The organism is Caballeronia sp. HLA56 (assembly GCF_054655155.1).
Genome location: NZ_BAAHOB010000002.1, coordinates 397,830 through 453,274, shown reverse-complemented (window position 1 = coordinate 453,274; position 55,445 = coordinate 397,830). Strand labels below are relative to the sequence as shown.

The window sequence follows — 55,445 nt, the reverse complement described above, 5'->3', positions numbered from 1 at the left end:
GGGTGAAGCGCTGCGCCAGCGCGGAACGCGAGAGGCCTGCCTTGCGCGCGAGTTCATCGACGGTCCAGCCGTGTGCCGGCTGCGCGTGCAGCAACGCGAGCGCGCGTCCCACGAAACGATCGCTTACGCCCGCGAGCCAGCCTTTGCGATCGTCCGGCAATGCGTCGATGCAGCGCCGCACCGCTTCCACGAAAAGCAATTCCGACAATCGCGCCAGCACGATCGCGCTGCCGACGCGACATTCGGCGGCCTCGACAGCCGCGAGTTTGAGCGATGTTTCGAGCCACGCCGATTGCGGGTCGTTGCGCATGTCGACCTTGAACAAGCGTGGCAGTGCCGCGAGCACGGGATTGGTCAGGGTATCGTCGCAAGCGAGAAAGCCGCAGATCAGGCGCGTGTGCGCGCCGCCTCCGCCATAACTCAGCTTCATCACTTCGCCCGGCGACGTTTCCAGATACTTCGAAAGCATGGCGCTTGCCGACGCGGGCGTGAGTTCGAGCGAACTGCCCATCAGATGCGCTTCGCCTTGAGGCACGACAAGCAATTCACCCGCGCTCACGTGAATGGCGGAAGCGGGGTCGCCTGTAAGCGAGGCCCAGCAACTGCCTTCCGTGATGAGGTGATACGAGACGATGCGCTCGGTGCGCGGCAAAAACGTCGCGCACAAGTCGGGCGTGGCGTGGCCGAAGACGCACCAGGGCGCTGTGAATTCGCCATTTAGATAAACCGCCCCGCCGAGACGCACGAGGCGAAGCACGTCGGAAAGCGCATCCATGTAGGCGCCCATCAGTTTCGGCGTCCTGCGCAAAATATCTGGACGCGTGGTCATTCCATAAGCCGGCTCGCGTGCTGATACTAGCACTCATGCGACCTTGCAACAACGAACGCGAAACGGTTCGTCGGACGAGACGCGCATCCACGAAACAGGAGGACGGCATGAGTCAGGCAGAGGAATATCGCGGTCAATGTTTTTGCGGTGCAGTGCAATTCACGGTACATGGAAAACCAGAAGGCATGGGCTACTGCCATTGCGCGTCGTGCCGAAGCTGGTCGGCAAGTCCGCTCAACGCATTCACGCTCTGGAAGCCCGAGGCATTGGAACTGACGCGCGGCGCGGATGATATCGGCACTTACAACAAGACCGAGAACAGCTATCGCAAATGGTGCAGGAACTGCGGCGGTCATCTCTTCACGGAACATCCGGGGCTCGGGCTCGTCGATGTCTTCGCCGCCAACCTGACGGACTTTCCCTACGAAGCCGGTGTGCACGTCAATTACGCCGAAACGGTGTTGCGCATGAAAGACGGCTTGCCCAAACTGAAGGACTTTCCAGCCGAATTGGGCGGCTCGGGCGTGAGCGTGGCCGAATGATCGCTAGATTGCCCGTTGCCGCGCGGGCAGTCTCGATTGCGATATCGCGGCGCCATCGGAACAGCAGCACATCATGCATGTCGCATCGCTGCCCTTGCCTTTTCAGGAGTTCGTCATGACCGCAGCCGATCCCGCTTTCTCGCCCGCCGCCGACCTCGCCGCCGTCAAGGTTCGTCAACAAGCCGCCTGGTCGACGGGCAACTACGCCGTCGTCGGCACCACGCTGCAGATCGTCGGCGAGAATCTTTGCGAAGCGCTCGACTTGCGCGCGGGCAGCCGCGTGCTCGACGTCGCCGCCGGCAACGGCAACGCGACCCTCGCCGCCGCGCGCCGCTGGTGCGATGTCACGTCGACCGATTACGTCGCCGCGCTGCTCGATGCAGGCCGCGCCCGCGCCACGGCTGAAGGGCTCGCCGTGCAGTTTCAGGAAGCGGACGCGGAAGCGCTGCCCTACGCCGACGCATCGTTCGATATCGTGATGTCCACGTTCGGCGTAATGTTCACGCCCGATCAAGCCAAGGCGGCCCGCGAACTTGCGCGCGTGTGCAAACCAGGCGGCAAGATCGGGCTCGCGAACTGGACGCCGGAGAGTTTCATCGGACAAGTGTTCAAGACGATCGGCAAATACATTGCGCCGCCAGCCGGCGTGATGTCGCCTGCGCTCTGGGGCACGAAGGCGCGGCTCGACGCGCTGTTCGACGGCAGCGCGCAGGAAATCGTCGCGACGAGTCGTGATTTCACGTTTCGGTATCGCTCGGCCGCGCATTTCATGGACGTGTTCCGCACGTATTACGGGCCGATGAACAAGGCTATCGGCGCACTCGAAGGCGAGCGTCAGGCGGCGTTTCTAGGTGAGATGATGGCGCTAATCGAGAGCCGCAATCGTTCGGGCGACGCGACGCTCGTGCTGCCAAGCGAGTATCTCGAAGTCGTGGTGACGCGGCTGTGAAAGGCTCGAAACGCCGCCGGCTTTTCGACTGCGGCTCGCGCCTGTGGTCGTCCGTCTGCCTGTTCGGCCTTCGATACGGCCCCGTGCTTCTGGCGCTGCCGCTCTGCTCGTCGGTATGTTTCTTCGGATGGCGGTTCGCGTTGTCGACTTTAGGGCTGGGCGTTTAGACCTGTTTCGCCGCGCTCGCGTGCGCGGCGAAACAGGTGCGGTCATCGTGTGTTATTCCGTCAGGTGCTACCCTGCGAGGCGCGAATGCCGCAAAGGGCCCGATATCCATGAGACAGGCGATCACCATCAGAACCGTTGCGAGCGCGCTCTTGCTGCTGCTCGCTTCGCTTCACGCGTTCGCTCAATCCTCGCGTCCGTCCGATGCGCAGATGCTCGGCATTCTGCTCGTTGCGAATCAGGCCGAGATTGCGACCGGTCAGCTTGCGTTGCGCCGGACGCAATCACGCAGCGTGCAGAGCTTCGCGAGCCGGATGGTCTCGGAACACGGACAGGTCTATCAGGAAGGCTTGGCGCTGTTGCAAAGACTCGGCGCAGAGGCGCAGCCAAGCGGCGTAAGCGACGACCTGACACGACAAACGCGCGATGACCTGCAAACCCTCGACAACGCCGATGCCCGCGATTTCGACCTTACTTATCTGAACCGCGAAGTCTTCTTCCTGCAACAGCTCGTGAAGTCCGTGGATGGCTTCATCCGTTCGACTGCGAGCGCCGATCTCAAGACGTTGCTCGTGCGCTCGCGTCCGTCCTTCATTCTGCAACTGGATCAGGCGCACAGGCTGCAACTGGCGCTCGATCGTCCGGGCTTTTCGCATTGACAAAAAAACGCGGCGGCCCGGAAAGGCCACCGCGTTCGTCGAACACGCTTTGCAGCGATTACTTCAGGTCGAAGCGGTCTGCATTCATCACCTTCGTCCACGCCGCCACGAAGTCGCGCACGAACTTCTCCTTGCCGTCTTCGCTTGCATAGACTTCGGCGAGCGCGCGCAGTTGCGCATGCGAACCGAAGATCAGGTCGACGCGCGTTCCCGTCCACTTCACCGCGCCGGTCTTGCGATCGGCGCCTTCGAACGCGTCACGCGCTTCCGTGATCGGCGTCCACTCCGTTTCCATATCGAGCAAGTTGCGGAAGAAGTCGTTGGTCAGCGTCTCCGGCTTGTCCGTGAACACGCCGTGCGTCTCGGTCCCGGCGCGCACGTTCAAGACGCGCAAGCCACCGACGAGCGCGGTCATTTCAGGCGCGGTCAGGTTCAGCAACTGCGCCTTGTCGATCAGCAACGCTTCCGCCGGCACGCCGTACTTCTGCTTGAGATAGTTGCGAAAGCCATCGGCGGCGGGTTCGAGCATGCCGACCGATTCCGGGTCCGTCTGATCCTGCGACGCATCCATGCGGCCCGGCTTGAACGGCACGCTCACCTTGTGCCCCGCCTTGTCCGCGGCCTGCTCGATACCCACGCCGCCCGCAAGCACGATCAGATCGGCAATCGACACTTTCTTGCCGCCCGACTGCGCGCCGTTGAACTCGCCCTGAATGCCTTCGAGCGCCTTCAGCACCTTCGCCAATTGCGCCGGCTGATTGACTGCCCAGTCTTTTTGCGGCGCGAGACGAATACGCGCACCGTTCGCGCCGCCGCGCTTGTCCGAGCCACGGAACGTCGAAGCCGATGCCCATGCGGTCGTCACCAGTTCCCCGACCGATAACCCTGCCGACGCGATTTTCTGCTTCAACGCGGCCACATCCTGCTCGTCGATCACGGGATGATCGAGCGCGGGAATCGGGTCCTGCCAGACGAACTCTTCCTGCGGCACTTCCGGCCCGAGATAGCGCGCACGCGGTCCCATGTCGCGGTGCGTGAGCTTGAACCACGCCTGCGCGAAGGCATCGGCGAACTCTTGCGGGTTGTCCTTGAAGCGGCGCGAGATCTTCTCGTAAGCCGGATCGAAGCGCAGCGACAAGTCCGTGGTCAGCATGGTCGGCCGCAGCTTCTTCGACGCATCGTGCGCGTGCGGAATCGTCTCCGCCGAATCTTTGGCGATCCACTGATTCGCGCCCGCCGGGCTCTTGGTGAGTTCCCATTCGTGGCCGAAAAGGTTCTCGAAGAAGCCGTTGCCCCATTGCGTCGGCGTCGAGGTCCAGGTGACTTCGAGACCGCTCGTGATGGTGTCCGCGCCACGGCCCGTGCCGAACGTGCTGTTCCAGCCGAGGCCCATGGTTTCAAGTTCGGCGCCTTCCGGCTCCGCGCCCACGTTATCCGACGGACCCGCGCCGTGCGTCTTTCCGAAGGTGTGGCCACCCGCGATCAGCGCGACGGTTTCTTCGTCGTTCATGGCCATGCGGCCGAAGGTATCGCGAATATCGTGCGCTGCCGCAAGCGGATCGGGGTTGCCATCCGGGCCTTCCGGGTTGACGTAGATCAGGCCCATCTGTACCGCGCCAAGCGGATTTTCCAGATCGCGCCCGCCATCCGTGCGGCTCTGTTCGATGCCGTGCATTTGCGCATCGGCGGTGATCACGCCTTCATCGTCGTCCTTGCCGGCCGCCCCCTTGCCGTAGCGGACATCGCCGCCGAGCCAGGTTTTTTCATTGCCCCAGTAGACGTCCTGGTCCGGCTCCCACGTATCTTCGCGACCGCCCGCGAAACCGAGCGTCTTGAAGCCCATGGTTTCGAGCGCGACGTTGCCGGTGAGAATCAGCAGGTCAGCCCACGAGATTTTCTGACCGTATTTCTGCTTGATCGGCCAAAGAAGGCGTCGTGCCTTGTCGAGACTGACATTGTCCGGCCAGCTATTGAGCGGCGCGAAACGTTGCTGACCGCGCCCGCCGCCTCCGCGTCCATCGCCGGTGCGATACGTGCCCGCGCTATGCCATGCCATGCGGATGAAAAGCGGACCGTAGTGGCCGAAGTCGGCGGGCCACCACTCCTGCGAGTCGGTCATGAGCGCGGCGAGATCTTGCTTGACTGCCGCGAGATCGAGACTCTTGAAAGCTTCCGCGTAATTGAAGTTGCTGTCGAGCGGATTGGACTTGTTCGAATGCTGACTGAGCAGGTCCACGCGCAACTGTTTTGGCCACCAGTCACGGTTCGTCGTGCCACCGCCAGCGGTGTGATTGAACGGACACTTCGATTCGTTTGACATGCGTTACCTCCTTGGGGGACTTGCCTCTGCTTGCTTGTTTTACATGGCGCCGACGCGTGGTCCCGTGTGGACGAAGAAAGCGCCGGCTGTGTCGATGGGTCCGACCTTGGATTCAGGTTGCCGCCGATCATTCGTTGGCGTCACGCGTCTGACATGGTGCGTCGCACAAGCATCGTGTCGATGACAGCCGGCGGCATCCAACAATATATGTGAGAGCCGTCGGCAGATGAAATGCATTTGTGGCAATGCCGCCGATAGAACGCCCCTATAAGAATAGCGAGGCTCGCGAGAATTTGCAGGTGGAGTGTGAGCGACGGTCCGACGCCCTAGCGTTACGTCAAGTCGTCCATTCGGGAAATAGGCAGCAAGTCGGCGATGTTGGACCATTTGACAACACACTTAGGCGTTGTCAAAATGTCCAACACCAAAGCGGTTTTGATTGAGGATCGCCGTAGCGCCATCACTGCGAGCGGGTTTGCCGAAACGGTCATCTGGCGGCTTCCGCATCCTGTACCGGGATGCCGGCACCTTTACAAGTATCGTCTTGCTTACGTGGTTTCCGGCCAGTGCGTGCTGCGTTACGACAACGAGCGAGATAAGGGCGACCATCGCCATTTCGTAGGTAACGAAACGCCCTACATGTTCTCCACGATCGAAAGACTGCTTGCCGACTTTCAAGCGGATGTGAATATATGGAATAGATGGAGGTCAAGATGAAGAAAACTGCGACGATCGGAATCTCCTCGCTCGATGAAGTCACCGAGCAGATTCTCGCGGCAGTGAAAAACGGCAAACCCCTCCACGGCCGCAACTTCTCCTACGCCACGCCCGAGCTCCTCTTTCGCACCTTCACCACGCCGCGCTGGCGCATCATTCGCGTAATGACGGGCGCGGGGCCGATGTCCATCCGCGAGCTCGCCCGCCGGCTCGAGCGAGATGTGAAGGGCGTGCATCGCGATGTGCAAGCGCTTTTGCAAGCCGGCCTCATGGAAAACGATGCGAACGGCGCGATTGTCTTTCCCTACGACACCGTGCACGTGAATTTCAAACTGAAGGCGGCCGACTTATCGCCGTTGGTGAGCGAGCGCGAGTCGGCAGCCGCGCCTGTTGTCGAAGATCGCGCGGCCTTGCCTCAACGTGCGCCGAGTACGCCACGCACATCACCCGCACCACGCGTATCACGCAAGCGCGCCGCAAGCGCACGACCGGCGGGTAATCGCTAGCCACCTAACTCCAGTCGTCCATGTCGTGCTTGATGCTGTGCCGATTTGCAATGAGCGTCTCAACGCTGGGCTCGTTATTCATCGCACGCTGAATGGCGAGCTTGGTCGCTTCGTAATTCGTGCGATACATGTCTTTCTTGTCGAGGTTCGCGTCGGTGGCGCAGCGCGGGTCGATCCACACGAGGCTGATGATGCACAGATCGTTGGCCTGATCCTTCGGCAAGATGCCTTCGATCAAACAATCGACCACCGCGTCCGCCGTCGCGGATTGCACCACGCCGCCGAACAGGTCGATATTCGCCATGTCCTTGAGCGTGACCTTCGGGACGATGATCGTCGCGGGACGCACCAACTGGTTGCACGCGCGGATGGCGAACATGGCGGTATGCCCTTTCGACTGCGCCATCATGTTGGCGAAGGCGTGACCGACCGGCCCATCCACGCGGCCGATCAGGATTTCGGGCATTGCATCGGTGGCTTGTCCGGGGGCGGCAAAAACGGTGGCCTCGCCGGCGCGAAACGTCAGGTCCAGACTCATGGTGTCTCCTTGCAGGGCTCGAAGTGGTCTAAGGAGAACAGCCAATGCAAGGACGATGCCAGAACAGATCCGGAGCCCGAGGCGCTTTATCGATCGACGATCACGCGCTGGCTGTACCAAAACAGTAACCGCTCAGCGTGACACTTTGTCCATCTCGCGACAAGCGCGACCTGCTCAGAACGTCGACAACGTCAACGTGTTCTGCACGGACTTCACGCCCGGCACGCCTTCCGCGATATGCGTCGCCAGGTCGACCTGCGCCGTCTCCGGCACCCATCCTTCCAGCACTACGGCGCCGTTATTCGCTCGCACGGTGATGCCGCTCGCGCGCAAGCCTTTCGCTTTCTCGAGCGCATTGAGCACTCGCCGCACGAGCGCGCGGTCCGCAGCTTTCGACGATGACGCCGCCGCGCCCGTTACCGCCGAAGCCACTGTCACGCTTGCGGGCAACGCAAATTTCGCGGCGCCGCCCTGCGCGAACGCACACACCGATGCCATGCCGACACATGCGAGCGCCGCTGCCGTCGCGCGCACTCCAATTCGAATCAGAACCATAACCACCTCTCATGTGAAAACCAGCGCTTACTCAGAACCGATGCGTCATGCCCGCCGCGACCAGCGTTTCCGTTGCATTGAGCCCGTTCGGCGAGATGCCCGGCCAGCCCGCCGTCGACGTGCCGTTGTTCTTGAGAAAGCCCGCGCGCCCATAGAACGCCGTGCGCTTGGAAATGCTGTGATCGAAGCCCGCTTGCACGAGCCACGCGTTGTCGTGCACGCCACGCGCGACGCGCTGCATGGCCGCGATCTCGATGGTGTCGGCGGGCGTTGCCTGGATCGTCGCGCCTGCTTCCATCGTGCTGAACGGATGCCCGGCATTCAGACGCGCGGCAAGCGAACCCGCGGGCGTATCCTTCGGGCGGTGATAGGCGTAGTTGAACTGGAAGTTCACCGGCCCGACGCGATAGGCAAGCGCGCCCGTGAAGTGCTCCGTGCCGAGCGTCGGCAGCGTGGCGGGCAGGCCCGGCATGGTCTTCGAACCCGGATGCTGATTCTGATAAGCGACGCCCGCGTAGAGGCCGTGCCCCGTGTAACTCGCGGCGATGTCGAGCATGTTGCCGGTAGTCAGCGGGTACGGCTGCGCGACACTCGCCGCGAGCGCGTACATGCCCCGCAGCTCGACACCTCCCATGTTCTGGGTCTTGTAGACGATGGCGTTGCTCGAACGCCCGCCAGCCGTTTGCGTGGCGAGCGTATTGCGATCGACAGTCGTCGAGGCGGCGGCGAGCGGCGAGAGCGCTTCGTTGGCACGGAACGGGTCCGACGGATAGAGCAGCCAGAAGGTCGGCTGGTACTGACGCCCGACTTGCAGCGAACCGTACTTTTCGTGCGTCAGGGCAACCCAGGCCTGTCGATAAAACATGGCGGACGAGTCCACCTGCGACGTGCCGTTGTTGACGTTGAAGCCGCCTTCGAGCGTGAATACCGCCTTCAATCCGCCGCCCAGATCTTCGCTGCCTTTGAAGCCGAGCAGCGAGGCGCTATTGCCGCCGCTTCTGAGCGACCACGACTGCTGCCCGCCATTGGCGAGAAACTGGAAAAACGTGTCCGCCACGCCATACAACGTGACGCTGGACTGCGCGGCCGCGCTTCCTGCTGTCAGCCCGAGTATGGCGGCGCATAGCCCTTTGCTGCTGAAGCGCATGCATGTCTCCTGGTTATATCCTGCCGATTCGCGGCGAAACATCGCGATCGGGCGATGACCGCCATTGCAGCCACGTCATCGCCCTTCGCAGCCAGTGTTGCAGCGGCGCGCGGCAAGGCGACCCCCCTTGCAGGGTGGGGGATGGGATAACCCCGATTATTCAGCATGTCTTATTATCGAGATGCATCGCGATTTGAGCACGACGCGCGATTCCGCTATCCTGTTGCAACCGATATCAAAACGCCCCGCCGATGCTCACCCTCGACTCCCGCGACACCGCCATGCTGCAGGGCGCTTTCGGCGCCGGCCCCGCGCTTGCCATGCGCATCGTCGCTGCTACGGCGCGTGTCATGAACGCCAGCGCGCTCATCGACGTCACCTGCGCGCATATCGACGGCTGTCTGTATCACGGCGCGGCGAGTCTCGACTTCGTGGAACGTTTCGTCGCGAGCGGCGCGAAAATCGCGGTGCCGACCACGCTCAATGTCGGCTCGCTCGATCTAATTCACCCGGAGCTGTATCGCGGAGATTCGGCAACGGCCAACGCGGCGAAGCGCCTGATGAACGCGCATCTCGAACTCGGCTGCGAGGCGAGCTTCACGTGCGCGCCGTATCAGTTGAAGCATCGGCCGCGGCTCGGCGATCAGATCGCGTGGGCGGAATCGAATGCCATTGTGTTCGCCAATTCCGTGCTCGGCGCGCGCACCAGCCGTTACGGCGACTTTCTGGATCTCGCGGCGGCCATTACCGGCCGCGTGCCGCATGCGGGCTTGCATGTCACGGAGAATCGCGCGGCGCGGGTGGTGATCGAGGCGCCGGACTTGAACGCGTCGTCACATCGCGACGCCGACTTCGCCGCACTCGGTTTTCTGCTGGGCGGCGAAGCGGGCGCCACGGTCGCGGCCATCACCGGTTTGCCCGGCGACACCAGCGAAGACGAACTCAAGGCGCTCGGCGCGGCGGCGGCATCGAGCGGTTCGGTGGCGCTCTTTCATGCAGTCGGCATCACGCCCGAAGCGCCGACGCTCGATGCCGCGCTGCAAGGCCGCAGGCCCGAACGGACCATCCGCGTGAGCGCCGCCGATCTCGCCGCCATCCGCCGCCGCTGGAATCAGGCCCGACCCGGCGCTCCGCTCGCCGCCGTGAGCCTCGGCACGCCGCATTTTTCCGTCGATGAATTCCGCGCGCTCTCGTCGCTCTTCGACCGCTACAAAGGTGCCATGCGTTGCGGCTTCTACGTGAATACGAGCCGCTACGTGCTCTGGCAACTGGAAGACGACGGCACGGCGGAGCGGCTGGCCGCGCGCGGCGTGCGGATCGTCGTGGACACCTGCACGTACATCACGCCGGTAATGAAGCAGATCACCGGTCTCGTCATGACCAATTCGGGCAAGTGGGCGCATTACGCGCCCGCGAATATCGGCGTGACGGTGGCCTTTGGCAGCATGAACGAATGCGTACGCTCGGCGTTCGAAGGAAAGGTGTGTATCGATGAAGCCAACTGATTCCTTGAGCGCCACCGTGCTCGTTCCGGGCCGGGCGCGTGGCCTTTCCATAGCCCTTGCGCCGCTCAGTTTCTGGGGCGGCTACGACGCAGAGCGCGGCGTCATCGTCGACAAGACGCATGCGGGTTGCGGCCGAAGTCTCGCCGCGCGCGTGCTGGTCATGCCGCGTGCGCGCGGGTCGAGTTCGAGCAGCAGCGTGCTTGCCGAGGCCTTGCGCAATGGCATGGGGCCGTGCGGCATCGTGCTTGGCGAGCGCGATCTGATTCTGTCCATTGGCGCGATCACGGCCAACGAGCTGTACGGGCTGAACGTGCCCGTCGTCATGGTCGGTGAAACCGCGCTCGCCACGCTAGGCAAAGGCGAATTCATGCTCGAGATCGACGCACCGGATCACGAAGACCCAACGCGCGAGGCATGCATTCGCGTCACCGCGCCATGATCGCCTCGACCACCGCGACAATCTGCTGCGCCGCGATCTTCACATGCTGTTCGAGCAGCTTCGCGCCGAGTTTCGCATCGCGCTTGCGGCATGCGGCGACCATCGCCATGTGCTCGTCGTGCGACTGCTGACGGATCGGCACCTGCTTCACCTGAAACCGGAAATAGCGGTCGCTGCGGTCGTGCAGCACGCGCAACATCTGCAGCGTGATATCGCGGTGCGCAGGCACGTAGAGCGTTTCGTGAAAGCGCCAGTTGAGTTGCCCCCACATGCCGGATTCCGCGCCGTCCATCTCTGTGACGAGATTTTCGGCCCGGGCAATTTCGCCTTCGGTGATATGCGGAATGGCTTGCGAAAACAGCCACGGCTCCAGACGCAAGCGAATCTCGAACGTCTCCTGCACTTCCTCGATCGACAACTCCGCCACGTACGCGCCTTTGTGCGGCACGTTGGTCAAAAGGCCCTCACCCGTCAGACGCGTGATCGCTTCGCGAATCGGGACGCGGCTCACGCCGAGCTCATCCGCGAGCGCTTCCTGCCGCAGCGCTTCTCCGGGCGCGAGATCGCCGCTCAGAATACGCTGCCGGATAGCGGTCGTGACGAGTTCGACCGTGGTCGTGCGCACGATCTTGCGGGTGGCGTCGCTCGCGGCGGCTGGTCTTGATTTCGGCGCGGCCAATGGCATGGCGTGGGTCTTCTTGGTTTCTGCTGCGGACATTCGGCGCGGGAATCGTAGCACGCGGCCTAGAGCAGCTTCTCGCGCACCCACGCGCCGTTTTTCATCACGCCGGAGATGCGCTCGCCTTGCCCCGTCAAGACGCGAATGTCCTTGAGCGGATCGCCGTCGACGACGAGCAAATCCGCATACGCGCCCGCCGCGATCACGCCGAGCTTGCCCTGCATGTTGAGGATGTCCGCGCCCACGGCAGTGGCCTGGCGAATGGCTTCGAACGAGCCGACGATATCCGCGCGTATCGACAGTTCGTCGCTCTGATACTCGTGCATCTCGCCCAACAGATCCGTGCCGAGGCCCATTTTCACGCCGCGCTCGTGCAGCAGTTCGAGCGCCTTCAACCCTTGCACGCGCACCGCTTCGTTCTTTTCGAGCGACAAGGCCGAAATGCCGATCTGCGCGCCGACGCGGTTCATCGCGTCATAGACGACGAGCGTCGGCACCGCGAACGCGCCGTGTTCGGCCATGACATCGGCGGCTTCTTCATCGATGAGATTGCCGTGCTCGATGGTCCGCACTCCGAGCTTCACCACGCGCGCGATGGCTTTCGGCGTGTACGCATGCGCCATCACGTAGGTCTGATGCGACGCGGCTTCCTCGACGGCGGCCTTCACTTCATCGACGGAGAATTGCAGATTGCCGATAGGGTCCGTCGGCGACGCCACGCCACCCGACGCCATGATTTTGATGTGATGCGCCCCGGCGCGCATCTCTTCGCGCACGGCCTTGCGCATGGCATCGACGCCATCGACCACGCGGCCGATCGCGCCCAGGTTGCGGCTGCAGCCGCACGGGTCCGGGTCGGAGTTGTCGAAGCGCTCGCGGAAGTCTCCATGACCGCCGGTTTGCGACAGCGCCTTGCCCGCGACGAACAAGCGCGGCCCCGCGATCACGTCTTCCTCGATTGCACGCGACAACGCGTAATCCGCGCCGCCCGCGTCGCGCACGGAGGTGAAGCCGCGATTCAACATGCCCGCGAGAATGGGCACGGCGCGCAGCACGGCGAACGTGTTCGGCAAACGGCTGTTGTTGCCGAGATGCGCGACCGATGCAATGACATGCACATGGCAATCGATCAGGCCGGGCATCACCGTCTTGCCGCCGACATCGATCACTAGCGCGCCGCTCGCCTCTACCGGCTCGCGCGTGACTTCGCGGATGGTGTGGCCATCGATCACGACGGAATAGCGGCCGTCGTCGCGTTCGTGCTCGGCGTCCAGCACGCGTGCGTTCTTCAGAATCAGCATGACGTTATGCTCCTTTTCACTTCAGCAGGAATCCGTGGGCCAGGGGATCGCGGTCATCGACGAAGAGAGTGTTGTGGCCCGTGATGCGCGCCCAGCCTTCGATGGTCGCCACGATCGCGTCGTACTCGCCGACTCGCGCGGCCGATACCGGCACGCCTTCGAACAGCGTCCCGATGATGCTTTCATGCACGAAACGCTCGCCTATCTTCAAGCGCCCTTTCGCGACGAGTTGCGCCATGCGCGCCGAGGTTCCGGTGCCGCACGGCGAACGGTCGATGGCCTTGTCGCCATAGAACACCGCGTTGCGCGCGCTCGCGCCTTCGACTGTCGGCGCACCGGTCCACATGACGTGGCTGAGGCCGCGAATCTGCTCGCTTTCCGGGTGCACGAAGCTGTACTTCTCGTTGGCCTTCTGCCGCAGCAGCGGGCTCAGGCGCTGAATGTCCGATGGCTTGAGCGCGTGCAGACCTTCGAAATTGCGCTGCGGCTCGACGATCGCATAAAAATTGCCGCCATAAGCGACATCGAAACGAATCTCGCCTAAGCCTTCCACTTCGACGGAGAGGTCCTGCGAATGCAGATACGAAGGCACGTTGACGAGTTGCACCGAATCCACGTGTTCGCCGTTGACCCGATAACGCGCGATGACCACGCCCGCTGGCGTATCGAGCCGCAAGACGCCCGGCTCGCGCGGCCGCACAAGACCGTTTTCGATCGCCGTCGTCACCGTGCCGATGGTGCCGTGTCCGCACATCGGCAGACAGCCGCTGACTTCGATGAAGAGAATCGCGAGATCGCAGTCGTCGCGCGTCGGCGGATAGAGAATGCTGCCGGACATGACTTCGTGGCCGCGCGGCTCGAACATGAGCGCGGTGCGAATCCAGTCGAACTCGCGCAGAAAATGCGCGCGCCGCTCGATCATGTTCGCGCCGGCAAGCGGCGGCGCGCCGCCCGCGACGACGCGCACGGGGTTGCCGCACGTATGACCGTCGATACAGAAGAACGTGGACTTCACATTAGTGCTCCGTTCATTGAGCGAGCGCACGCACGTTGGCGAGCGCCTTCTCGACGATCGCGATCGTGCGCTGCCGCTCCTCGCCTTCGAGCACGAGACGCGGCGCCTTCACGTATTCCGGATAACCCGCCGTGATGTTTTCGGCGAGCTTGATGTATTGCACGAGTTTCACGTGCGTGTCCAGATGAAACAGGTCGATCAATGCCCGATACAGCGCACGCGCCTTGTCGTATTCGCCATTCACGGCGAGCTTGAGCAGTTCGACGGATTCGCGCGGCACCGCGTTGGCCATGCCCGATACCCAGCCCTTGACGCCGAGCGCGACCGATTCCAGCACGAGATCGTCCACGCCGCAGAACACGGTGAAGCGGTCGCCGAAGCGCGCATAGAGATCGGTGACGCGAGTCGTATCGTAGGTTTCTTCCTTGATCGCGACGACGTTGGCTTCGTCCTTCAGTTGTTCGAGCAAGTCGGGCCGCATGTCCACGCCATAACCGCGCGGATTGTTGTAGATCATGAGGCCGAGCTTCGTCGAGCGCGCAATCGACCGATAGTATTCGACGGTTTCTCTATCGTCCGAGCGATAAGTGAGGCCCGGAAACACCATCAGCCCTTGCACGCCGATGGCTTCCGCATCCCTCGCGAACTGCATGGCGTTGGCCGTGTTCAGTTCGGCGAGACCGGAGATCACGGGCACGCGGCCGTTCACCGTTTCGACCGCGAGCTTGAGCACCGTGCGCTTTTCCTCGGGCGTGAGTTGCGCGTTCTCGCCGACCATGCCCATCATCACGACGCCGCCCACGCCGTTGTCGAGCAGACGATTCAGCCCGCTCACGATGGCGTCCTGATCGAGCGCGCCGGTAGCGGTGAGTTTGGTCGTGACCGCGGGGAAAACGCCTTGCCAGTTGACTTGCATCTCTTCTCTCCTGTCGTTTAGTCAGTGCTGAAAACGTGCGATGGAATAAGGTTCGAGGGGCACGCGCGGCATGCGCTCGCCGAGCACATCGGCGACGAGCGCGGCCGTGGTCGCCGATTGCGTCAGGCCGAGATGGCCGTGTCCGAACGCATAGACCACGGACGGCGCGCGTGGCGAGACGCCGATTACCGGCAGCGAATCCGGCGTGGACGGGCGATGCCCCATCCAGTTGACCGCGTCCGTTTCGTCGATGTCGGGCAGAAAGCGCCGGCCGAGCGCGAGCAACGCCTCGCTGCGCCGATAGTTCGGCGGCGCGGCGAGCCCCGCGAATTCCGCCGCCCCGCCGATGCGCAAACCGATATCCAGCGGCGTCGCGACGAACTTGCGTTCCGCGAAGATCACTTCGCGCGACAACGCAATGCCGTGCCTGGGCAGCGTCGCGTTATAGCCACGTTCGCTGTCGAGCAACACGCGGTCGCCGACAGACTTCGCAAGCGTCGCCGACCACGCGCCCGCCGCCACGACGATGCGGCGGCCGAAGACGCGGGAGCCGTCGTCGAGCAGAACGCCGTCGGCGGGTTCGAGCGCACGCGCGACGCCGGTCACGAAGCGCGCCCCCAACGCCATCACGCGTTCGCGCAGCAAGGTCACGAGCCGGCGCGGATCGCCGATATGCGACCAGTCGTCGAGAAACACGCCATGCCGGAACACCGGCGCAAGCGCTGGCTCGGCGGCGCGTACTTCGTCCTGATTCAGCGTATGCCAGCGCACGCCAAGTTCGCGCTTGAGCGCCCATTCGGGCTGATCGGCGGCGAAGGCCGCATCGGTCTCATAGACGGTAAGCGCGCCGCGTCGATACAGCATCGCGGTGGCGCCGATATCGTCGAACATCGGCAAGATGTCTTCGTATACGCGATTGTTGAGCCGCGAAAGCGCACGCGAGATGGCGTCGAACCGCGCGGGTTCCGCCGCGCGCCGAAACGCCATGAACCACGGCAGCGCGCTTGGCACGTGTTTCCAGTCGAGCGCGAGGGGCCCGAGCGGGTCCATTAGCCACTTGGCCGCTTGCGTGAACATGCCGTGCACGGCAATCGGCGTGTTCTCCGACACGGCGATACCGCCCGCGTTGCCGTGCGACGTGCGGTCGCCTTCGAAGTCGCGATCGATCAACGTCACGCTCGCGCCTTCGCAGAGCAGCGCCCACGCGCACGACAAACCAACGACGCCCGCGCCGACCACGATTACATCCGCTATTTCCTGCCGCGGCTGGCTCATGGCTTCGCGCGCGATTTGATGAGCTTGTCGTCGACGGCTTCGAGCCACGTGTCCGACAACGTGAAGCCCTTCTGATAGCGGTCGGTCGGATCGACGCCCACTTGCGAGATCGCGCTGATCCACGCCTGTCCCGCGACCACGGGCACGACTGCGGGCACATCGCCGAGTTGCGTCAGCGAATCGATACGGCTTTCGAAGCGCGAGCCGATGATCGATTCATGCACGAAGCGCTCGCCCGCTTCGATCAGCCCTTTCGCGTGCATCACCGCGAGCCGCGCCGATGTGCCGGTGCCGCATGGCGAGCGGTCGCAGCGTCCGGGAGAGACGATCACGGTATTGCGCGAGGTCAGGACGCCGTTTTCGCGCCGCAAGGGCATGACGAATTCGGTCTGCGTGATGCCCTTGATGTTCGGGTTCAGCGGATGCGGCGATGGCAATTGCTCGGCCGCGGCGGCCTTGATCGTTTGCCCGAGCTCGCATAGTTGGCGCGCTTCGTCGGGCGTGATGGCAAAGCCGAGCTTTTGCGCATCGACGATGACATAGGTCATGCCGCCGTAGCCGACATCGACTGTCAGCGTGCCGACGCCTTCGACCTCGATCGTCTTGTCCAGATGGTTCGCGAAGGCCGGTTGATTGGTGAACTCGACTTGCGTCACCTTGCCGTTTTCGCAGCGGCAGCGCACGTGAATGAGACCGGCGGGCGCTTCGAGCACGAGTTCGGTGACGGGCTCGGTCATCGGCAGGATGCCGGTTTCGAGCAGCACGGTGGCCACGCAGATCGTGTTGGAACCGGACATCGCCGGATATTCGGTCGATTCCGCGATCACGTAGCCCATCTGCGCGCGCGGATCGGTCGGCGGCAATAGAAAGTTCACGCTCTGGTTGGCCGAACCGCGCGGCTCGAAAATGCAGATGCGGCGCAGGTCGTCGCGCACTTCTTCGAGATGCATCATCTTGTCGAACATGGTGGCGCCGGGCACGTCGAAGACGCCGCCCGTCACCACGTTGCCCACTTCGCCTTCGGCGTGGCAATTGACTACCGTGAGAGTTCTGCTCCAGCGCATGCGAAAGTCCTCATTGCAACGGTTGATGCGCCGTTTCCCGGATCGTCGCGACCGTGATCGTCGAGAGCAGCGCCGCGAGCATCACGAAGTACGCAGGCGAGACAGGCGAACCGGTGGCTTTGATGAGCGAGATCGAAATGACCGGCGCGAAGCCGCCGAACACCGCATTGGCGATGCCGTAGCCGATCGACATCCATGTCGTGCGGATCTTCGTCGGAAAGAGTTCGGAGAGCACGGCGGGGCCGACGCCCGAGAAGATGCCGATCAACACGCCGCCCAGCACCTGCACGAGACCGACGACCAGCGCGGACTTGTATTCGAGCATCAAGTGAAAAATCGGATAAGGCAGGATCAGGAACGCGACGCAGCCGATAGCGTAGATCGGTTTGCGTCCGACGCGGTCCGACAACGCGCCCCAAAACGGAATGGATGCCGTCATCGCGAAGAGCCCCGCCGTATTGAGCCAGAGCGCCGCCGACGAACTCATGCCCGCGTACTTCTGCGTGAACGACGGCAAATAGTTGAGCAACGTGTAGAGCGAGACCGTCCAAACGATCACGAGCCCGCAAGCTTGCAAGCCGAGCAGCGCGGGCGCGCGATGCGGCGGCGGCGCGACATCGCTTGCCTGCGCGAAAGCGGGCGTCTCTTCGCTGCGTTTGCGGATGATCCAGCCGATCGGCCCGATCACCACCGCGCCGATGATGAACGGCACGCGCCAGCCCCAGTCGAGCATGGCTTGCGAGGACAGCGTCGAGGTCATCAACGCGGCCGCGCCGGAGCCGAGCAGCGTGCCGCCTAGCGTGCTGCATTGCTGGAAGCTGCCGTAGAAGCCGCGGCGGTTTTGCGGCGCCCATTCGACCAGAAACGCGACCGCGTTACCAAGCTCGCCGCCGACCGAAAGGCCTTGCAGCATGCGCGCGGCGATGAGCAGGATCGGCGCATAGATGCCGATCGACGCATACGAAGGGATCAGCGCCATGAAGAGCGTGGCGGCGGCCATGAGCGGCATGACGAAGGTGAGCGTCCACTTGCGGCCTTTTTTGTCGCCGAGCCATCCGAAGATGATCGCGCCGAGCGGACGCGCCGCGAAGCCGAGACCAAACGCGCCGAACGTGCCGAGCATGGCGGCGAACTCGTCGCCGGCCGGAAACATGACCTTGGCGATGACGGTGGCGAGAAACGCGTACGTCCCGAAGTCGAACCATTCGAGCACGTTGCCGACGACAGCGGCGGTGACGGCGCGACTGGTTTGCGTTCTAGATGGTGCTCGGGCGGTGTCGCTGGTGGCGTATGCGCCGGCGACGGTCTGCGCTTGGTCGGTCATGGTGGCTCCCGGGGCGGTCGGTTCGAAGGCGAAACGGGATGCGGCTGAGGGGCATTCTGAACCAGAAAGTTTTATGAATCAAGGATTTTGGATCCAATATAAAAGAACGATCGATCCTTTAACGCCAGCGCGCTCGCCCATTCCGCAGGCATATCTGATTCAAAGTGTTGCTGCGGCTTGCGGAACCTTTACTTCGCGCGTCCAATGCCCGGGGTTGCCGGGGGCGTTCATCGACAAACCATAGCTTGGCATTACTTAGAATAACGAGATAGAGAAAAATGAAACCCATTTTTGGGGATGGCAACGCGAAGCCTTTTCACCTCGCGACAGACGACACGCGCGGCGATGCATCGCCGTCATCGGCGCCGGTCCTGCGTGACGCGGCCAAAACGGTTCGCGAAGCCTCGGCCGAACTACTCACGGACGATCAGATCGACCAGCTTGGCGCCACGGCTGGCGAGCGCGTCGCCAGCCTTTCGCAGCGTCTTCTGTCCGAGGCGCGTGCCTCCGACGCCGACCACTTTGGCGAGTTGCTCAACAACCTGATCGTGACCGCCAAGGGCCTCGACCCTGCTTCCATCCAAAAACGCGGCCTGGCCGGGAAACTAGTGTCGATGTTCAGATCGACCCGGGAACAGTTGCTCGCCCAGTTCGATTCAGTGGAGAAGCGCATCGGTACGCTCGTCGTCGAACTGGAGGCCACGGCGAGCCGGCAGAACCGCGATATCGCGGAACTGGATCAGATGTACGCGGACAACTACGAAACGTTCCGCCAGTTCGAAGCGGCCAAGGCGCATGGCGAGGCTTCGCTCGAGTCGTACCGCGTGGCGCTTGCGCAAGAGCCTCAAGCCGGCGACGCGTTCGCCGCGCAACGCATGATGGACACGCGTCGCCGCGCAAACGCACTGGCGCAAAAAATCGACGACTTGAGCCGCGCCATGCTGATGGCCGAACAACTCGCGCCGCAGATCCGCATGGAGCAGGATCACAAGCGAACGCTCATCTCCAAGTTCGGCACGGCGAAAACCGTGTTGATTCCCGCGTGGACCAACGCGTTCTCGCTTTACATCAAGCAACTGAGTTCGAAGAAGGCGGCCGACCTCGCGAACGCCACGTTCGATGCCGCCGACATGGCGCTACGCGCGCAGGCCGACCAACTGCATGCCAACGCCGGCGCGGTGACGAGACTGGCGGAGCGTCCCGTCATCGCGACCGAAACCTTCGAATACACGCAGCAGAAGTTGTTCGCCGCGCTCGACGAAATGGCAAAGATCATCGACGAAGGCCAACGCAAACGCAAAGCCGACGAACCGCGGCTGCGCAAGCTCGAGCAGGATCTCATCGCCCGGTTCAACGACCGTAACCACTAAAAGAAAAATCTCGCATGTCCATCATCAATCTCAATAAGCCGGCCCTCGCTGCGCGCGCCGACAGCGTTTCGATCATCCTGAGCAAGCGTAGCCTGCCGCGTCCGCCCGTCGTGCGAGTAGCGGCGGCGCTGGACATCTCGGGTTCAGCGAAGGGTCTGTACGAATCCGGGATCATCCAGGAAACGCATGACCGCATGCTTGGCATCGCCATGAAGTTCGATGACAACGGCGAAATCGATACCTGGACCTTCACTGACACCTTCGACCGCCTGCCCACGGCGACGCCCGAAAACTATGGCGCCTATATCACCGAAGAGGTGATGAAGAATGCGTCGGTGCGCAAGTGGGGCGCGACGGAATACGCGCCTGTGATGACGGATATCGTCAATTTCTTCTTCGCGGCGGCAGCGCCCGATGCGAACGACAGGCCTGGCTTTTTCCGCCGGCTATTCGGCGCGCCGCAGAACGACGTCACCGTCGCGAATGCCGCACCCGCCAACAACATGCCCGTGTGGGTCCTGTTCGTGACGGATGGACAGAACCCTGCTTTCGACCGCGCGCGCGTCTGGAAGCTGCTGCGCGAGACGCAGAAGTTCCCGATCTACTGGTCGCTCATCGGCGTGGGTAATCCCGACGAATTCGCCTTCCTCGAAGAAGTCGCCGAGCAATTGCCGAATGCAGGCTTCCTGCATCTCGAATCGCTCGACATCTCCGATCAGGCGATCTACGAGCAACTCATTACCGAGGAATTTTGTGACTGGGTGCGCGGCAAGTAAGCGATCCATTCCGGCCATTTTTTCTCTTGAGCAATACATGATCAAGCAATTCAAAATCCCGTTCGCGTTGACGTTCATCGCGCTCGTGCTCGCATTCCTGATCGGCGGCGTGAAGGACATGATCCTCGTGGCCGTGCTGTGCGTGCTCGAAGTCTCCCTCTCACTCGATAACGCCGTGGCCAACGCGGCCGTCCTGCGCAACTGGTCGGACAAGTGGCGCGACCGTTTCATGACGTTCGGCCTGCCGGTCGCCGTGATCGGCATGCGGCTGCTGTTTCCGCTGCTGATCGTCGCGGTGGCGGGCGGCATTGGCTTGTGGCAGGCCGCCAGGCTCGCGCTCGAAGCGCCGGATCAGTACGCCGCCATTCTGACTTCGGCGCATCACGAAGTCTCGGCATTCGGCGGCGCGTTTCTCTTGATGGTGTTCTTCGGCTTCATGTTCAACGCCGACAAGGAAGAACATTGGATCGAGGTCATCGAGAAGCCCTTCGCGCGACTGGGCCGCCTCTCTGCGATTGAAGTGGCGCTGACGCTCGGCATCATCGCGCTCGTTTCCACCCAGTTGCCGGACGGCGAGCGCGCATCGTTTCTGCTGGCGGGCGGCGGCGGCGTCATCGCCTTCATCGTCGCGCATGGCGTCGGCGATCTGGTCAGCGGCGATGCGACCGGCGAACGGATCGTGCGCGAAGGCGTCGCGGGTTTCATGTACCTCGAAGTACTCGATTCGTCGTTCAGCTTCGACGGCGTGATCGGCGCATTCGCCCTGACCAACAACATCTTCCTGATTGCGCTCGGACTCGGCGTGGGCGCGGCTTATATCCGTCAGATGACGCTGATCCTGCTCAAGAAAGGAACGCTTGCGCAATATCGCTTTCTGGAACACGGCGCGTTCTGGGCGATCGGCGCGCTTGCGGCAATCATGCTGTGCGTCAACGTCGACGTTCCGGAAGTAGTCACGGGGCTAATCGGCGCATGCACGATCGGCGTTGCGGTCGTCAGTTCGATCATCGTGCAACGTCGCGAAGTCACGCGCGACGCGACTTCCGACAACCCTGCTTCCTGATCCAGACGCGCCGCCCGGAATCGCGGCGCGATCCAAAACCTTCAAACGAGAGCAAGTAATCCATGTCAATGATCAATCTGTCCAAAGGCGGCCGGATCAATCTGTCGAAAGAAGCGCCGCACGCAAGCAAGTTCCGCATCGGCCTGGGGTGGGACGCCAATGCCACCGATACCGGCGACAACTTCGACCTCGACGTCTCCGTGTTCCTGTGCAAATACGACGAACAGAGCAATCCGAAGCTCTTGTCGCAGAAGCACCTCATCTTCTACAACACGGAAATTCGCACGCTCGACCGCGAAACCACGTTTTTCCAGCCCGGCGACGAATGGCCACGAAAGGGCATGTCGTCGTCCGAGTGTCTCGGCGTCGTGCACAGCGGCGACAATCAAACCGGTAGCGGCGGTGGCGACGACGAAGTCATCTTCATCGACAGCAAGAAACTCGAGGCTGCGGTGGACGAAATTTCGGTCGTCGTGACGATCGATCGCGCAGCGGAGCGCAAGCAGAACTTCGGACAGGTTCGCAACAGCTACATCGAAATCTCCGAGGAAGATACCGGCAAGGTGCTCGCCCGTTATCCGCTCGAAGAAGATTTCTCGCTGGAAACCGCCGTGCAGGTGGGAAGCTTCTATCGTCGCGACGGACAGTTCATGTTCAAGGCCGTCGGCATGGGCTACAACCGTGGGCTCGCGGATTTCGTCGCCGCTTATGGCGGCCGCGTCGACCGCGCCTGAAACGGAGATCTGTCATGGCGTGGCGTAACCGGCAAGAGTATGCGAATGTCCAGTGAACCCGGACCGCTGAGCTTCCCGGACACACCGGGCAGGTTGCAAGCCAACGATTCCCGAGCCGACCGCAGTTCCAATGCGCGTAGCAACGTCGTCCGTGAGCCATCCGTGCGCCCGCTTTTTGTGTCGCGCGAGGAGCGCGCCGCGAGCGCACCGCAAAGCTTGGGCGAGCCGGGAAAGGCGCTCTTCGGGGACGCTGGCCATCCGTTGCTGAACCAGTGTTTCGAGTGCGCGCGCCAACAGTTTCCCGGCCTGTATCCTCGACAGCAGGCACGCATCGAACGCGCGATTCGCCGGCTCGTACCGCCACGGCTCGAACACATCGTCGTCATGGCCGAAGCGCCGTTGCATGCATGCGGCGAGGCTGTCGAAACGTTCACCCGCATGATGCGCGACTTCGCTGAACTGGATGGCGCCGGCCTGATGCGCGACCTGCTCGAGCGTGCTGCACATAAACCCGGTCTGATCGACCGCCTGACAGGCCGATACCTGGGCACGGGAACGCCGGAACTGGATTTTCGCGGCCTCCTGACCACGCTCAAGACTTCGTTGCACTCGTTTCCGGCGCGCGTGGTGTCGTCGCGGCAACACATCGCGGAAGCGCACGACGGTCTGGCTATCGGTCTTGCCGCCTTGAGCGCCGTCGCCGATTTGCCGGAGCCCTGGGACACCGCGAGCGCCGCGCGCGCATTGCTCGATCGCCGCGCGATGGTGCGTCAGGCATTTCAGCAACTCGAACTATTGTCCCTGCAAGTCGATGCGTTCGAAACCGATGTTGTCGATCTGCTTTCGCGCGCCGATCAACTGATGAACGTGACCCTCCCCGCCGCCCTGGCTGCGCGGTCGCAGCCCAAGCGTTGAGAAACGAGCGTTTTACATGGAGCCTTCGATGTTCAAGCAACACCGCACCGTCGCCGCATTCGATTTCGACGGCACCATTACCACCGGCGACAGCCTCAAGGCTTTCGTGCTGCACACCGTCGGGCCGATTCGTTTCGCCACATCGGCCATATGGGCGGCGCCGGCGCTGACAGGCATGGCACTAGGCCGATGCGACCGCGGAACCGCGAAGGCCGAATATTTGAAATACGCTCTGAAACACGTCTCGCGCGATGCGCTACAACTCGCTGCCCAAAGTTTCTGTGCCACGCTCCTGCCGGCCATGATCCGGCCGGAGATGATCGAACGCGTGCGGCAACATCAGGCGCTTGGGCACGAGGTGGTGATCGTGAGCGCGTCGCCTTCTCTGTATCTTCGTCTCTGGGCGCAGACCATTGGAATCGGCACGGTGCTGTCGACCGAACTGGAATTGACGGAATCGGGATACGCGGGCCGGTTCATCGGCGCCAATTGCTGGGGGCCGGAGAAAGTCGAGCGTCTGAAGGCATGGTGGGGCGCATATCGCCCAATGACCTTGTATGCCTATGGCGACAGCGCGGGCGACAAGGAGATGGCCGAAGCCGCCGACGTTCCATGGATTCGCGGATGCGGCGCCTTGCCGACCTTGCCAGTCCTGAGCGATACTCATTATTAAGACAGCGCGGGAATCGGCAGGCGATCTCCGACCGCTATACTTCGTCCCGCTTTTTCGTTCCGCTTTTTCGTTCCGCTTTCCGCACCACCTGTTCGCATCGAAGGACCCCGCATGACCGCCCTGCCCCCGTGCCCCCAATGCCATTCCGAATTCACCTACGAAGACGGCAAGCTCTTCATTTGCCCCGAATGCGCGCATGAATGGTCGGCCGATGAATCTCCCGCCGCCGAAGCCGAAACGAAGGTTTATCGCGATTCGGCGGGCAACATTTTGCAAGACGGCGACACCGTCACCATCATCAAGGATCTCAAGCTGAAGGGCTCGTCCGGCGTACTCAAGATGGGTACGAAGGTCAAGAACATCCGCCTTGTCGATAGCGATCACGATATCGATTGCAAAATCGACGGCTTCGGCGCCATGAGTCTCAAGTCCGAATTCGTCAAGAAGATCTGAGCGCGCACGTCGTGGACGAGGTGCGCCTTACCTCGTCCGCATGCCGCTAGCCGGCACGCGGCGCGCCAACTCCGCCAGGCCGATACAAAACGCGAGCCACGCGCCGCCCGAGGCGAATCCGCCCGCGACATCCGTCAGAAAATGCACGCCGATCACCACGCGGCTCGTGCCGATCAGCAGCACTAGAAGACAGGTCGAAGCGACGATGAGCGCATCGCCGCCGCGCGAGGCGACGCGCATCAACACATAGGCGCACATGCCGTAGCAGACCATCGATCCGAACGAATGGCCGCTCGGAAACGAATAGCTCTCGGGCAACGGCACGAGCGCGCCGATGGGCCGCTCGCGATGCATCGACAGCTTGAGCACGCGATTGAGCAGACCGCCCAGGCTCGTCGTCGCGATCAGAAAGAGCGCCAGTCCGACGTGCCGCTTCCACGCCAGCGCCACGCAGACGAGCGCGCACAACAACGCCAGGAACAGCGGATCGCCGAGATGCGTCAAGCGCGCGAAGCTCTGCGCGGTCAGCGGCGGCACGCCTTTGCGAATGCTATCGAGCAGAAGCTGATCGGCGCTCGAAAACGCCTCGCCGCGCTCGACGCGCGTGGCGATTGCCGCGAACACCATTACGCCGCACGCAAGCGGAACCAGCGCCGCGAACACGACGAGCGTCCTCTGCGTGGGCGGTTCGCGCGTGTCGAGCACGCGCACGAACGCGCTCCAGGCGAGCGCCGCGCCAAGCGGCGCCGCCACGAGCACGAACGCGATGACCCACAACGCGTGAGCTTCTGCTAAGCCTGCATAGTCCATCGATCGACAACCTCCGTTTGATTCGACTTGGCTAGACGTTTCTACCATGCCTGCCGCCGATGGAAATTAGGACGGACTAAGTCGAGCTTCGGATTCGCCCTACGGGTACTCCCGGAGTTGATTGAATCTCACACCCACGCTGACAAATCGTCGATTCCTCATCGCGCGACGCCCGCCGCAAAATCGGTTCATCCTCAACGTAACGCAAAGGATTGGAGTCCATGCGAAAGGATCTGTATATCGGCGAAGGCTTCGAGGGACCGGGCGTGAATCTCGCCCATATCAACGTGCTGGTCGGTCCGCGCGACGGTCCCGCCGGTCAGGCCTTCGCCACCGCGCTCGCGACGCCATCGGCCGGGCACGCGCCCTTCGTCGTGATCGCACGGCCCGGCGTGCCGACCAAGCCGCTCACGCTCTACGTGAACAAGGCGCCGATCGACGGCGACTTCCACGGCAACGCGACCTGGGGCGCATCGCAGGCCGGCATAGCGAAAGCCGTGGCCGAAGCGCTCGAACAAGGCACGCTGCCGCCCGAGGCGGAGAACGAGTGGGTGGTCGTATCGGCGAACTGGGTGAATCCCAAGACCGACGATCTCGACGCCGTCTTCGAGAACAACTATCGCGCGTGCAGGAACGCAATCGTCGCGGCCATGGAAGGCCTGCCGTATCGACATGCCGTGTTCGAGGCGGCGCGCGATGTCTCGAATCCGTTCTACACGCCGAAGAAGCGCTGAGGAGACGACCATGGAATACGTACGTCTCGGCCAGTCCGGACTCAAGGTTTCGCGCCTGTGTCTCGGCACCATGAACATGGGCACGCCGCAATGGAAGCCCTGGATTTTCGATGAAGCGCAAAGCGAGCCGATCGTGCGCCATGCGCTCGATGCCGGCGTGAACTTCATCGATCTCGCCGATTTTTATTCGACCGGCGTCGGCGAGGAAGTGGTCGGCCGAATCCTGAAGCGGCTCGTACGGCGCGAGGATATCGTCGTCACCACGAAGGTCGGTTACGACATGGCGAGCACGCCGAACGCGGGCGGCCATTCGCGCAAGCACGTGATGGACGGCATCGACGCGTCGCTCAAGCGTCTCGACATGGACTACGTCGACATTTACATGCTGCATTTTTTCGACGTGAACACGCCCGTCGAAGAAACCCTGGCCGCGCTCGACGATATCGTGCGCGCGGGCAAGGCGCGCTATATCGGCGTCTCGACGATGTACACCTGGCAGTTCGCCAAGATCGTGCAGGCGTGCGAACGCCACGGCTGGCACAAGCCGATCAACATGCAATTGCAGTTGAACGCCGCGTATCGCGAGGAAGAGCGCGAGATGATTCCGTATTGCATCGATCAGGGCGTCGGCGTGTCGGTGTTCAGTCCGCTCGCGCGCGGCCTGCTGACGAACGACGCCGGCTCGAATCGCAATCAGACCGACTTCTTCACCGCGCAAATGTATGGCGATGCCGCTTCGCGCAGCGTCGCGGCATCCGTGGCGCGAGTGGCGACGCGACGCGGCGTGACATCCGCGCAGATTGCGCAGGCATGGGTGCTGAACCGTCCGGGTGTGTCGAGCATGCTGGTTGGCGCGGATTCGGCCGCGCAGTTCGACAGCGCGCTCGCCGCGCTCGACACGCGTCTCAGCGCCGACGAAATGCACGAACTCGACCGCAACTACACACCGTGCGATCTCATCAACGATTACACGGCGGGACGGCGTATCACCCGCGAAGCGCGTGAGGCGCGCGGCGCATTCGACGAACTCATGGAGCGCGCGGCATGAGCGACCTTTTACGATCCGGCCATTACATCGACGGCGCGTGGCGAGAAAGCGCAAGCACGTATGCCGTGCGCAACCCAGCGACGGGCGAAGTCATCGCGAACGTGGCGCGCGGCGGCAGCGCGGAGACATCGCTTGCAATCGATGCCGCGAGCAACGCGCTGCCCGCGTGGCGCGCGCTCACGGCGAAGGAACGCGCCGCCCGCGTCAAGCGTTGGGGCGAACTCATGCTCGCCAACCGCGACGCGCTCGCCGCCCTGCTCACGCGCGAGCAAGGCAAACCGCTTGCCGAAGCGCTCGGCGAAGTGGCCTACGCCGCGAGCTTCCTCGAATGGTTCGCGGAAGAAGCGAAGCGCAGCTACGGCGATGTGATCCCGAGCCCGAAGCCGCATTCGCGGATCATCGTCACGCGCGAGCCAGTCGGCGTGGTCGCGGCCATCACGCCGTGGAACTTCCCGCTCGCGATGATCACGCGCAAAGCCGGCCCCGCGATTGCGGTCGGTTGCACGATGGTGCTGAAGCCATCGGAGGAGACGCCGTTATCGGCCTTCGCGCTGGCGGTGCTGGCGGAAGAGGCGGGCATTCCGGCCGGCGTGTTCAACATCGTATCGGGCGATGCGGTGGCTATCGGGGAGACGCTCACGGCGTCGCCGCACGTGCGCAAGCTCTCGTTCACCGGCTCGACGCGCGTCGGCAAACTGCTCGCGAAGCAATCCGCGGATACGCTCAAGAAGCTTTCGCTGGAACTCGGCGGCAACGCGCCCTTCATCGTGTTCGACGACGCCGATATCGACGCCGCCGTGCAAGGCGCGATGGCATCGAAGTTCCGCAACACGGGGCAGACGTGCGTGTGCGTGAATCGCTTCTACGTGCAGGACGGCGTCTACGATGCCTTCACGCAAGCCCTGACGCGCGCCGTGCACGCCTTGCGAGCGGGCAACGGTCTCGAAGGCGCGTTCGATCAAGGTCCGCTCATCAACGAGGCGGCGCTCGATAAAGTGAAGGCCCATGTCGCGGATGCCGTGCAAAAAGGCGCCAAGGTGCTGACAGGCGGCAAAGCGCATGCATTGGGCGGCACGTTCTACGAGCCGACCGTGCTCGCCGATGCCATACCTTCGATGCTGATCGCCGAGGAGGAAACCTTCGGCCCGGTCGCGGCGTGTTTCCGCTTCGCGACCGAGGAAGAAGTCGTCGCGCTTGCGAACGACACGCCCTACGGCCTGTCGGCCTATTTCTACACGCGCGATCTGGGCCGCGCGTGGCGTGTCGCTCAGGCGCTGGAAAGCGGCATGGTCGGCATCAACGAGGGAATCATCTCGACGGAAGTCGCGCCGTTCGGCGGCGTGAAGCAGTCGGGGCTCGGCCGTGAAGGTTCGAAGTACGGGCTCGATGAATACGTCGAACTCAAATACATGATGATGGCGGGGCTTGGCCGCTGAATCATCTTCTGTCGGCGCCGCGCGCACGCCATAACCACAAGCACGCACCAGCACGCGCGCGGCAATTCATGCAGTGGAGGAGACACCCTTGGATACTCGAATCGTCATTCCCGATGCGCTCGATGCGCATCTCGCCCCGTCGCCTGGCGCCGGCCGCGTCACGCTCGACGACGTTCCGCTCAACCGCTTTCATATCAAGATCGCGGGGCTGACGTTCGGCGCGCATTTCACGGAAGGTTATGCGCTTGGCACCATCGGTTACGCGCTGGCGTCGATGAACCGGCAGATTCCGCTCGATGCGTTCTGGATGGGCATGCTCGGCTCGTCAGCGCTGATCGGCATCTTCTTCGGCAGCCTCGTATTCGGCTGGCTGTCCGACCGGCTCGGGCGGCAGAAGATTTTTCTGCTGAGTTTCATCATCATCACGGCGGCGGCGTTCGCGCAGTTCTATGCGACCACGCCCGCGATGCTGGTTGCGTTGCGCGTGTTGATTGGCTTCGGCATGGGCGGCGACTTCGCGGTCGGTCACGCGATTCTCGCGGAGTTTTCGCCGCGCAAGCATCGCGGCACCCTGCTCGGCTCGTTCAGCGTGATCTGGACCATCGGCTACGTGATTGCGAACGTGCTCGGCATGCATTACGCCAATGCCTCGCCGGACGCCTGGCGCTGGCTGCTCGCCTCGGCCGGCATTCCGGCGTTTCTCGTACTCGTGTTGCGTATCGGCACGCCGGAGTCGCCGCGCTGGCTGCTCGGCCGCGGTCGTGGCGATGAAGCGCGGCGTATCGTGCGCAAGCACTTCGGCCCGAACGTAACGCTCGACGCCGACGCCGGCGAACACTTCGCTCCGCCCGGCGGCTTCGCGCGGCTCTTCAAGCCGGATCTGATCCGCCGCACCATCTTCAATTGCGCGTTCTTCGTGTGCCTCGTGATCCCATATTTCGCGATCTACACGTTCCTGCCGAGCATTCTCAAGGCGATCGATCTGAACGAAGGCTCGGGCGCGGATTTGCTGCTCAACGGCGTGCTTGTGATAGGCGCGTTGCTCGGCATCTGGCTGACGATCAAGCTCTCGCGGCGCGCGTTCCTGATCGGCTCGTTCGCGGTGACGTGCGTGTCGCTGCTGGCGCTTGCGGTGCTGCCATCGTCGGCGTCGCTCTGGATGATCGCGGCGTTCGCGCTTTTCACACTGACCATGTCCGCGTTTTCAAACCTGGTCGGCGTGTTTCCGCCCGAGTGCTTTCCGACCGAGGCGCGCGCGTGCGGCGTCGGACTGGCGATTGCATGCAGCCGCCTTGGCTCGGCTATCGGCACGTTTCTGTTGCCACTGGGCATTGCGGGCGTCGGCGTCAAGGTAACGATGCTCGCGCTCGCCGCGGTGCTGTTCATCGGGATGCTGGTTTCGATTGCATGGGCGCCGGAAACGAAGCATCTGACGTTGAACGAGGCGAGTGGCAACTGAACTGCTTCAAGGCTGCGCTGCGTTCGCGTTCGTCACCCCTTCGCCACGCAGCCACTCCGCGAACGCCTGCACATGATCCTGCGCGGCAGCCGACGGCCCGATGTCCAGCCAGTATCCATAAGGCCCCGTGGATTCCACCGGCGACAGTTGCGCAAGCGTGCCGTCGTGCAACTCGTCCGCGATCATGTTGCGGTCCACCACCGCGAGGCCGGTTCCGGCTAGCGCGGCGCGAATCGCCTGATCGAGCGTCGAGAACTCGATGCCGTTTTCCGCGAAACCGCGCGACAGGCTCGCGGCATCGAGCCAGTTCGGCCAAAGCGTGAGGCGCGCGTCGTTGTGCAGAACGTGCAGCGCGGGCAGGCGTTGCAGCAGCGCCACGACGTCCTGGCCCGCATACTTCGACGCGCCGACGAGCACATGCCGCTCGATGAACAGCAACGCCGACCGATGATCCGCCCGCGCCTCGTGCCCGAAGCGGATCGTGCATTGAAACTCGCCCGTGGCGTCGGTGCGCACCGAGAGGTCGATGTCGGGCACCGCGTCCATCAGCGAACCGAGACGTGGCGACAGCCAGCGCGATGCGAACGTCGGCGGCGCGCTCACCGTGAGCCGCTTGCGTTCGCTCTTCGGAGAAATCGAGAGCTTGCGGGTCGTGCGTTCAATGGAATCGAACGCCTCGGAGACGCACGCGAGCAACTCCGTCCCTTGCGCGGTCAGGCGTATGCCTTTGTGATCGCGGTCGAAAAGCCGCGCGCCGAGCGCGTCTTCGAGCAGACGAATCTGGCGGCTGACCGCGCCTGGCGTCACGCACAACGCGGCGGCGGATTTGTTGAAGCTCATGTGGCGCGCGCTTTCTTCGAAGAAGCGTAGCGCGGTGAGTGAGGGCAGGCGGCGCATGGTGTCTCGCTAGATTGGTTTGTTCCCTACGGTAACGAGTCGACAGGCGGTTGCGTCCGGCCTTCGCGGCCCAAACCTCAAGGTCGCCGCAGCCTGAACGCTACAAAAATCCGCATGAGCCTGTTTTGTAGCCTTCAGGCCGCGAATCGTGCGCAACGCCGACCGCCACCCGAAGAACATCGCGCTGTTCTGGTTCACACTCGGCGATGCGGCAATCACGCCCGCCTACAACATCTGACGATGCAGGCTTACAACCCGCCGGGGTTATCCGTGGACGGACGCAAGAGCTCGGCGCCCGGCGACTCGTGACTCATCTTGCCGCCCGCATCCGCGCAAAGCATCGCTGCTGCTCGTCGACCTGTCCGCGCAGCCACTCGCGAAACATCGCGACATGCGGCGCATCGTCCTGTCCCGCGCGCGTCACGAGCCAGTACGACTGATGCCCGTCCACTTCTACATCCAGTAGCGGCACGAGCGCGCCGCGCGCAAGCTCCGGCGCGATCATGTGACGATCCGCGATAGTGACGCCAATGCCATCCACCGCCGCATGGATCGAATGATCGAGCAGGTCGAATTCGTAGCCGTCGTGGGTATCGACATCGTCGATGCCCGCCGCGTTCAGCCAGTGTTGCCAGGTGAGATAGCGCTGATCGTTGCTTGCAAGCACATGCAGCAAGGTGAACGCATTCAGGTCCACCGAGGTCGTCGCGCGCTCGCCCAGCAATTCGGGCGAGCACACGGCAATATGCCGCTCGTTCATCAGCAATTGATTGTCGAGCCCGGCCCATTCGCCGTTGCCGAAGCGAATGGCGCAATCGAGCGCGCCGGATTCGACGAGCTCGTCGGTGCGGCGCGTGGTCAGGGTGACTTCGACTTCAGGCGCGGCAGCACGAAGGGATGGCAGGCGCGGCATGAGCCAGCGGCTCGCGAAGGTCGGCGGCACGTTGATGCGCAAGCGCTTGAGATGCGTCTTCTCCTGAATGCTGCGCACCGTCAGCTCGATGCGATCGAACGACATCTTGAGCGCCTGCAGCAGCAGGCGCCCCGTGGCCGACAACTCCAGATGATGATGACGGCGCAGCAGCAAGGCTTCGCCGAGTTGCGTTTCGAGTTGGCGAACCTGACGGCTCACCGCGCTTTGCGTGACGTGCAGCACTTCCGCCGCACGCGTGAAACTGCCGGTGTGGCCAGCCACTTCGAAAGCCCTGAGCGCGTTCAGGGCGGGCATCTTCCGCTTCAAAACTGTCTCCTGTCTCGTCTGACGTGCGCGCATTTAACACGCGCTTCACGCCAGTCGTGCCGCTCTTTGGCAGCATTTTACGAATCGAGTCAAATTATGCCGGTTATCCGACCGGCGGCGGCGCGCAACCTAGACCCGCTTCGTTCATGCGGCGACGGGAAGTTCGAGCGGCTTCAACGCCTCGACCACCCCACGACGCGAATCTTCGAGAATCATGTCCGCGCCCTTCTCGGCGACCATCATCGTCGGCGCGTTGAGGTTGCCGGAGGTGATGTTCGGGAACACCGATGCATCGACGATGCGCAAACCCTCGATGCCATGCACACGCAGACGCTCGTCGACCACCGAGGTGCGCGCGTCCGGACCCATCGCGCAGGAACCGCACAGGTGATAGATCGAGCCGGACTGGTCGCGAAAATACGCGAGCATGTCTTCGTCGCTCTTCACGCCCGGTCCCGGCGAGATTTCCTCGGCCGTGACCTGGCGCAGCGCCTTCGTGCCCATGATGCGGCGAATGAGCTTGCTGCCCTGAATGACTTCGCGGATATCCTTCGCCGTCGTCAGCGCGTTGATGCGGATCTTCGCCGCATCCTCGACCTTCGCCGACGCAATTTCCACCGAACCGCGGCTCGTCGGACGACACGGATTGAAGCACAGCAAAAAGCCCGAGTACGGTTCCGGTTCGAGTTGCGCCTTGCTGCTCTTCGGAATGCGGTACGACAGCGGGTTGAAGTAGAGCTGCAGGTTTGGCTCCAGCTCGTCGTCGGCGCCCTTGAAGAAGCCGCCCGCCTGGTTCACGCTCATGGCGAGCGGTCCCTTGCGCGTCATCAGATATTGCAGCGCCACCTTCGCCTTGCCGATGAGCGAACCCAACTGGTCGTTCAGCGTCTTTACCGTCGCGCGATAGTAAAAGCTCACGCACAGATGGTCCTGCAAATTCTTGCCGACCGCCGGCAGCTCATGCACGAGCGTCACGCCATGCTTCGCGAGCAACTCCGCTTCGCCGATACCGGAGAGTTGCATGAGCTTCGGTGTATCGACGGCACCCGCCGAGAGAATTACTTCGCGCTTCGCCCGGAACTGCAAGTCCTGGCCATTACGCGAGGCGAGCACGCCCATGGCGCGCGCGCCGTCGAACAACACGCGGCGCACCGTCACGTTGCGCTCGATCTTCAGATTGCCGCGCTCCATCACCGGATGCAGATACTCGAAGCTGCTCGACGAACGCTGACCGTCGCGCGTGTTGACATCGTAGATGCCCGCGCCTTCGTACTTCGGGCCGTTGAAGTCGTCGGTGCGCGGAAAGCCCGCTTCTTCCGCGGCTTGCAGAAAGTCCTGGCAGATCGGATGCGCGTCGTCCTTCATCGGCGAAACGCGGATCTTGCCGTTCGCGCCGTGATACTCCGTGTTGCCAAGCGGATGCGATTCCACGCGACGGAAATACGGCAGCACGTCCTTGAAGCTCCAGCCGCGATTGCCCGCTTTCGCCCAGTCGTCGAAATCGTGCGGCTGGCCGCGCACGTAGATCATCGCGTTGATGGAGCCGGAGCCGCCCTGCACCTTGCCGCGCGGGCAATACAGCTTGCGGTCGTTCAGCTGCGCTTCCGGCTCGCTGTAATACATCCAGTTGTATTCGGGGTTGTAGTAGGTCTTGGTGAAGCCGACCGGGACCTTGAACCAGAACGACGCGTCCTCGCCGCCCGCTTCGAGCAGCAGGACCGAATACTGTCCCGACTCCGTCAGACGGTTGGCGAGAATGCAGCCCGCCGAACCCGCGCCCACGATGATGTAATCGAATTCCATGCTTGAGTATTCCGGTGAGTGTCAGCCTTTGGCAGGCGCGAGGTCTTTCACGTCGAAAGGCCGGGGTGTCATCTGCAGATGCAGACGGTCGCCGGTATAAGGCGTATGCGCGCGCACCACGTCCATGTTCAGTTCCACGCCAAGACCCGGCTCGTTCGACGGAATGATGTAGCCGTCGTCCCAGCGAATCGGCGTCTTCAGCACTTCGGCGTGAAAGCCGTCCCACGTGCCGATGCTTTCCTGAATCAGGAAGTTCGGCGAGCACGCCGCGATCTGCACGCTGGCCGCCGCGCCGACAGGCCCGTTGTACAGATGCGGCGCGATCTGCGCGTAATGCACTTCGGCGAGACTCGCGATCTTCTTCGCTTCGAGTAGCCCGCCCACGCGTCCGACGTTGAATTGCAGAATCGATGCGGCGCGCGCTTCGAGCAGCTTGAAGAACTCGTACTTCGTGGTCAGACGCTCGCCCGCCGCAATCGGAATGCTCGTCTTCGCGGCGACTTGCGCCATCGCGTCTTCCTGTCCTGGCGGAACGGGCTCCTCGAACCACAGCGGATCGAACTTTTCGAGGCGTTGCGCGAGGCGGATCGCCGACGATGGCACCATCTGTCCGTGCGTGCCGAACAGCAGATCGGCCTTGCTGCCAACCGCTTCACGCACCTTGCGGCAGAAGGTTTCGCAGCGGTCCATGACTTCGAGCGAAATCTGGTGGCCGGAATACGCCGTGTACGGGCCTGCCGGATCGAACTTCACCGCCGTGAAACCGAGTTCGACGTTGTGCGCGGCACATTCCGCCGCGAGGTCCGGGTCGTCGTAGTCGTATTCGCCACGACTGTTCTTCGGATAAAGATAAGTGTAGGAACGCAGACGCTCGTGCACGCGGCCGCCGAGCAGTTCGTACACGGGCTTGCCCGCCGCCTTGCCGATGATGTCCCAGCACGCCATTTCGAGGCCGCTTACGACGCCCATCATGGTGAGGTCGGGGCGTTGCGTGAAGCCGCTCGAAAAGGCTTCGCGATAGAAGCGCTCGACATGATGCGGATCGTGGCCGAGCAGATAGCGTTCGAACACGTCTTCGATGATCGGCGTCATCGCCTTAGGATGAAACGTGGCCGAGTAAATCTCGCCGACGCCCTCGATGCCGCAATCCGTGCGCAGCTTCACGAAGATCCAGTACATGCCACCGACATGCGGCGGCGGCACGGCGACGATATGAGTTTCCAGTGCGGCGATTTTCATTGCTGCGATTCCTTGCGTTCCATGCGTTTGAGCCGATGCTTGAAGACGAGCGCGGCGACACCGCCGAGCGCGGCCATCACGGCGACATAGCCGAAGTACATTTGATAGCCGAGCACGCCGGGATAGTTCTGCGTCAGATGCCCGTTGACGAGCGGCAGGAATGCGTCCGGCGAGTAGCCAATCACCGAGATGAGGCCGATGGCGAGACCGCTCGTCTCGGCCGGCACCTTGCAGTCGTCGAGCAGGGACCAGTAGAGACCGCGAATGGCATAGGTCATCACGCCGATGAACAGCACGACCACGGCGATCAGCACGTGACTCGAAATGCCCGGCGCGACGATCAGCACGACGAGCGAGAGCGCGGCTGCGAAGAGCGCGAACACGAGCACGGAAGACTTCGAGAAGCGGTCGCCGAGAAAGCCGCCGCCGATGCCGCCGATAGGACGCATCCACAGCTTGAGCGTGGTGATGAAACCCGCCGCGACCACGGAAAGGCCGATCTCCTTCTCATGCAGATACGCCGAGAAGCTGTACGTCGCCCAGAACACCTGATAGCCGCAGAACACGATGGCCGCGAGCAGCCACAACTGCGGATTCTTCAGCAGCACGGCGAGGTCGCGCAGCACGTTGCTCTTGCGCTTCGCCACGGCGGTGGCGCCCGCGTCGGGATCGCGAACCAGCCCGAGCACCACGCCAAGCAGGATGCACAGGAACGCGTACATATAGACCACGAGCTTGAAACCCGCTGCGGTGGAGTCGCCGCGCGTGTGCGTCACGTAGGCGAAAACCGAAATCGCGATGGTTGCGAGCAGCGCTTCGATCAAGCCGCGACCGCCATCGAGAAAGCCGAAGAAGCGGCCTTGCTCGTCGGCGGCGGCGATCATCTGCACGCGCTTGATGATGGCGGCCCAGAACGTGAGGCCGGTCGTCAAACCCCAGCAGCCGAAGATCACGATCAGCGAGGCGAACGAAGGCGCCGTCGAATACCACAGCCCGAGCGCGCCGGTCGCGATCAACGAAAAACAGATGAGCACGCGCGGCGCGACGCGGTCCGCAAGCCAGCCGCTTGGCAAATAGCAGATCAGGAAGATCGTGCCGAGCGCGGAGTAGAGATAGCCGAGTTGCTCTTCGGTGATGCGGAAGACTTCGAGCATCGTCGGCTGATAAACCTGCCGCAGATACAGAATCGGATAGATCGCGCCGGCGGCGACCACGAGCAGCGCGAGTTGCAGATAGCGGTCGGCGCGCGCGCTTTTGAGCGGCAGCGCAGCCGCGCCCTGGCTGGTTTGAGCAGGATTCGATGACACGGGAGGCTCCTCGATGAACCGCGGGCGCAAAGCCCGCAGCCTTCGTATATTTTTGTGTGAGTTGGAAAAGGAAAACGGCGGCGTCCTCGCGAGAAGACACGGCCTGGGTCAGTACTTCATGACGACGAGACGCGTCTGCGTGAATTCCAGCATGCCGTGCTTGCCGTCGTCACCGCCGATGCCGGAGCGTTTCCAGCCCGCGTGGAAGCCTTGATACGGATCGGCCGGCGTGCGGTTGATATAAAGCTCGCCCGCTTCGATGGAGTTGGCGACCTTCATCGCCGTGCGATAGTTTTCGGTGTAAAGCACGGACGAAAGACCGAATTGATGATCGTTCGCCATCGCGATGGCTTCATCGAGCGTGCCGTAGCGCACGACGGCGAGCACCGGCCCGAAGGTTTCTTCCTGCACGATCTCCATGTCCTGACGGCAGTTGGACAAAAGCGTCGGCGGATAGAAAAAGCCCTTGCGCTTCGGCACTTCGCCGCCGGTTTCGAGCACAGCGCCTGCCTCGACCGCGCGCATCACCATGGCGTGAATGCCTTTGCGCGATGCCTCGTTGACGAGCGGCCCCATGAAGCTCGCGTCTTCGAAACGGTCGCCGATCCGCTTGGCCAGCATCTGCTCCTTGAGCAGGCGAACGAATTCATCGTGGATGCTCGCGTGCGCATAAACGCGCTCGATGGCCGTGCAAAGCTGACCGCCATGCGTGAGCTTCGAGGCGACGAGTTCGCGCGCGGCCTTCTGCAAGTCGGCATCCGGCTCGATGATCGCGGGCGTCTTGCCGCCCAGTTCCAGCGAAGGCTTCGCAATATTCGCCTTGCAGTATTCGAGCACCTTGCGGCCCGCGGAAACGCTGCCCGTCAGCGTGATCATGCCGACGGCCGGATGCGTGCAGACGGCTTCGGCGGTGGCGTGATCCATCGCCAGGATATTGACGACGCCCGGCGGCAATGCAGCGCGTTCGACGGCGCGCGCCAATTCGAACGCGGACAGCGGCGTGTTGTTGCTCGGGCGCACGACCACCGTATTGCCCACGATCAACGCCGGCGCAATCTTGCGCAGCAGCGTGTAGATGGGGAAATTGAAGGGAATCAGGCAGGCGACGACGCCTATCGGCTCGCGATGCAGCACGAGGTTTTCGTCGGGCGTATCGCTCGGAATGACTTCGCCTTCGATGCGCCGCGCCCATTCGCTGTGATAGCGCGTGATCTGCGCGGCGTAGATGGCTTCGTTGGTGGCGTCCGTCAGGCTCTTGCCCGACTCGGAGGCGAGCGCCGCGCCGATATCGGCGGAGGCTTCGACGATGGCGTCCGCGAGACGCTGCATGTGCACCGCGCGCTCGGCGGCGGGCATCACGCGCCAGCGCTTTTGCGCGGTGGCGGCAAATTCAACGGCTTGCAACGCCTCTTCGCGCGTTGCGTTGTGCACGTGGCCGAGCACTTCTTCGGTAGCCGGATTGACGACGGCGGTGCGTTGATCGCTTGCGGGCGCGATGAAACATCCGTTCACGAAATTGCGTTCTGACTTCATGTTTCTCGATGATTCCTGGTTCGATGACGGGCGACGGCGGCCGCAGCGGAAAAAAACCAGCGCCGCTGATGTCGCGGCTGCCTCTTACGACTTTCGGCCCATTTTTCCGCGCTTCGCGCTGCAGCGACAAGCGAAGAATTTGCTGGCAGAACATTCAAAAAACTCACGTTCGATGTTCGGCGAAATCCCTTTGCAAGCGCGCGTCGATCACGCACAATCCGTCGCTCATCGTTAGCCATCCTTGGCGTTTTCGCGTGAGCGACACGGACGTCATCGGATAAAACAAGAAAACTTGAGACTTTCATGAGAATTAAAGCCATTCTGTTCGCAGCGGTCTGCTGCCTGTCTTCCTCCGTCTTTGCAGCGAGCAGCGTCACGCTATACGGCGTGCTCGACGAAGGCCTCGACTACACGAGCAACGTCGGCGGAAATCACGCCTACGAATTGACGAGCGGTTATGCGTCGGGCAGCCGCTGGGGCTTGCGCGGGGTCGAAGATCTCGGCGGCGCGACTCAGGCCGTGTATCAACTGGAAAGCGGTTTGAACCTGAGCAACGGCGCGGCGGGTCAGGGTGGCCGCATGTTCGGCCGTCAGGCTTTCGTGGGCGTGCAGAACGAACGCTTCGGTTCGGTGACGCTTGGGCGTCAGTACGATTCCGTCGTCGATTACCTTGCGCCGACCACCGCCAACGGCAACTTCGCGGGCTATCTGTTCGCGCATCCGTTCGACAACGACAACACGGACAACTCGTTTCGCGTGAACAACGCGGTGAAGTATGCGAGTCCGTCTTTCGGCGGCTTCAAGTTCGGCGGCTTGTATGGCTTCAGCAACAGCACGGGTTTCGCGGACAACCGCTTGTATAGCGTCGGCGCTTCGTATGCGAATGGCGGCTTGCTGGCCGGCGCGGCATATATGCGCGCGGACGGCGTCGGCGCGGGTGGCATCGGCGCCATCGCGGCCAACGATGCGAGCTTCGTCGCGAGACGCATGCAGGTCTACGGCGCGGGCGTGAACTACTCGTTCGGCCCCGCAACGGCAGGCTTCGCCTATACGAATTCGAGTTATCGCGATCCGTCGACCAATGGCTATATAGGCGGCACGCTCGTGGCAGCAGGCAACACGCTCAACGCCGTCAAGTATCAGAACTTCGAAGTGAACGGCAAGTACCAGTTCACGCCGGCGTTCTTCATCGGCGCGCAGTATGTGTATTCCATCGAGACGTACGACGCGGCTTCAGGCACGGTCAAGCCGAAGATTCACTCGTTCGGCTTGATGGCGGATTACTTCCTGTCCAAGCGCACGGACGTCTATGTGCAAGGCGCCTATCAGAAAATCCACGGGCCTTCGACGGATTCGGTGCTGGACAACGCGTATATTCCGGGCGCGCAGCAAGTGTCGTCGAATTCGAATCAGTTCGTCGCGCGAGTGGCTTTGCGGCACGCGTTCTGATCTAGCTGACATTGAGTTCGTGGTGCGGAAGGCCGGACGCTCGTTCGGCCTTTTTCTTGGGCGTGACGCTCAACTCCCGATCACCACCGATATCTCCCCCAACGGCGCCTTCGAGCCATTCGGCACGACAGCCCTGAGCGGAAACCCGAGCGTTCCCCTGAACGTGACGAAGCGGCTCATCTGAAAACGCACACCGCCGCCGATGCTCGCAAGCGATGCATTGTTGACCTCGCCCGCTTCGGGGATGCGGTTCCACACGTGCCCTGCATCGAAAAACACAAACGGCTGCATCGCCGCGAAGCCGAACGTGATGGCCGGCGAGCGCAACTCCGTCTGCACGTTCCAGCCGCGATCGCCTTGCGCCGCGTACGGGTCGTAGCCGCGCACGGTCGAGTCGCCGCCAATCCCGAGTTCCTCGCTCGGCAAAAGCGTGTTGTTGGTCCACTGCACGAGCCCGCGCGCAGATACCGAAAAGCCCGTCGCACCCAGCGGCGTATCGCGTTGCGCGGACAGTTGAAGATACTGATAGCGCGGCTTCGCGCCGAGACGCGCGGTATCGAAGGCGTCGCTGTTGTTGCTGCCGTCGAGATAGCCGGGGCTCGCGTAGAGCGATGCATTCAGATGCGTGTCGCCGGATGCGTCGCTCTTCGTCAGATCGTAGGCAAGCACGAACTGATGGACGTGCGTATTGGCATTGAACACCTGAAAGCCGCCGAATTCGAGGTCGTTGTTCGAGCGCTTGAAGTCGTAGCCGAGTTGCAGTTGCTGCTGCCACGCACCCGCCTTGTCGAGCGGCGGAAGGCGCCAGTCGTAGCGAAAACTGAGCTGCGCGCTCGTGCCCGTCTGTCCGTAACTGTCCGGCAAGCGTGGCGTACTTTGCGCATACACCCCGAACAGTTCGATACGGTCGAGCCACGGCAGCGGCGCAATCAGGTTGAACGAATGCGCGACGAAGCGCGCCCGGTTGGGCCGCCCTTCGATATCCGGATTACCCGAAATGAGGTCGTTGCTCGCCGTCGCCTGATAGCCGATGCGCGCATCCGTGCCGAACAGATTGCCATAGTCGAAACCCGCAAGCAGGCGGTCGCGGCCCAGGTCCGGCACGCCGTCGTTGTTGTAGCCGCCGTAGACGCGCAACGGCAGCCGGTCTTCGGTCTGCAGGACGACATCGGTGGTATTCGCGGCAGCGCCCGGCGCATAGATCACGTCGACACGGCGATACGGGTTCGAATTCAGGAGCGCGAGGCCCGCGGCGACATCGGCTTCGCGGATCGGCTCGCCGGTGGGCAGCGGCATCTCGCGGGCGAGGAGCGCATCGGAGAAATAGCGATTGCCTTGAGGGAGCACGCGCCCCGCGCGAAACTCGGCAATCGCAATGCGCACCACGCCGTCGCTCACATCCTGCTCGGGCACGTAGACATCGACGAGCGGCAGGCCCGCCTCGCGATAACGCTGCACGACGGCGCGGCGAATTTCGGCCAGACGCGCGAAGGTGAGCGGATGGGCGAGATCGGCCGCGAAGGTATCGAGGAAAGCGGAATCGAGCAGCGGCGCGCCACTGGCCGTGATCGCAGCGCTCTGCGTGCCTTGCGTGCTGGCGGAACCGGCCGCGCCGTCCGAGCGCACGAAAGCGATGCCGCGTAAATCCGCGATCGCTACGGCCTGCGACGCATCGCCGGATTCGGCGGGCGGCTGCGGTGCACGCGGACGCTCGGCGGCGGGCGGGACAATCGGCGCGACGTCTTTATATGATTGCGCGTGCGCTGCATCGGTATAAGCGGCGGCATAAACAGCGGCATGAGCGGCGGCAATGCAGCACGCGAGCCGCGTGAACCGCACGCTCCCCTTCGATGCCCGCGTCATGCGCTACCGGCGCGCCGTTGCGCGGGCCAACCACGGCGAATATCGAACGTCTGTCGCAAAGGCGCTCCTCGTCTCAATGTCCGCATCGTCACGCGGCGGCCTGACATCGTACTCGCTAATGGCATGACCGTGAGCGCGCGAGGCGAAGCTCGAAAGCGCCACGATGTCGGTGCCGATCACGAATTGGTCGCACACGTGCTCAGGCGCCGTTCCGGTTTCAGGTAGCATCGGGTGCGAACGCGCCTCGACCAAGGGCCGTTCCGAACGCAAACGAGTGTCATGACAAAAATAGCAGACGAAACGCCGCAGTTTTCCGATCAGACACAGAGCGAGACAACGCCGGAGTCCTCATCCATCGCACGGACCGGGCCGCTCACCGAAGCCAAGCTCTTCGGCCGTCAGACACCGCCTTCGGGCGGCGACCCGCTTCCGCCGCCACCGCCCGGCGGCGCGGGCAGCAGTTATCGCGCGCTCGCGGGCCTGTTGTGCGGCTATGCGCTGCTCGTCGCGGGAAACGGACTCTTCCAGACGCTGATACCGCTGCGCATCCTGCAGGCGGGTTATCCGACGCTCGTGATCGGCCTCATTCAGTCGTGCTATTACCTGGGCTTCATTCTCGGCGCGGTGGTGAACCGGCGGCTCATCGACCGGATCGGGCAGCATCGGACATTCGTGGCTTTTTCAGCGGCCGCGTCGATTCTCGCGCTGGCGTTCGGCGCGAGCGAGTCGCCGTGGCTCCTCGCGCTCGTGCGTATTCTCACGGGCGTCGCGTTCATGGGGCTTTATACGTCCATCGAGAGCTGGCTCAACGGCACGGTGGAGAACGAGCGGCGCGGCCAAGTCTTCGGCTCGTATGCGGCCATCAACTATCTCGCGGTCGGCACCGGGCAGTTCTTGCTGAATGTCGGCGCGGGCACGGGTGCGCAGCAATTCTCCATCGCCGCCGCGCTGTTCGCCGCCGCCGTGCTGCCCGTGACCTTGCTGGAAGGCTGGCCCGTCAAGGTCGCCGATGAAAACCTCGACCGCGTGCCCGCCCGAACCTGGCGCGAGAGCCTGCGCGAGATAATGGCCGCGACGCCGCTCGCGGTTCCGGGCTGCATTCTCGCGGGCTTTCTCTACAGCGCGTTCTATTCGATGACGCCGGTCTATCTTCAACGCTCCGGCTTTTCGACGAGCGAACTCGCGACCTTCATGGGCGTGGCGCTGATCGGCGCACTCCTGCCGCAATGGCCGATGGGCCGTCTCTCCGACAAAGTGGACAGGCGGCGTCTCGTGTTCTACACGGCATCGATTTCGGCGACCTTGAGCTTCGTGCTGCTGTGCTTCGATTTTCGCGCGGTGGTGTGGTGCGGCACGCTGGCGTATGTCGCGGTGACGTTCACGCAATACGGGCTCATCGTTTCGCACGTGCATGACAGAACGGAGGCGCATTTGCGCGTCGCCATCTCGGCGACCTTGCTCGTGCTGTTCTCGCTCGGCGGCATGACCGGTCCGGCGCTGGCTTCGCTATTGATGACCGTCTTCGGTCCGCGCGGACTCTTTCTCTTCAACGGGCTGTCGTGCGTGTTGCTCGCGCTTTGCGCACGCCGGGCGCTTCATGCCGGTTCCGGCAGCGTCGCCGCGAGAACGGCTGGCTGACCCAAGCACTCAATGAGCGCGCCGGATCGCCGCCGAAAAGTCTTCGTCGATCAGCGCGCCTTCCGGCCGCACGATGAGACTGCGCCGCTTGAGTTCATCGAACGTCGAGGTGTTGTCGAGCAGGCCCATGCGATAGGTGTAGTCGTCGGCGTGGCCGCTTAGCAGCACCTTCCAGCTATAACGAAGATGCGGCGCGACCGTTCGCGCGTGATGCAGGATATTGCTCGTGCAGTTGTTGAAGAGCGTGTGATAGAACTCGGGGCGTTCGTTCAGGTCGTTCACGCGCCGCATGTAGTCTTTGAACAGCGCGCGCACGGTGGCGGCCGTGACCTGCGCGCGATACAGCGACACGCGTTCGCGCCGTATATCGGTACGCACGCCGATCAGATCGCGCTCGTCGGCCACGACATAGATCAGATCGTAATGCTTGAAGAAGCCGCGCCACGTCGAATAATGCTGCCCTTGCCGACGGCGCGTTTCGATTGAGATGGAGAGATAACGGCCATCGTCGAAACCGAAGCTTACGAACACATGTGCAATGGATTCATGCGTCCAGCGCGACACCACGAGATCGACCGTCTGTAGTCGCGAGATCTCATAGATGGCGTCGAAATAGGCGGGCGTGGCTTCGTCCCGCGTTCGGTAGACAAAGTTGCGGACATTGCGAATACGCACTTGGTCGCCGCACCACATGGCGGACGCGGTCCGTGCATATTCCTCCACCCAAGGCGCGCTCTTTTCCGTGCCGGATTTCACGGTCGGACTCCATGAAAGGCTCGTGAACAACTGCCACTGTACCGCGAGACTTCGTGCGACTCGAAGCGCGGAACGATTCATGCGAAAGCGCCGGTATGCCCGAATATCCGCATGAACGCGCCGGTCTGAAAACAAGGATTGCGATGCCCGCTTACAATTGCTTCATCAGCCAGGATGCGCCGCCCGGAGTAGAAATGACCGGCCGTGCCGCATCGACATGCAGACAAAAATCCGGCTCGAAGACCGGCGTGCGAACCGTAAATCGTCTTCGACCGTCGTGTCAGGGCCGCACGAAGCCCGCGACCCGATCGTCGTCTTAATGCGTCTGCTGCCTGAAAGCTTGCGGCCATTGGACAAACCGGCGCGCCTTTGCGCCGCCGAAACGCCTTATCGAGACAATGACGGACAACTCCTCCACCGCACACAGCAGTGAATTTAATGCGCCCGATGCATCGGCGTATGCCGAATGCGCGCGCGAGCCCATTCACGTTCCTGGCGGCATCCAGCCGCACGGTCTTCTCTTGAGCATCGACGCACAAGGCACGATCTTGCAAGTGAGTGGCAATGTCGCGCAACTCACGTCGATCGCGCCCGAGCGTTGCCTCGGCGAGCCGCTGTCGTTCGTCATCGGCGATGAAGCCAGCCGCCGCGCCGTCGCCGAATTGGGAAGGCTTACGCGCGATGGCGCGACGATCCACACGGGCAATGTCGTCATCGATCATTGGAGCCAAAGCGGCCCGTTCGCGCTCGTCGTGCATCGGCATGAAGGCTTGCTCTTCGTTGAACTGGAACCCGCGCAACATACCGCCGAAGTGTTTTCGAGCATGTATCCGCTCGTGCGCTCCTTCGTCACCGAAGTGCAGTCCATGCGCACGGTCGAGCAGCTTTGCCAGTTCGCGGCGACGGAGATTGCGCGCATTACCGGTTTCGGGCGCACGCTCGTTTATCAATTCGACGAAGCCGGCAACGGCCACGTGCTCGCCGAAGCCATCGAGCCGGGCTATCAGTCATACCTGAACCAGTATTTCCCCGCGTCCGATATTCCCGCCCAGGCGCGCGAACTCTACAAGCGCAATCGCATCCGCCTGATTTCGAACGCCGATTACGAAGCCGCGCCGCTCGTGCCCGCGCTGCATCCGCAGACTGGCCGGCCGACCGATCTCACCTACGCGTCCTTGCGCAGCGTCTCGCCCGTGCATCTGCAATATATGCGCAACATGGGCACGCTTGCCTCGATGTCGATGTCCATCGTCGTCGACGACACGCTCTGGGGATTGATCTCCTGTCATCACGCGACGCCGCGCCTGCCGCCCTTCGAAGTACGCACGGCTTGCGAGCATGTCGCGCAGATCGTCTCGCTGCAGATCGAGGCGCGTGAAACACAAAACGAAGCGCATTACCGGCTCGAACTGCGCCGCATGCTTTCGAAGCTGCTTTCGTCGATGGCCAATACCGACAGCTTCGTCGAAGCCCTGGTCAACGACTCGAACGACCTGCTCGGCTTGACGCGCGCATCGGGCGCGGCGGTGATCTTCGAGGGGCGCACGTCGCTCATCGGCGTGACGCCGAGCGAGCACGACGTGACAGCGCTTGTCGACTGGCTCGATCAGCAAAGCGAAGACGTGGTGCTGTCGGATCGCGCATCGGCGGATTGTCCCGTGCTGCCAGATTCGCCGAATGTCGCGGGTTTTCTCGCGGTATCGATCTCGAAGATCTATCGCAATTACGTGATCTGGTTTCGCCGCGAGGTCGTGCAGACGATCGAATGGGCGGGCGATCCGCGCGCGAAGCTAACGGGGCTTTCCTCTTCGCTCTCGCCGCGCGTGAGCTTCGAAACGTGGACCGACGAGGTGCGCAATCGCTCCTTGCCGTGGCGCACCGCCGAGCGCGAGATTGCGCTGGAGTTCCGCGCGGCCGTGCTCGGCATCGTGCTGCGGCGTGCGGAAGAGATCGCGCAACTGGCGACCGAACTCGGCCGCGCAAATCACGAACTGGAAGGCTTTTCGTACACGGTGTCGCACGATCTGCGAGCGCCGTTGCGGCATATCGTGGGCTTTGCGGATCTGCTCAAGCAAATGGACGGCCAGAAACTGTCGGAGCGTGGGCGCGGCTATCTGGAGCGTATCGTGACATCGGCGCGCTTCGGCGGGCGTCTCGTCGACGACCTGCTTTCCTTCGCGCAACTCGGCCGCGCGGCGTTGCGGCCGCATAAGGTCGATATGCATGCGCTCGTGCATACGGTCATCCAGACCGACATCGACGAGGAAACGTCAGCGCGTGTGCACTGGAAGGTGGATGCGCTGCCGCCCACCGAAGCGGATCACGTCTTTTTGCATGTGGCGTTGAACAACATCATCGCCAATGCGGTCAAGTTCAGCGGCGCGCGCGAGCAACCGGTCATCGAAATCGGCTCGCGGGAAGGCACGGGCGAACTCGCGGGCTACACGGTGTACTTCGTGCGCGACAACGGCGTGGGCTTCGACATGCGCTACGTGGACAAGCTCTTCGGCGTGTTCCAACGGCTGCACGTCGATGAAAAATTCGATGGCACGGGAATCGGACTTGCGAACGTGCGGCGGATCATCGAGCGTCATGGGGGCAAGGTCTGGGGCGAAGGCCAGCCGGATCACGGCGCGACGTTCTTCATTGCGTTGCCTAAGCAGTATCGACCGGAAAGCGGCGTGCGGCGCGATACGGCGGCTTCGGCGCTGGCGCGGCTGGCAGCGGGAACGGGCGGCGCGGCGCAGGATTTCGAACAGCTCGTCAAGCGCTCGGAAGAGAAGAAATAAGCGCTTCGTTGTTTAAGCAAAAGGGGCTGCGATCATGAGATCGCAGCCCCTTTTTATCGCGTGATGCTAGGGCAACAACGAAGCACGCACGCTTAGAAGCGGTGACGCAAGCCGACCGCCGCCGCCACCTGATTCTGCGTCGTCGAAGGCGACAGCGTGTTGATCATCGCGACATTGGCGCCTGCATTGCCAAGCTCGCCCGAAGCATGCTGATACACGCCTTCGACGTACACATCCGTGCGACGCGAGAGCGAGTAATCCGCCTTGAGCGACACCGTATGCCACTTCGGATCGCCCGAGCCGTTTGCGCCGTTGATCTTGCCGTCGGTGTACGCGTAGGACGCGTCGAGATCGAGCGCAGGCGTCAACGCATAGCGGCCGTTCAGTTCGAAGTTGTTCATATGCAGGTTCGTGCCGCCCGGCAGCGCGAACGTGGAGCCGCCTTGCGACGCCGCGATCAGGTTGTCGTAATGCGTATTCGTCCACACGAAGCCGACGGTCGCCGGGCCATAAGCGTAATTCAAGCCTGCGCCGAAGGTGCGTTGCTGATCCGCGGTCAGATTGTTGTTGCTGCCTTGACCCGCCGCTACCGCGCCGCCCGTATTGCCCGTGCGCGAGTTATTGATTTGCAGGTAAGACGCCGCAAAGTTCAACGGACCCGTGCTGTACGAAGCACCCGCACTCCATGCGCGATTGTTCGAGAACTGGCCGGCGTCATTGCTGAAGCCATACAAGCCGCCGAACTTGAAGCCGCCGTAGTTGGCGCTTTGATACTTCACTGCATTCTTGATCGAGAACGAGTTGTCGAGGTTGTCGTTATCGAACGGATGCGCCGTCAGGTTATTGCCATAGCCGCCGCCCGGTTCCGACAAGGGCGCGAGGTAGTCGACCATGGAGTCGTATTGGCGACCGAGCGTGATCGTGCCGTACTGGTCATGTTGCAAGCCGACATACGCCTGACGACTGAACATGGAGTTGCTTTCGCTATAGCTGCCGTTGTTGAGGTTGAAGCCGCTTTCCAACTTGAAAAGCGCGTGCATTCCGCCACCCAGATCTTCAGACCCGCGCAAACCGAAATACGTGTCCGATACCGAACCACTGCCTTGCTGCCAGTTACTGTGTCCCGCGGAGTTGTTGGTGTAGACGAGGCCCGCGTCGAGCGTGCCGTACAAGGTGACGCTGCTTTGCGCCTGAGCCGTGGCGGCGAACGTGCCAAGAACGCCTGCGATGAGAAGAGTTTTTTTCATGGTTCTCTAAGTGCCCTGCTAAGTGTTCATGTTCAAGACCAGGCTTCTTCAAGATCAGGCTACCGCGCAAGCAGAAGCTCGCTCCTCAAGAAACTTGAGGGACACTATATGTGAGCACTTCGTTTATTCCGCTGCGGTCGCCAGGAAACAATATTTTGCTAAAACCACACTAAGCTGAGTGGACGCTTCGTTTCCCTTTAAGCTCAGACGCTTAGGTCTCTTGGCAAGTAATACAGACGAGGTTTCGTGTTGTGCATGAACGACGGCATTCCACCGATCCACGCAAGAGCCATTTGCGAGCCATGCGGTTTGTTGTTGGCGATCGGGTTGTTACGCTTCGTCATGTCCTAAAGAACTCCGAATTGCAGTCCAGGGACAGGGGCGGCTTCGCGAGAGGAAGCCGCCCTTTTACGCTTTGATTGCGCTTGATTGTCAAGCGTCGCTAAACGCGCTTTCATGACTTAAGGCCCTTAATCCGCACGCTTGGGAAATGCTAAGAAAACGCTAAAAAAAACTTAAGAAGCGCGCTTGACGAATTGCGCGACGAACGTGCGCGTCGAGTCATCGGCGAAGCGGACGGCAACGCTTTCACCGCTCATCATTTCCACCGTGCCCACGCCATAGCGACGCACGCGAACACGATCGCCCGCTTCGAAAGTCTTTAGTTTGCCCAGCGGCTTCGACGCTTCATCGACGCGTGCGTGCTCACGTTCTTCACGCGCGCTTATGCTGATCTCCGGCGGATGCAGGCAATTATCGCAAGCGCCGCATGTCTTGCCGCCAAGCTCGTCCTCCGGCGATCGATAATTCATCTCCGCCTGACGCAGAAGCTCATGCGACTTTGCATCGTCGATATCGGCAGCGAAATAGTCGAGCACGATGCGCCAGCGGCATTGCGCGCTCTGCACGTACGTGATCATTCGTTCCAGCACCGCGCGGTCACGCTGCGCTCTCGCGGTGTACGCGCCCGCTGCTCGATCGAGATGCGCGAAGGCCGCGCCATCGTCGATGAGTTTCATGCCGCCGCGCTGCGTGCGCCGCGTCATGCCGAGTTCGTTCAACAATGTTGCCGCCACGCGCAACTTGTTCGCACCAATATTCGGCATCGCTTCCTGCAAGCGTTCAAGCGGCTTCTGCAGCGTGTGGCTAGCGTCTTCCTTGGCGAGCTTGCATACGGTTTCGGCCACGAGTCGAATAGTCTCCGCACTCGGATAGCGGCCACCGAGAAAGAACTGCTGAACCTGCTTGTCCTTCATCTCGAAGAGCAGAATGCAATCCGCAGGCTCGCCATCACGGCCCGCGCGGCCTGCTTCCTGATAGTACGCATCGAGGCTGCCGGGCATCTGCGCGTGCAGCACGAAGCGAATGTCCGGCTTGTCGATCCCCATGCCGAATGCATTGGTCGCCACCATCACGCGCACGCGATCTTCCATGAAAGCGTCCTGCGCTTCCGAACGTACACTCGCCGCAAGCTTGCCGTGATAACGCTCGGCCTCGACGCCGGCATCGACGAGCGCGGCATGCAGCGCCTCGCACTCGGCCACTGTCGAGCAATACACAATGCCGCTGCCTTGTATTGCGCTCACGCGTTCGATTGCACGCGCGCGTTTCTCCTCGGGATTCGTCAACTGCTCGACGGAGAAATGCAGGTTCTCGCGATACACGCCCGTATGGATCACGTTTGCATGGCGCATTTGCAATTCGCGCACGATGTCCGTGACGACCGCGGGCGTCGCGGTTGCCGTCAGCGCGAGCACGGGCGGTCGGCCCAGCGTCTTGACCGCATGAATGAGTTCGACGTACGCGGGACGGAAGTCGTGTCCCCACTGCGAAATGCAATGCGCTTCGTCGATCACCACGAGCGGAACTTCGGGCATGCCGTCAGCAAGAAGTGTTGCGTTGAACTCGGCATCGACGAGACGCTCGGGCGTGACGAACAGTATGCGAACCGCATGATCGGCGATAGCCTGCATTGCTTCGCGCGCTTCACTTGCCTTGAGCGTGCTATTCAGAACCCTCGTCGCCACGCCCGCTTCCGCGAGCTTGGCAGCCTGATCGCGCATCAACGATATGAGCGGCGATACGACGATCGTCATGCCCTCGAATTGCAGCGCCGGCAGTTGATAGCAAAGCGATTTGCCGGCGCCTGTTGGCATGACGGCGAGCGTATCGGCGCCGTCGAGCACGCTTCGAATGACCTCTTCCTGACCCGGCCGCAGGTGCGGAAATCCGAATACCTTGAGTAGTGCCTTTTCCAGTTCGGCGTCGAGCGGTCGCGACGAACGGCTCTTGCGTGTGCGGCTATCGTTCATAAGTCGGAGATGGCGAGGGCTTAGTCTTTCCAGTCTTTTCTTTTCGAATCGGCCTTGCCCGAGCCACTGCTCTTGGCGTTCTTCTGTTTCACGCGTTCCTCTTCGGTACGCGCGAGCGTCGTGGGATCGGTGCCCGCCTTGCCTGCGGCGCCCGCGCCGCCTGCCGTGCCAGCCGACTTGCCGGATGCGCCAGTGCCCGATTGCGTGTTGCCCGGCACGGTGCTTTCTTCAGCGTGCGCCGCGATGGAGCCGATGAGTCCGGTCAACGCAACGGCGCAGCACAGGATGGAAGACGCTGTCTTTTTCATTGTCGATACCTCGATGGAGGCTAGCGCTTATGCAGGAGTTGCCGCGCTGCCTTCGAACAGCATCAAAGCAATCAGCAGACCCAGCACCACTTGCTTGAAGAAAGCGCCAAGGCAATGAAGAAATGTCCCGTTGATTCTCCCGTCCTTTGCATGCGTTCCGTGCCTCGAACGGTCGTTCGGAGAAGAATGAGGGAAAACCCGCTCGATGCCAAAAGGTGCGGAAACGAGACCAGGTAAGCCTCACCGCAAGCTGGTTTTCAATTGGAAACAATTTCGAAGAAGGTAAAGCGAACCATCGGAACGTCAATTGCTCAGATGTTTACTTTACGAATCGAGCAGGAAAAGGACTATGAAGAAAGGCATCGATGCCGCCATCCCCGAGTTTCGACAGCGCCGAACCGCGCAACTCGCGGAAAGCGAACTCAGACATCTGGAATTGATTCTCGCAAGCTATGCCGGGCCGCCCGACGTGGCGCCGGGACGTTTTCCGACCGGATATTGGGACAAACGCATCGCCCAGCTCGATGCCGACTACGATCTCGTCCCGTCGCAGTGCCATCGCGTCGCCTCGCTGCAACGCAAGCTTGCTCTTTTGGATAACGCGCTCGACTCTGCGTACCCCGAGTCGCATGAGGACGCTCAGAACCGGCGTGCAGCCGCCTGAGTTAGGTCCGTTCCAGGCCCAAAGACTACTTCGCTCGCCGGATGGCCATACGCGCCACATCCGCAGCAAGATCCGCGCAAAGTTCGGCCCACTTGCCGAGCAGCGATGAATCATTAGTCAGGAAGTACGGCGAGCCGGCCCAGACCGGGCCGTTTTCATCGTCGTAAGCCACTTCGAAGATTCGCAGGTCTTCGTCATCGCCTTTGCCCATTGCGACGAGTTCGGCAAACGAGTGAACGTGTTTGAGCGCGACATCGTACACGCCGATGCCGCGCAAGACCGCCATCACCGTCTTGCCGATTCGCCATGCCGCTTCGCGGCTGTCCGCCATGACGAAGGCCACGCCTTCTGCCGGCGTTTCAAGTGTGATCCGGAAAAGCCGGGTCCTGCATTCGTTGCTGAGTTGGGTATTCATGGTCCGCAAGCTGGCGCGCTTTGGCTCGGCTCCAATCGAAAAAAGAGCCGCCGCGAGGCACGCGTGTGTCGTGGACGCGATCGGCACCTGAAGCACTGTCGCGTGTTTGTCGACCCCTTAGAGCCACACGATAAGCCGTTGTTCCCGAGTGAAAGCCATTCGTCTGCGCGTAGTGTGCACCACGCGCCGGGGGACCGCGTGAAGCGGTTTGTAATTGCGCCGGTGCGCGACGTGGAAGCATCTAGAATGAGGAACGATCCATCCCGCGTGCCCACCGAAAAAGGCGCCATCCATGACCGATCATCCCCACGCAGCCGACACACAGCGCCAGTTGCAAACCTGCATCTCGGTACGCGACATCGGCAGCTTCTTCGTCGGCGGCGAGATGCTTACGCTAAGCGGCATGCCGCATCGCGACCGCGTCAGCACGAACCAGGGCGCGGTGCATCCTGTCGATCAGAATGGCGAGATCATCGCGGGACAGATGTACGTGCAATACATCAGGCTCGAACGTCCCACCGGACGATGGCCGCTCTTGCTCTGGCATGGCGGCGGCATGAGCGGCGTCAACTGGGAGACCACGCCCGACGGCCGTCCCGGCTGGCAGATGTTCTTCCTGCGCTCGGGTCTGGATGTGTATGTCTCCGATGCGGTCGAACGCGGACGCGCGTCGTGGGCGCCGTATCCCGAGGTATATGCCGAAGCGCCCTACTTTCGCACGGCGCGCGAGGCGTGGGAAGAAACCTTCCGCTTCGGGCCGGCGGGCTCGTGGCATCCGGATGAAGCGGCAAGACGCTCGCACGAAGGCGTGCGCTTTCCTGTCGGGCGGATGGAAACCTTCATGCATCAGTTCGTGCCGCGCTGGGCGACCAACAATGCCCGCACGCAACATGCTTACGACGCGCTCATCGCGAGCCTCGACACCAGCATCATCCTCACGCATAGTCAGGGCGGCAACTTCGGGCTGACGGCCGCGCTCAATGCGCCGGAACGCGTGAAGGCGGTGATCTCGCTGGAGCCATCCGGCGCGCCGTCCCCTGACGATCGCGACGCCGCTCTTGTGCGCGATGTGCCGCATCTCTTCCTTTGGGGCGACTATCTCGATCAGCATTCGTTTTGGGTCGATTCGGTGCCGAACGTCCGGCGCTGGCATGACGCGCTGGCCGCGGCGGGCACGGATGTCGAATGGATCGATCTGCCCGCGCGCGGCATTACCGGCAACTCTCACGCGCTCATGGCCGACGACAACAGCGACGCCATCGCTGCGATCGTGCTCGAATGGCTGCGCAAGCACAGCCTCGCGGCCTGAGCACATGCGTCCTTACGATCCCGTTATGCCGTTCGCCGGGTTCGCATGTCCCATGATCGCCGCGATATTGCCGATGGCCGGTTGCACATAAACGGGCGGCGGTGCATCGAGCGGCAGCGGCGCGGGGCCGGAGTACATTGCGTGCGGGTAGACCGGCAGCGGCGGCGCGCTCTGCGCATTGGAAGCCACGGGAAACACGGGCCCGCCCACGATACCCACGCCAATGAACGGATGTGCCTCTGCCGCCGTCATGCAAGCGGCGCTCAAGGCCAGTGCCAGCGTGATGTTTCTGATCGTCTTCATGTTCGTCTCCTGTTGTTTCCGGTTCGTCGATGAAGCCATTCTGCGAGCCGAAAATGAGAGAAGAATGAGGACGTAGTGCAAGTCAGAAGAGTTCGGTATCCATCGGCAGCAGGTTGATCCACTTGACGGCGGTGCGCCGCTCGACGCCATCGTCGTGAATGGAGCGAATCATGACGCGTTCGCCGCGAGCCTCTCCCAACACTTCGACGATACGGTTACGATAGCGCGCGAGCGTGCCTCTGAGTGGCTTGCGTCTCTTGCGCCTGCGGGTTAAAACAGCATGCATGGGCGTGACAGCGATTTATGACGGCATCATCATAACCATCGCCGCGCACAGGCTCAAACAAATCTCCCGTCTTCGCGCGAATTCAAGCAAACCCAAGCGAGCCGCCACACCATGCGACGAATCACAGTACGAACTTCTCCCGTCCATGGCCGGGGCGTTTTCGCCCTCGCCGATCTACCCACCGGCGCGCTGCTGCTCGAATACAAGGGGCAGCGGCTGACGTGGAAGCAGGCGCAACGCAGCCATGAACGCTCGACCGCCGAGGACGGTCACACCTTCTTCTTCGGTCTCGACGATGGCAGCGTGATCGACGGCGCACGCGGCGGCAACTCCGCACGCTGGCTCAATCACAGTTGCGCGCCGAACTGCGAAGCCGAGCAGGACGGCGAGCGCGTCTTCATCTTCGCCATCCAGCCCATTCGAAAGGGCGATGAGCTCTTCATCGATTACCGCCTGACGGTGGAAGGACGGCGCACGGCGGCAATGAAGCGGCTTTATGCATGCCGATGTCAGGCATCGGGCTGTCGGGGAACGATGTTGTCGGCGGGAAGGTAGTGCCTCGCCGACAACGTCGACGCTTAGATTTGCGCCATCCCTCCATCGACGAACAACTCGGCCCCGTTCACGAAGCTTGCGTCAGCGGATGCAAGAAACACCACCGCGCGTCCGATCTCACGCGGCTCGCCCAGTCGCGCGAGCGGCACCGACGAAGCCAGATGCGCATACAACCCTTCCTGCCGACCTTCGGGCACGATGCCCGCAAGCCCCGGCGTGCGCACCGGGCCCGGGCTCACCACGTTCACGCGAATGCCGCGATCCTTCAAATCCAGAATCCATGAGCGCGCGAAGTTACGCACCGCCGCCTTGCTCGCGCTGTAGACGCTGAAATTTTCCGTGCCTTGAATTCCAGTGGTCGAGGCCATCAGGACGACCGAGCCGCCATCCACGAGCAAGAGCAAGCTCTTTTGCACCGTGAACACGAGCCCCTTCACGTTGGTTCCGAAAATGCGGTCGAAGTGCTCCTCATCGATCTGCGAAAGCGGCACCATGTCGCCACCGCCTGCATTCGCCACGACGATATCGAGCCGCCCCGCACGCTCGCGAATCTCGCTGAAGACGCGGTCGAGATCGTCGAGCTTCGATACATCCGCGCGAATGCCCGTCGCGCCCGCGCCGATGGCCGCGACCGCCGCATCCAGTTCCGCCTGACGACGGCCTGTGATGAACACCGTCGCACCTTCCGCCGCCAGTTCCTGCGCCGACGCAAGACCAATGCCGCTCGATCCGCCCGTCACCAGTGCAATCTTGTTTGCCAGCTTACCTTGCGTTTCTTGAGTCATGATGTTCTCCGATTCGATCAGTTAAGCCGGCGTCGTCGCCAGCGCATGAACCTCACTGTACAAACAATGGATTGTTGAATAAAGTCGTCGAACGCGATTACTTTATCCACCTGCATAGATAATCAATGGACCAGATTCTTGCCATCCGGGTGTTCGCGCGCGTCGTCGAAACCGGATCGTTCACGCGCGCCGCCGGCTCGCTCGACATGCCGCTTGCAACCGTGAGCAAGCTCGTCGGTTCGCTCGAAAAGCATCTCGGCATGAAGCTGCTGCAGCGTACGACGCGTCAAGTCTCCGTTACGCCGGAAGGTAATGCGTACTATGAACGCACCACGCGCCTTCTGCACGAACTCGAAGATATCGACGCGAGCTTCAGCGCCGCGCAGAAGCGGCCACGCGGACGGTTGCGGATCGACATCGGTTCGTCCACGGCGAGTTGCGTGCTCATTCCGGCGCTGCCCGAATTCACCGCGCAATATCCGGAGATCAACATCGGGCTCGGCGTGAGCGACCGTCAGGTCGACCTGATCGGCGACAACGTCGACTGCGTGATTCGCGGCGGCCGGGCAGACGAACCATCGCTCGTTGCCCGGCCGCTCGGACGCGCGCGCTTCGTCACGTGCGCCACGCCCGGCTACATCGAACGATACGGCAAGCCGCGGCATCCGTCCGATCTGGAGAAGGGGCATCGCGTGGTGAACTACATGTCGGCACGATCGGGCCGCGTCGTGCCCATGCGCTTCGAAAAGGGTGCGACGAAGGTCGTCGTGGACGGCGCGCAGAACCGCTACATGGGCGTGAACGAAAGTACGGCGCACTTCGCGGCGGGGC

53 protein-coding genes (2 of these 53 cut by a window edge) are annotated in these 55,445 nt (G+C 62.4%); 26 read left to right on the top strand and 27 right to left on the bottom strand.

Going from position 1 to position 55,445, the window contains the following annotated elements; genetic code table 11:
* Positions 1–775, bottom strand: partial view of an AraC family transcriptional regulator gene (locus ACYQ47_RS08495; RefSeq protein WP_250469503.1) — the 5' portion only. 293 nt of this gene lie to the left of the window's left edge; only the first 775 of its 1,068 coding nucleotides appear in the window; its start codon is at positions 773–775; its stop codon lies off the left edge, out of view.
* 161 nt (positions 776–936) lie between these two features.
* Between ACYQ47_RS08495 and ACYQ47_RS08490 the strand changes: the two genes are divergently transcribed.
* The 3 genes from ACYQ47_RS08490 (at position 937) to ACYQ47_RS08480 (ending at position 3,144) form a co-directional block, all read left to right on the top strand.
* Entirely contained in the window at positions 937–1,371 is a 435-nt protein-coding gene (locus ACYQ47_RS08490; protein ID WP_459905081.1) for a GFA family protein, read from the top strand.
* Between the two features lie 115 nt (positions 1,372–1,486).
* On the top strand, positions 1,487–2,320 hold the full coding sequence (locus ACYQ47_RS08485; RefSeq protein ID WP_250510928.1) for a class I SAM-dependent methyltransferase: 834 nt from the start codon (positions 1,487–1,489) through the stop codon (positions 2,318–2,320).
* A gap of 275 nt (positions 2,321–2,595) precedes the next feature.
* Positions 2,596–3,144, top strand: coding sequence for a DUF4142 domain-containing protein (locus tag ACYQ47_RS08480; RefSeq protein ID WP_250510927.1), 549 nt, complete (start codon positions 2,596–2,598; stop codon positions 3,142–3,144).
* 58 nt (positions 3,145–3,202) lie between these two features.
* Here the strand turns inward: ACYQ47_RS08480 and katG are convergent, their stop codons facing one another.
* A complete protein-coding gene (gene katG / locus ACYQ47_RS08475; protein WP_309958229.1) occupies positions 3,203–5,464 on the bottom strand; it encodes a catalase/peroxidase HPI in 2,262 nt (753 codons plus the stop codon).
* 414 nt (positions 5,465–5,878) lie between these two features.
* On the opposite strand from katG, the gene ACYQ47_RS08470 reads away from it, so the two are divergent.
* Positions 5,879–6,181: a toxin-antitoxin system TumE family protein gene (locus tag ACYQ47_RS08470; RefSeq protein ID WP_250469124.1), complete on the top strand. Its 303-nt coding sequence runs from the start codon at positions 5,879–5,881 to the stop codon at positions 6,179–6,181.
* The gene (locus tag ACYQ47_RS08465; RefSeq protein ID WP_459905080.1) at positions 6,178–6,687 is read left to right on the top strand and encodes an HVO_A0114 family putative DNA-binding protein; all 510 of its coding nucleotides are present in this window, start codon (positions 6,178–6,180) and stop codon (positions 6,685–6,687) included. The genes ACYQ47_RS08470 and ACYQ47_RS08465 overlap by 4 nt, the downstream gene beginning before the upstream one ends.
* Before the next feature lie 4 nt (positions 6,688–6,691).
* Here the strand turns inward: ACYQ47_RS08465 and fae (ACYQ47_RS08460) are convergent, their stop codons facing one another.
* From fae (ACYQ47_RS08460) to ACYQ47_RS08450, 3 genes are all read right to left on the bottom strand, one after another.
* Positions 6,692–7,225: a formaldehyde-activating enzyme gene (fae, locus tag ACYQ47_RS08460; protein ID WP_244829773.1), complete on the bottom strand. Its 534-nt coding sequence runs from the start codon at positions 7,223–7,225 to the stop codon at positions 6,692–6,694.
* 174 nt (positions 7,226–7,399) lie between these two features.
* On the bottom strand, positions 7,400–7,780 hold the full coding sequence (locus ACYQ47_RS08455; RefSeq protein WP_459905079.1) for a BON domain-containing protein: 381 nt from the start codon (positions 7,778–7,780) through the stop codon (positions 7,400–7,402).
* Between the two features lie 31 nt (positions 7,781–7,811).
* Positions 7,812–8,927, bottom strand: a complete 1,116-nt coding sequence (locus ACYQ47_RS08450; RefSeq protein WP_250469118.1) for a porin — start codon at positions 8,925–8,927, stop codon at positions 7,812–7,814.
* Positions 8,928–9,178: 251 nt separating this feature from the next.
* Between ACYQ47_RS08450 and ACYQ47_RS08445 the strand changes: the two genes are divergently transcribed.
* Complete coding sequence (locus ACYQ47_RS08445) at positions 9,179–10,432, top strand: aconitase X (protein WP_459905078.1); 1,254 nt, start codon at positions 9,179–9,181, stop codon at positions 10,430–10,432.
* Positions 10,419–10,871: an aconitase X swivel domain-containing protein gene (locus ACYQ47_RS08440; protein WP_459905076.1), complete on the top strand. Its 453-nt coding sequence runs from the start codon at positions 10,419–10,421 to the stop codon at positions 10,869–10,871. The genes ACYQ47_RS08445 and ACYQ47_RS08440 overlap by 14 nt, the downstream gene beginning before the upstream one ends.
* On the opposite strand, the gene ACYQ47_RS08435 is transcribed toward ACYQ47_RS08440, so the two are convergent.
* From ACYQ47_RS08435 to ACYQ47_RS08405, 7 genes are read right to left on the bottom strand one after another with little or no spacing between them, the layout of a single operon-like run.
* A complete protein-coding gene (locus ACYQ47_RS08435) occupies positions 10,858–11,556 on the bottom strand; it encodes a GntR family transcriptional regulator (protein WP_244831019.1) in 699 nt (232 codons plus the stop codon). The two genes, ACYQ47_RS08440 and ACYQ47_RS08435, sit on opposite strands and share 14 nt — an antisense overlap.
* A gap of 59 nt (positions 11,557–11,615) precedes the next feature.
* Positions 11,616–12,851: a metal-dependent hydrolase family protein gene (locus ACYQ47_RS08430; RefSeq protein ID WP_459905075.1), complete on the bottom strand. Its 1,236-nt coding sequence runs from the start codon at positions 12,849–12,851 to the stop codon at positions 11,616–11,618.
* Positions 12,852–12,867: 16 nt separating this feature from the next.
* Positions 12,868–13,866 (bottom strand): 4-hydroxyproline epimerase, encoded by a 999-nt coding sequence (locus ACYQ47_RS08425; protein WP_459905074.1) that lies wholly within the window; start codon positions 13,864–13,866, stop codon positions 12,868–12,870.
* Positions 13,867–13,879: 13 nt separating this feature from the next.
* On the bottom strand, positions 13,880–14,782 hold the full coding sequence (locus tag ACYQ47_RS08420; protein WP_309846737.1) for a dihydrodipicolinate synthase family protein: 903 nt from the start codon (positions 14,780–14,782) through the stop codon (positions 13,880–13,882).
* Between the two features lie 21 nt (positions 14,783–14,803).
* Positions 14,804–16,057 (bottom strand): NAD(P)/FAD-dependent oxidoreductase, encoded by a 1,254-nt coding sequence (locus ACYQ47_RS08415; protein WP_250469107.1) that lies wholly within the window; start codon positions 16,055–16,057, stop codon positions 14,804–14,806.
* A complete protein-coding gene (locus tag ACYQ47_RS08410; RefSeq protein ID WP_459905073.1) occupies positions 16,054–17,121 on the bottom strand; it encodes a proline racemase family protein in 1,068 nt (355 codons plus the stop codon). Before ACYQ47_RS08410 ends, ACYQ47_RS08415 begins: the two co-directional genes overlap by 4 nt.
* Before the next feature lie 10 nt (positions 17,122–17,131).
* The gene (locus tag ACYQ47_RS08405; protein ID WP_309958238.1) at positions 17,132–18,445 is read right to left on the bottom strand and encodes an MFS transporter; all 1,314 of its coding nucleotides are present in this window, start codon (positions 18,443–18,445) and stop codon (positions 17,132–17,134) included.
* 278 nt (positions 18,446–18,723) lie between these two features.
* Here ACYQ47_RS08405 and ACYQ47_RS08400 point away from each other — a divergent pair, with 278 nt between their 5' ends.
* From ACYQ47_RS08400 to ACYQ47_RS08370, 7 genes are all read left to right on the top strand, one after another.
* Positions 18,724–19,815: a toxic anion resistance protein gene (locus tag ACYQ47_RS08400; protein ID WP_244829791.1), complete on the top strand. Its 1,092-nt coding sequence runs from the start codon at positions 18,724–18,726 to the stop codon at positions 19,813–19,815.
* A 14-nt stretch (positions 19,816–19,829) separates the two neighbouring features.
* Positions 19,830–20,591: a VWA domain-containing protein gene (locus tag ACYQ47_RS08395; RefSeq protein ID WP_459905072.1), complete on the top strand. Its 762-nt coding sequence runs from the start codon at positions 19,830–19,832 to the stop codon at positions 20,589–20,591.
* A 37-nt stretch (positions 20,592–20,628) separates the two neighbouring features.
* A complete protein-coding gene (locus tag ACYQ47_RS08390; protein WP_250494427.1) occupies positions 20,629–21,654 on the top strand; it encodes a DUF475 domain-containing protein in 1,026 nt (341 codons plus the stop codon).
* A 68-nt stretch (positions 21,655–21,722) separates the two neighbouring features.
* Positions 21,723–22,388, top strand: coding sequence for a TerD family protein (locus ACYQ47_RS08385; RefSeq protein ID WP_459905482.1), 666 nt, complete (start codon positions 21,723–21,725; stop codon positions 22,386–22,388).
* 45 nt (positions 22,389–22,433) lie between these two features.
* On the top strand, positions 22,434–23,303 hold the full coding sequence (locus ACYQ47_RS08380) for a hypothetical protein (RefSeq protein WP_459905071.1): 870 nt from the start codon (positions 22,434–22,436) through the stop codon (positions 23,301–23,303).
* Between the two features lie 28 nt (positions 23,304–23,331).
* Positions 23,332–23,976 (top strand): HAD-IB family hydrolase, encoded by a 645-nt coding sequence (locus tag ACYQ47_RS08375; protein ID WP_459905070.1) that lies wholly within the window; start codon positions 23,332–23,334, stop codon positions 23,974–23,976.
* A 111-nt stretch (positions 23,977–24,087) separates the two neighbouring features.
* The gene (locus tag ACYQ47_RS08370) at positions 24,088–24,429 is read left to right on the top strand and encodes a zinc ribbon domain-containing protein YjdM (RefSeq protein WP_244829803.1); all 342 of its coding nucleotides are present in this window, start codon (positions 24,088–24,090) and stop codon (positions 24,427–24,429) included.
* A gap of 27 nt (positions 24,430–24,456) precedes the next feature.
* On the opposite strand, the gene ACYQ47_RS08365 is transcribed toward ACYQ47_RS08370, so the two are convergent.
* A complete protein-coding gene (locus ACYQ47_RS08365) occupies positions 24,457–25,239 on the bottom strand; it encodes a phosphatase PAP2 family protein (protein ID WP_459905069.1) in 783 nt (260 codons plus the stop codon).
* Positions 25,240–25,460: 221 nt separating this feature from the next.
* Between ACYQ47_RS08365 and fae (ACYQ47_RS08360) the strand changes: the two genes are divergently transcribed.
* From fae (ACYQ47_RS08360) to ACYQ47_RS08345, 4 genes are all read left to right on the top strand, one after another.
* The gene (gene fae, locus ACYQ47_RS08360; protein WP_459905068.1) at positions 25,461–25,973 is read left to right on the top strand and encodes a formaldehyde-activating enzyme; all 513 of its coding nucleotides are present in this window, start codon (positions 25,461–25,463) and stop codon (positions 25,971–25,973) included.
* Positions 25,974–25,983: 10 nt separating this feature from the next.
* A complete protein-coding gene (locus tag ACYQ47_RS08355; protein ID WP_459905066.1) occupies positions 25,984–27,021 on the top strand; it encodes an aldo/keto reductase in 1,038 nt (345 codons plus the stop codon).
* A complete protein-coding gene (locus ACYQ47_RS08350; RefSeq protein ID WP_459905065.1) occupies positions 27,018–28,457 on the top strand; it encodes an NAD-dependent succinate-semialdehyde dehydrogenase in 1,440 nt (479 codons plus the stop codon). Before ACYQ47_RS08355 ends, ACYQ47_RS08350 begins: the two co-directional genes overlap by 4 nt.
* A gap of 100 nt (positions 28,458–28,557) precedes the next feature.
* Complete coding sequence (locus ACYQ47_RS08345; protein WP_370652263.1) at positions 28,558–29,916, top strand: MFS transporter; 1,359 nt, start codon at positions 28,558–28,560, stop codon at positions 29,914–29,916.
* Between the two features lie 6 nt (positions 29,917–29,922).
* Here the strand turns inward: ACYQ47_RS08345 and ACYQ47_RS08340 are convergent, their stop codons facing one another.
* The 6 genes from ACYQ47_RS08340 to aldA form a co-directional block, all read right to left on the bottom strand.
* Complete coding sequence (locus ACYQ47_RS08340; RefSeq protein ID WP_250469092.1) at positions 29,923–30,813, bottom strand: LysR substrate-binding domain-containing protein; 891 nt, start codon at positions 30,811–30,813, stop codon at positions 29,923–29,925.
* A 310-nt stretch (positions 30,814–31,123) separates the two neighbouring features.
* Complete coding sequence (locus tag ACYQ47_RS08335) at positions 31,124–32,041, bottom strand: LysR substrate-binding domain-containing protein (RefSeq protein WP_244829810.1); 918 nt, start codon at positions 32,039–32,041, stop codon at positions 31,124–31,126.
* A gap of 156 nt (positions 32,042–32,197) precedes the next feature.
* A complete protein-coding gene (locus ACYQ47_RS08330; RefSeq protein WP_250469083.1) occupies positions 32,198–33,856 on the bottom strand; it encodes a GMC family oxidoreductase in 1,659 nt (552 codons plus the stop codon).
* A 21-nt stretch (positions 33,857–33,877) separates the two neighbouring features.
* Positions 33,878–35,095 carry a mandelate racemase/muconate lactonizing enzyme family protein gene (locus ACYQ47_RS08325; RefSeq protein WP_459905063.1) on the bottom strand — a complete coding sequence of 406 codons (1,218 nt, stop codon included), beginning with the start codon at positions 35,093–35,095 and terminating at the stop codon, positions 33,878–33,880.
* Positions 35,092–36,417, bottom strand: coding sequence for an MFS transporter (locus tag ACYQ47_RS08320; protein ID WP_350029325.1), 1,326 nt, complete (start codon positions 36,415–36,417; stop codon positions 35,092–35,094). Before ACYQ47_RS08320 ends, ACYQ47_RS08325 begins: the two co-directional genes overlap by 4 nt.
* Positions 36,418–36,510: 93 nt before the next feature.
* Complete coding sequence (gene aldA / locus ACYQ47_RS08315) at positions 36,511–37,935, bottom strand: aldehyde dehydrogenase (protein WP_459905062.1); 1,425 nt, start codon at positions 37,933–37,935, stop codon at positions 36,511–36,513.
* On the opposite strand from aldA, the gene ACYQ47_RS08310 reads away from it, so the two are divergent.
* Positions 37,934–38,170, top strand: coding sequence for a hypothetical protein (locus ACYQ47_RS08310; RefSeq protein ID WP_250510909.1), 237 nt, complete (start codon positions 37,934–37,936; stop codon positions 38,168–38,170). The genes aldA and ACYQ47_RS08310 overlap by 2 nt on opposite strands.
* 68 nt (positions 38,171–38,238) lie before the next feature.
* Complete coding sequence (locus tag ACYQ47_RS08305) at positions 38,239–39,384, top strand: porin (RefSeq protein WP_310391657.1); 1,146 nt, start codon at positions 38,239–38,241, stop codon at positions 39,382–39,384.
* 69 nt (positions 39,385–39,453) lie between these two features.
* On the opposite strand, the gene ACYQ47_RS08300 is transcribed toward ACYQ47_RS08305, so the two are convergent.
* Complete coding sequence (locus ACYQ47_RS08300) at positions 39,454–41,247, bottom strand: ShlB/FhaC/HecB family hemolysin secretion/activation protein (protein WP_459905060.1); 1,794 nt, start codon at positions 41,245–41,247, stop codon at positions 39,454–39,456.
* Between the two features lie 279 nt (positions 41,248–41,526).
* Between ACYQ47_RS08300 and ACYQ47_RS08295 the strand changes: the two genes are divergently transcribed.
* Positions 41,527–42,885, top strand: a complete 1,359-nt coding sequence (locus ACYQ47_RS08295) for an MFS transporter (protein ID WP_459905058.1) — start codon at positions 41,527–41,529, stop codon at positions 42,883–42,885.
* Positions 42,886–42,894: 9 nt separating this feature from the next.
* On the opposite strand, the gene ACYQ47_RS08290 is transcribed toward ACYQ47_RS08295, so the two are convergent.
* Positions 42,895–43,722 carry an Lnb N-terminal periplasmic domain-containing protein gene (locus ACYQ47_RS08290; protein WP_459905057.1) on the bottom strand — a complete coding sequence of 276 codons (828 nt, stop codon included), beginning with the start codon at positions 43,720–43,722 and terminating at the stop codon, positions 42,895–42,897.
* Positions 43,723–44,039: 317 nt separating this feature from the next.
* On the opposite strand from ACYQ47_RS08290, the gene ACYQ47_RS08285 reads away from it, so the two are divergent.
* Complete coding sequence (locus tag ACYQ47_RS08285; protein WP_250528072.1) at positions 44,040–46,430, top strand: ATP-binding protein; 2,391 nt, start codon at positions 44,040–44,042, stop codon at positions 46,428–46,430.
* A gap of 92 nt (positions 46,431–46,522) precedes the next feature.
* Here the strand turns inward: ACYQ47_RS08285 and ACYQ47_RS08280 are convergent, their stop codons facing one another.
* The 3 genes from ACYQ47_RS08280 to ACYQ47_RS08270 form a co-directional block, all read right to left on the bottom strand.
* Positions 46,523–47,677, bottom strand: coding sequence for a porin (locus ACYQ47_RS08280; RefSeq protein WP_250469075.1), 1,155 nt, complete (start codon positions 47,675–47,677; stop codon positions 46,523–46,525).
* A 515-nt stretch (positions 47,678–48,192) separates the two neighbouring features.
* Entirely contained in the window at positions 48,193–49,989 is a 1,797-nt protein-coding gene (locus tag ACYQ47_RS08275; RefSeq protein WP_459905056.1) for a RecQ family ATP-dependent DNA helicase, read from the bottom strand.
* A 20-nt stretch (positions 49,990–50,009) separates the two neighbouring features.
* Positions 50,010–50,297 carry a hypothetical protein gene (locus tag ACYQ47_RS08270; RefSeq protein ID WP_244829822.1) on the bottom strand — a complete coding sequence of 96 codons (288 nt, stop codon included), beginning with the start codon at positions 50,295–50,297 and terminating at the stop codon, positions 50,010–50,012.
* Positions 50,298–50,646: 349 nt separating this feature from the next.
* On the opposite strand from ACYQ47_RS08270, the gene ACYQ47_RS08265 reads away from it, so the two are divergent.
* The gene (locus ACYQ47_RS08265; RefSeq protein ID WP_244829823.1) at positions 50,647–50,961 is read left to right on the top strand and encodes a hypothetical protein; all 315 of its coding nucleotides are present in this window, start codon (positions 50,647–50,649) and stop codon (positions 50,959–50,961) included.
* Between the two features lie 25 nt (positions 50,962–50,986).
* Here ACYQ47_RS08265 and ACYQ47_RS08260 read toward each other — a convergent pair whose 3' ends face one another.
* Complete coding sequence (locus ACYQ47_RS08260) at positions 50,987–51,376, bottom strand: hypothetical protein (RefSeq protein ID WP_310391646.1); 390 nt, start codon at positions 51,374–51,376, stop codon at positions 50,987–50,989.
* A 292-nt stretch (positions 51,377–51,668) separates the two neighbouring features.
* Between ACYQ47_RS08260 and ACYQ47_RS08255 the strand changes: the two genes are divergently transcribed.
* Positions 51,669–52,685: an alpha/beta hydrolase gene (locus tag ACYQ47_RS08255; protein WP_459905055.1), complete on the top strand. Its 1,017-nt coding sequence runs from the start codon at positions 51,669–51,671 to the stop codon at positions 52,683–52,685.
* A 12-nt stretch (positions 52,686–52,697) separates the two neighbouring features.
* Here the strand turns inward: ACYQ47_RS08255 and ACYQ47_RS08250 are convergent, their stop codons facing one another.
* Positions 52,698–52,988: a hypothetical protein gene (locus ACYQ47_RS08250; RefSeq protein ID WP_250469068.1), complete on the bottom strand. Its 291-nt coding sequence runs from the start codon at positions 52,986–52,988 to the stop codon at positions 52,698–52,700.
* Positions 52,989–53,385: 397 nt separating this feature from the next.
* Between ACYQ47_RS08250 and ACYQ47_RS08245 the strand changes: the two genes are divergently transcribed.
* Positions 53,386–53,829 carry an SET domain-containing protein gene (locus ACYQ47_RS08245; RefSeq protein ID WP_250469065.1) on the top strand — a complete coding sequence of 148 codons (444 nt, stop codon included), beginning with the start codon at positions 53,386–53,388 and terminating at the stop codon, positions 53,827–53,829.
* Between the two features lie 23 nt (positions 53,830–53,852).
* On the opposite strand, the gene ACYQ47_RS08240 is transcribed toward ACYQ47_RS08245, so the two are convergent.
* Positions 53,853–54,614 carry an SDR family NAD(P)-dependent oxidoreductase gene (locus tag ACYQ47_RS08240; RefSeq protein WP_459905054.1) on the bottom strand — a complete coding sequence of 254 codons (762 nt, stop codon included), beginning with the start codon at positions 54,612–54,614 and terminating at the stop codon, positions 53,853–53,855.
* A gap of 125 nt (positions 54,615–54,739) precedes the next feature.
* Here ACYQ47_RS08240 and ACYQ47_RS08235 point away from each other — a divergent pair, with 125 nt between their 5' ends.
* Positions 54,740–55,445 carry the 5' portion of a LysR family transcriptional regulator gene (locus tag ACYQ47_RS08235; RefSeq protein ID WP_459905053.1) on the top strand. Its footprint extends 203 nt past the window's final position, so 706 of the gene's 909 nt are visible here — the first part of the coding sequence; it begins with the start codon at positions 54,740–54,742; its stop codon lies off the right edge, out of view.

What these genes read in the sequence shown, in the direction of transcription:
- ACYQ47_RS08490 (WP_459905081.1), top strand. Translation starts at nt 937, where the DNA reads ATGAGTCAGGCAGAGGAATATCGCGGTCAATGTTTTTGCGGTGCAGTG.
- ACYQ47_RS08485 (WP_250510928.1), top strand. Translation starts at nt 1,487, where the DNA reads ATGACCGCAGCCGATCCCGCTTTCTCGCCCGCCGCCGACCTCGCCGCC.
- ACYQ47_RS08480 (WP_250510927.1), top strand. Translation starts at nt 2,596, where the DNA reads ATGAGACAGGCGATCACCATCAGAACCGTTGCGAGCGCGCTCTTGCTG.
- katG (WP_309958229.1), bottom strand. Translation starts at nt 5,464, where the DNA reads ATGTCAAACGAATCGAAGTGTCCGTTCAATCACACCGCTGGCGGTGGC.
- ACYQ47_RS08470 (WP_250469124.1), top strand. Translation starts at nt 5,879, where the DNA reads ATGTCCAACACCAAAGCGGTTTTGATTGAGGATCGCCGTAGCGCCATC.
- ACYQ47_RS08465 (WP_459905080.1), top strand. Translation starts at nt 6,178, where the DNA reads ATGAAGAAAACTGCGACGATCGGAATCTCCTCGCTCGATGAAGTCACC.
- fae (WP_244829773.1), bottom strand. Translation starts at nt 7,225, where the DNA reads ATGAGTCTGGACCTGACGTTTCGCGCCGGCGAGGCCACCGTTTTTGCC.
- ACYQ47_RS08455 (WP_459905079.1), bottom strand. Translation starts at nt 7,780, where the DNA reads ATGGTTCTGATTCGAATTGGAGTGCGCGCGACGGCAGCGGCGCTCGCA.
- ACYQ47_RS08450 (WP_250469118.1), bottom strand. Translation starts at nt 8,927, where the DNA reads ATGCGCTTCAGCAGCAAAGGGCTATGCGCCGCCATACTCGGGCTGACA.
- ACYQ47_RS08445 (WP_459905078.1), top strand. Translation starts at nt 9,179, where the DNA reads ATGCTCACCCTCGACTCCCGCGACACCGCCATGCTGCAGGGCGCTTTC.
- ACYQ47_RS08440 (WP_459905076.1), top strand. Translation starts at nt 10,419, where the DNA reads ATGAAGCCAACTGATTCCTTGAGCGCCACCGTGCTCGTTCCGGGCCGG.
- ACYQ47_RS08435 (WP_244831019.1), bottom strand. Translation starts at nt 11,556, where the DNA reads ATGCCATTGGCCGCGCCGAAATCAAGACCAGCCGCCGCGAGCGACGCC.
- ACYQ47_RS08430 (WP_459905075.1), bottom strand. Translation starts at nt 12,851, where the DNA reads ATGCTGATTCTGAAGAACGCACGCGTGCTGGACGCCGAGCACGAACGC.
- ACYQ47_RS08420 (WP_309846737.1), bottom strand. Translation starts at nt 14,782, where the DNA reads ATGCAAGTCAACTGGCAAGGCGTTTTCCCCGCGGTCACGACCAAACTC.
- ACYQ47_RS08415 (WP_250469107.1), bottom strand. Translation starts at nt 16,057, where the DNA reads ATGAGCCAGCCGCGGCAGGAAATAGCGGATGTAATCGTGGTCGGCGCG.
- ACYQ47_RS08410 (WP_459905073.1), bottom strand. Translation starts at nt 17,121, where the DNA reads ATGCGCTGGAGCAGAACTCTCACGGTAGTCAATTGCCACGCCGAAGGC.
- ACYQ47_RS08405 (WP_309958238.1), bottom strand. Translation starts at nt 18,445, where the DNA reads ATGACCGACCAAGCGCAGACCGTCGCCGGCGCATACGCCACCAGCGAC.
- ACYQ47_RS08400 (WP_244829791.1), top strand. Translation starts at nt 18,724, where the DNA reads ATGAAACCCATTTTTGGGGATGGCAACGCGAAGCCTTTTCACCTCGCG.
- ACYQ47_RS08395 (WP_459905072.1), top strand. Translation starts at nt 19,830, where the DNA reads ATGTCCATCATCAATCTCAATAAGCCGGCCCTCGCTGCGCGCGCCGAC.
- ACYQ47_RS08390 (WP_250494427.1), top strand. Translation starts at nt 20,629, where the DNA reads ATGATCAAGCAATTCAAAATCCCGTTCGCGTTGACGTTCATCGCGCTC.
- ACYQ47_RS08385 (WP_459905482.1), top strand. Translation starts at nt 21,723, where the DNA reads ATGATCAATCTGTCCAAAGGCGGCCGGATCAATCTGTCGAAAGAAGCG.
- ACYQ47_RS08380 (WP_459905071.1), top strand. Translation starts at nt 22,434, where the DNA reads ATGTCCAGTGAACCCGGACCGCTGAGCTTCCCGGACACACCGGGCAGG.
- ACYQ47_RS08375 (WP_459905070.1), top strand. Translation starts at nt 23,332, where the DNA reads ATGTTCAAGCAACACCGCACCGTCGCCGCATTCGATTTCGACGGCACC.
- ACYQ47_RS08370 (WP_244829803.1), top strand. Translation starts at nt 24,088, where the DNA reads ATGACCGCCCTGCCCCCGTGCCCCCAATGCCATTCCGAATTCACCTAC.
- ACYQ47_RS08365 (WP_459905069.1), bottom strand. Translation starts at nt 25,239, where the DNA reads ATGGACTATGCAGGCTTAGCAGAAGCTCACGCGTTGTGGGTCATCGCG.
- fae (WP_459905068.1), top strand. Translation starts at nt 25,461, where the DNA reads ATGCGAAAGGATCTGTATATCGGCGAAGGCTTCGAGGGACCGGGCGTG.
- ACYQ47_RS08355 (WP_459905066.1), top strand. Translation starts at nt 25,984, where the DNA reads ATGGAATACGTACGTCTCGGCCAGTCCGGACTCAAGGTTTCGCGCCTG.
- ACYQ47_RS08350 (WP_459905065.1), top strand. Translation starts at nt 27,018, where the DNA reads ATGAGCGACCTTTTACGATCCGGCCATTACATCGACGGCGCGTGGCGA.
- ACYQ47_RS08340 (WP_250469092.1), bottom strand. Translation starts at nt 30,813, where the DNA reads ATGCGCCGCCTGCCCTCACTCACCGCGCTACGCTTCTTCGAAGAAAGC.
- ACYQ47_RS08335 (WP_244829810.1), bottom strand. Translation starts at nt 32,041, where the DNA reads ATGCCCGCCCTGAACGCGCTCAGGGCTTTCGAAGTGGCTGGCCACACC.
- ACYQ47_RS08330 (WP_250469083.1), bottom strand. Translation starts at nt 33,856, where the DNA reads ATGGAATTCGATTACATCATCGTGGGCGCGGGTTCGGCGGGCTGCATT.
- ACYQ47_RS08325 (WP_459905063.1), bottom strand. Translation starts at nt 35,095, where the DNA reads ATGAAAATCGCCGCACTGGAAACTCATATCGTCGCCGTGCCGCCGCCG.
- ACYQ47_RS08310 (WP_250510909.1), top strand. Translation starts at nt 37,934, where the DNA reads ATGTTTCTCGATGATTCCTGGTTCGATGACGGGCGACGGCGGCCGCAG.
- aldA (WP_459905062.1), bottom strand. Translation starts at nt 37,935, where the DNA reads ATGAAGTCAGAACGCAATTTCGTGAACGGATGTTTCATCGCGCCCGCA.
- ACYQ47_RS08305 (WP_310391657.1), top strand. Translation starts at nt 38,239, where the DNA reads ATGAGAATTAAAGCCATTCTGTTCGCAGCGGTCTGCTGCCTGTCTTCC.
- ACYQ47_RS08300 (WP_459905060.1), bottom strand. Translation starts at nt 41,247, where the DNA reads ATGACGCGGGCATCGAAGGGGAGCGTGCGGTTCACGCGGCTCGCGTGC.
- ACYQ47_RS08295 (WP_459905058.1), top strand. Translation starts at nt 41,527, where the DNA reads ATGACAAAAATAGCAGACGAAACGCCGCAGTTTTCCGATCAGACACAG.
- ACYQ47_RS08290 (WP_459905057.1), bottom strand. Translation starts at nt 43,722, where the DNA reads ATGAATCGTTCCGCGCTTCGAGTCGCACGAAGTCTCGCGGTACAGTGG.
- ACYQ47_RS08285 (WP_250528072.1), top strand. Translation starts at nt 44,040, where the DNA reads ATGACGGACAACTCCTCCACCGCACACAGCAGTGAATTTAATGCGCCC.
- ACYQ47_RS08280 (WP_250469075.1), bottom strand. Translation starts at nt 47,677, where the DNA reads ATGAAAAAAACTCTTCTCATCGCAGGCGTTCTTGGCACGTTCGCCGCC.
- ACYQ47_RS08275 (WP_459905056.1), bottom strand. Translation starts at nt 49,989, where the DNA reads ATGAACGATAGCCGCACACGCAAGAGCCGTTCGTCGCGACCGCTCGAC.
- ACYQ47_RS08270 (WP_244829822.1), bottom strand. Translation starts at nt 50,297, where the DNA reads ATGAAAAAGACAGCGTCTTCCATCCTGTGCTGCGCCGTTGCGTTGACC.
- ACYQ47_RS08265 (WP_244829823.1), top strand. Translation starts at nt 50,647, where the DNA reads ATGAAGAAAGGCATCGATGCCGCCATCCCCGAGTTTCGACAGCGCCGA.
- ACYQ47_RS08260 (WP_310391646.1), bottom strand. Translation starts at nt 51,376, where the DNA reads ATGAATACCCAACTCAGCAACGAATGCAGGACCCGGCTTTTCCGGATC.
- ACYQ47_RS08255 (WP_459905055.1), top strand. Translation starts at nt 51,669, where the DNA reads ATGACCGATCATCCCCACGCAGCCGACACACAGCGCCAGTTGCAAACC.
- ACYQ47_RS08250 (WP_250469068.1), bottom strand. Translation starts at nt 52,988, where the DNA reads ATGAAGACGATCAGAAACATCACGCTGGCACTGGCCTTGAGCGCCGCT.
- ACYQ47_RS08245 (WP_250469065.1), top strand. Translation starts at nt 53,386, where the DNA reads ATGCGACGAATCACAGTACGAACTTCTCCCGTCCATGGCCGGGGCGTT.
- ACYQ47_RS08240 (WP_459905054.1), bottom strand. Translation starts at nt 54,614, where the DNA reads ATGACTCAAGAAACGCAAGGTAAGCTGGCAAACAAGATTGCACTGGTG.